Annotated in this window: 46 protein-coding genes and 1 tRNA gene (2 of these 47 cut by a window edge); 11 read left to right on the top strand and 36 right to left on the bottom strand. The window is 34.3% G+C overall.

The window, feature by feature from the left end; all coding sequences use genetic code 11:
• From A9G36_RS03990 to rpsU, 14 genes are all read right to left on the bottom strand, one after another.
• On the bottom strand, positions 1 to 31 hold the 5' end (the start) of the coding sequence (locus A9G36_RS03990; RefSeq protein ID WP_034944292.1) for a DeoR/GlpR family DNA-binding transcription regulator. The gene continues 785 nt to the left of window position 1, outside the view; only the first 31 of its 816 coding nucleotides appear in the window; its start codon is at positions 29 to 31; its stop codon lies beyond the left edge, outside the window.
• Positions 32 to 817: 786 nt separating this feature from the next.
• The gene (gene ribD, locus A9G36_RS03985; RefSeq protein WP_034944828.1) at positions 818 to 1927 is read right to left on the bottom strand and encodes a bifunctional diaminohydroxyphosphoribosylaminopyrimidine deaminase/5-amino-6-(5-phosphoribosylamino)uracil reductase RibD; all 1110 of its coding nucleotides are present in this window, start codon (positions 1925 to 1927) and stop codon (positions 818 to 820) included.
• Positions 1928 to 1938: 11 nt separating this feature from the next.
• Positions 1939 to 2391 (bottom strand): transcriptional regulator NrdR, encoded by a 453-nt coding sequence (gene nrdR, locus A9G36_RS03980; RefSeq protein WP_065585422.1) that lies wholly within the window; start codon positions 2389 to 2391, stop codon positions 1939 to 1941.
• A gap of 230 nt (positions 2392 to 2621) precedes the next feature.
• The gene (gene thrC / locus A9G36_RS03975; RefSeq protein WP_065585421.1) at positions 2622 to 3911 is read right to left on the bottom strand and encodes a threonine synthase; all 1290 of its coding nucleotides are present in this window, start codon (positions 3909 to 3911) and stop codon (positions 2622 to 2624) included.
• A gap of 110 nt (positions 3912 to 4021) precedes the next feature.
• Complete coding sequence (thrB, locus tag A9G36_RS03970; RefSeq protein WP_065585420.1) at positions 4022 to 4960, bottom strand: homoserine kinase; 939 nt, start codon at positions 4958 to 4960, stop codon at positions 4022 to 4024.
• Positions 4961 to 7417 carry a bifunctional aspartate kinase/homoserine dehydrogenase I gene (gene thrA, locus A9G36_RS03965; RefSeq protein WP_065568606.1) on the bottom strand — a complete coding sequence of 819 codons (2457 nt, stop codon included), beginning with the start codon at positions 7415 to 7417 and terminating at the stop codon, positions 4961 to 4963.
• A 340-nt stretch (positions 7418 to 7757) separates the two neighbouring features.
• On the bottom strand, positions 7758 to 8087 hold the full coding sequence (locus A9G36_RS03960; protein ID WP_034944307.1) for a hypothetical protein: 330 nt from the start codon (positions 8085 to 8087) through the stop codon (positions 7758 to 7760).
• Positions 8088 to 8229: 142 nt separating this feature from the next.
• Positions 8230 to 8985 carry an SDR family NAD(P)-dependent oxidoreductase gene (locus tag A9G36_RS03955; protein WP_034944310.1) on the bottom strand — a complete coding sequence of 252 codons (756 nt, stop codon included), beginning with the start codon at positions 8983 to 8985 and terminating at the stop codon, positions 8230 to 8232.
• A 177-nt stretch (positions 8986 to 9162) separates the two neighbouring features.
• Entirely contained in the window at positions 9163 to 9615 is a 453-nt protein-coding gene (gene uspA / locus A9G36_RS03950) for a universal stress protein UspA (protein WP_065568605.1), read from the bottom strand.
• 65 nt (positions 9616 to 9680) lie between these two features.
• Positions 9681 to 11195 carry an inorganic phosphate transporter PitA gene (gene pitA, locus A9G36_RS03945; protein WP_034944316.1) on the bottom strand — a complete coding sequence of 505 codons (1515 nt, stop codon included), beginning with the start codon at positions 11193 to 11195 and terminating at the stop codon, positions 9681 to 9683.
• A 68-nt stretch (positions 11196 to 11263) separates the two neighbouring features.
• Positions 11264 to 12235, bottom strand: coding sequence for a bile acid:sodium symporter family protein (locus A9G36_RS03940; protein WP_065568646.1), 972 nt, complete (start codon positions 12233 to 12235; stop codon positions 11264 to 11266).
• A 73-nt stretch (positions 12236 to 12308) separates the two neighbouring features.
• On the bottom strand, positions 12309 to 14150 hold the full coding sequence (rpoD, locus tag A9G36_RS03935) for an RNA polymerase sigma factor RpoD (RefSeq protein WP_034944320.1): 1842 nt from the start codon (positions 14148 to 14150) through the stop codon (positions 12309 to 12311).
• An 80-nt stretch (positions 14151 to 14230) separates the two neighbouring features.
• Positions 14231 to 16012 carry a DNA primase gene (gene dnaG, locus A9G36_RS03930; RefSeq protein WP_065568604.1) on the bottom strand — a complete coding sequence of 594 codons (1782 nt, stop codon included), beginning with the start codon at positions 16010 to 16012 and terminating at the stop codon, positions 14231 to 14233.
• Positions 16013 to 16155: 143 nt separating this feature from the next.
• Positions 16156 to 16371, bottom strand: coding sequence for a 30S ribosomal protein S21 (gene rpsU, locus A9G36_RS03925; protein ID WP_034882800.1), 216 nt, complete (start codon positions 16369 to 16371; stop codon positions 16156 to 16158).
• Between the two features lie 184 nt (positions 16372 to 16555).
• Here rpsU and hemB point away from each other — a divergent pair, with 184 nt between their 5' ends.
• Positions 16556 to 17563, top strand: a complete 1008-nt coding sequence (gene hemB / locus A9G36_RS03920; protein WP_034944324.1) for a porphobilinogen synthase — start codon at positions 16556 to 16558, stop codon at positions 17561 to 17563.
• Between the two features lie 397 nt (positions 17564 to 17960).
• Here hemB and nudC read toward each other — a convergent pair whose 3' ends face one another.
• The 6 genes from nudC to epmB all read right to left on the bottom strand — a co-directional run bounded on the left by nudC (position 17961) and on the right by epmB (position 22607).
• Positions 17961 to 18764 (bottom strand): NAD(+) diphosphatase, encoded by an 804-nt coding sequence (nudC, locus tag A9G36_RS03915; RefSeq protein ID WP_065568603.1) that lies wholly within the window; start codon positions 18762 to 18764, stop codon positions 17961 to 17963.
• A gap of 61 nt (positions 18765 to 18825) precedes the next feature.
• Positions 18826 to 20451 carry a membrane protein insertase YidC gene (gene yidC, locus A9G36_RS03910; protein WP_065585419.1) on the bottom strand — a complete coding sequence of 542 codons (1626 nt, stop codon included), beginning with the start codon at positions 20449 to 20451 and terminating at the stop codon, positions 18826 to 18828.
• Positions 20451 to 20693 carry a membrane protein insertion efficiency factor YidD gene (yidD, locus tag A9G36_RS03905; protein ID WP_065568645.1) on the bottom strand — a complete coding sequence of 81 codons (243 nt, stop codon included), beginning with the start codon at positions 20691 to 20693 and terminating at the stop codon, positions 20451 to 20453. Before yidD ends, yidC begins: the two co-directional genes overlap by 1 nt.
• A gap of 47 nt (positions 20694 to 20740) precedes the next feature.
• Positions 20741 to 21097 (bottom strand): ribonuclease P protein component, encoded by a 357-nt coding sequence (rnpA, locus tag A9G36_RS03900; RefSeq protein ID WP_065568602.1) that lies wholly within the window; start codon positions 21095 to 21097, stop codon positions 20741 to 20743.
• 11 nt (positions 21098 to 21108) lie between these two features.
• Positions 21109 to 21249, bottom strand: coding sequence for a 50S ribosomal protein L34 (gene rpmH / locus A9G36_RS03895; RefSeq protein ID WP_034944344.1), 141 nt, complete (start codon positions 21247 to 21249; stop codon positions 21109 to 21111).
• A 332-nt stretch (positions 21250 to 21581) separates the two neighbouring features.
• Positions 21582 to 22607, bottom strand: a complete 1026-nt coding sequence (epmB, locus tag A9G36_RS03890; protein ID WP_034944345.1) for an EF-P beta-lysylation protein EpmB — start codon at positions 22605 to 22607, stop codon at positions 21582 to 21584.
• 33 nt (positions 22608 to 22640) lie between these two features.
• Between epmB and efp the strand changes: the two genes are divergently transcribed.
• Complete coding sequence (gene efp, locus A9G36_RS03885; protein ID WP_034944346.1) at positions 22641 to 23207, top strand: elongation factor P; 567 nt, start codon at positions 22641 to 22643, stop codon at positions 23205 to 23207.
• Between the two features lie 193 nt (positions 23208 to 23400).
• Here efp and trmL read toward each other — a convergent pair whose 3' ends face one another.
• The 4 genes from trmL to thiI form a co-directional block, all read right to left on the bottom strand.
• Complete coding sequence (gene trmL / locus A9G36_RS03880) at positions 23401 to 23886, bottom strand: tRNA (uridine(34)/cytosine(34)/5-carboxymethylaminomethyluridine(34)-2'-O)-methyltransferase TrmL (RefSeq protein ID WP_065585418.1); 486 nt, start codon at positions 23884 to 23886, stop codon at positions 23401 to 23403.
• 19 nt (positions 23887 to 23905) lie between these two features.
• Positions 23906 to 25279, bottom strand: coding sequence for an envelope stress sensor histidine kinase CpxA (gene cpxA / locus A9G36_RS03875; protein WP_065585442.1), 1374 nt, complete (start codon positions 25277 to 25279; stop codon positions 23906 to 23908).
• A gap of 34 nt (positions 25280 to 25313) precedes the next feature.
• Positions 25314 to 26033, bottom strand: coding sequence for a response regulator (locus A9G36_RS03870; RefSeq protein WP_034944350.1), 720 nt, complete (start codon positions 26031 to 26033; stop codon positions 25314 to 25316).
• A gap of 127 nt (positions 26034 to 26160) precedes the next feature.
• A complete protein-coding gene (gene thiI, locus A9G36_RS03865; protein WP_065574193.1) occupies positions 26161 to 27621 on the bottom strand; it encodes a tRNA uracil 4-sulfurtransferase ThiI in 1461 nt (486 codons plus the stop codon).
• 183 nt (positions 27622 to 27804) lie between these two features.
• On the opposite strand from thiI, the gene secG reads away from it, so the two are divergent.
• Complete coding sequence (secG, locus tag A9G36_RS03860) at positions 27805 to 28170, top strand: preprotein translocase subunit SecG (RefSeq protein ID WP_034944360.1); 366 nt, start codon at positions 27805 to 27807, stop codon at positions 28168 to 28170.
• Between the two features lie 7 nt (positions 28171 to 28177).
• Positions 28178 to 28263 (top strand) — tRNA-Leu (locus tag A9G36_RS03855).
• 432 nt (positions 28264 to 28695) lie between these two features.
• On the opposite strand, the gene A9G36_RS03850 is transcribed toward A9G36_RS03855, so the two are convergent.
• The 6 genes from A9G36_RS03850 to A9G36_RS03830 all read right to left on the bottom strand — a co-directional run bounded on the left by A9G36_RS03850 (position 28696) and on the right by A9G36_RS03830 (position 36396).
• Positions 28696 to 29937 (bottom strand): hypothetical protein, encoded by a 1242-nt coding sequence (locus A9G36_RS03850; RefSeq protein ID WP_065568583.1) that lies wholly within the window; start codon positions 29935 to 29937, stop codon positions 28696 to 28698.
• Positions 29937 to 30083, bottom strand: coding sequence for a hypothetical protein (locus A9G36_RS10125; protein WP_155268310.1), 147 nt, complete (start codon positions 30081 to 30083; stop codon positions 29937 to 29939). The genes A9G36_RS03850 and A9G36_RS10125 overlap by 1 nt, the downstream gene beginning before the upstream one ends.
• A gap of 91 nt (positions 30084 to 30174) precedes the next feature.
• Entirely contained in the window at positions 30175 to 30852 is a 678-nt protein-coding gene (locus A9G36_RS09990; RefSeq protein WP_335339966.1) for a DUF6708 domain-containing protein, read from the bottom strand.
• 146 nt (positions 30853 to 30998) lie between these two features.
• Complete coding sequence (locus A9G36_RS03840) at positions 30999 to 31835, bottom strand: DUF6708 domain-containing protein (RefSeq protein ID WP_065574172.1); 837 nt, start codon at positions 31833 to 31835, stop codon at positions 30999 to 31001.
• Positions 31836 to 31851: 16 nt separating this feature from the next.
• Complete coding sequence (locus tag A9G36_RS03835) at positions 31852 to 35499, bottom strand: toxin VasX (protein WP_065574171.1); 3648 nt, start codon at positions 35497 to 35499, stop codon at positions 31852 to 31854.
• Positions 35500 to 35514: 15 nt separating this feature from the next.
• Entirely contained in the window at positions 35515 to 36396 is an 882-nt protein-coding gene (locus A9G36_RS03830) for a hypothetical protein (RefSeq protein WP_034944374.1), read from the bottom strand.
• A gap of 398 nt (positions 36397 to 36794) precedes the next feature.
• Here A9G36_RS03830 and A9G36_RS03825 point away from each other — a divergent pair, with 398 nt between their 5' ends.
• Positions 36795 to 37283 (top strand): hypothetical protein, encoded by a 489-nt coding sequence (locus A9G36_RS03825; protein WP_034944375.1) that lies wholly within the window; start codon positions 36795 to 36797, stop codon positions 37281 to 37283.
• A gap of 225 nt (positions 37284 to 37508) precedes the next feature.
• Here the strand turns inward: A9G36_RS03825 and mukB are convergent, their stop codons facing one another.
• The 4 genes from mukB to uriT all read right to left on the bottom strand — a co-directional run bounded on the left by mukB (position 37509) and on the right by uriT (position 46083).
• On the bottom strand, positions 37509 to 41927 hold the full coding sequence (mukB, locus tag A9G36_RS03820; RefSeq protein ID WP_065568576.1) for a chromosome partition protein MukB: 4419 nt from the start codon (positions 41925 to 41927) through the stop codon (positions 37509 to 37511).
• A gap of 2 nt (positions 41928 to 41929) precedes the next feature.
• Positions 41930 to 42664 carry a chromosome partition protein MukE gene (gene mukE, locus A9G36_RS03815; RefSeq protein ID WP_034944844.1) on the bottom strand — a complete coding sequence of 245 codons (735 nt, stop codon included), beginning with the start codon at positions 42662 to 42664 and terminating at the stop codon, positions 41930 to 41932.
• A 43-nt stretch (positions 42665 to 42707) separates the two neighbouring features.
• Complete coding sequence (gene mukF, locus A9G36_RS03810) at positions 42708 to 44030, bottom strand: chromosome partition protein MukF (RefSeq protein ID WP_065585416.1); 1323 nt, start codon at positions 44028 to 44030, stop codon at positions 42708 to 42710.
• Positions 44031 to 44694: 664 nt separating this feature from the next.
• Positions 44695 to 46083, bottom strand: a complete 1389-nt coding sequence (gene uriT / locus A9G36_RS03805; RefSeq protein WP_065585415.1) for a uridine transporter UriT — start codon at positions 46081 to 46083, stop codon at positions 44695 to 44697.
• A 574-nt stretch (positions 46084 to 46657) separates the two neighbouring features.
• Here uriT and pntA point away from each other — a divergent pair.
• A complete protein-coding gene (gene pntA / locus A9G36_RS03800) occupies positions 46658 to 48193 on the top strand; it encodes a Re/Si-specific NAD(P)(+) transhydrogenase subunit alpha (protein ID WP_034944378.1) in 1536 nt (511 codons plus the stop codon).
• A gap of 15 nt (positions 48194 to 48208) precedes the next feature.
• The gene (gene pntB / locus A9G36_RS03795; protein WP_034944379.1) at positions 48209 to 49600 is read left to right on the top strand and encodes a Re/Si-specific NAD(P)(+) transhydrogenase subunit beta; all 1392 of its coding nucleotides are present in this window, start codon (positions 48209 to 48211) and stop codon (positions 49598 to 49600) included.
• A 101-nt stretch (positions 49601 to 49701) separates the two neighbouring features.
• Here pntB and fabR read toward each other — a convergent pair whose 3' ends face one another.
• Entirely contained in the window at positions 49702 to 50346 is a 645-nt protein-coding gene (gene fabR / locus A9G36_RS03790; RefSeq protein ID WP_034944381.1) for an HTH-type transcriptional repressor FabR, read from the bottom strand.
• Positions 50347 to 50390: 44 nt separating this feature from the next.
• Positions 50391 to 51317, bottom strand: coding sequence for a DNA-binding transcriptional regulator OxyR (gene oxyR, locus A9G36_RS03785; protein ID WP_065568574.1), 927 nt, complete (start codon positions 51315 to 51317; stop codon positions 50391 to 50393).
• 416 nt (positions 51318 to 51733) lie between these two features.
• On the opposite strand from oxyR, the gene pcnB reads away from it, so the two are divergent.
• The 4 genes from pcnB to rsmA all read left to right on the top strand — a co-directional run.
• Positions 51734 to 53113 (top strand): polynucleotide adenylyltransferase PcnB, encoded by a 1380-nt coding sequence (gene pcnB / locus A9G36_RS03780; RefSeq protein WP_051825080.1) that lies wholly within the window; start codon positions 51734 to 51736, stop codon positions 53111 to 53113.
• Positions 53114 to 53187: 74 nt separating this feature from the next.
• A complete protein-coding gene (gene lptD / locus A9G36_RS03775) occupies positions 53188 to 55563 on the top strand; it encodes an LPS assembly protein LptD (RefSeq protein ID WP_065574170.1) in 2376 nt (791 codons plus the stop codon).
• A gap of 78 nt (positions 55564 to 55641) precedes the next feature.
• Positions 55642 to 56958, top strand: a complete 1317-nt coding sequence (surA, locus tag A9G36_RS03770; protein ID WP_065568572.1) for a peptidylprolyl isomerase SurA — start codon at positions 55642 to 55644, stop codon at positions 56956 to 56958.
• A protein-coding gene (gene rsmA, locus A9G36_RS03765; protein WP_065585414.1) for a 16S rRNA (adenine(1518)-N(6)/adenine(1519)-N(6))-dimethyltransferase RsmA crosses the window boundary here: on the top strand, positions 56951 to 57671 show its 5' portion. It continues 77 nt past the right edge of the window; 721 of the gene's 798 nt are visible here — the first part of the coding sequence; the start codon lies at positions 56951 to 56953; the stop codon falls past the right edge of the window. Before surA ends, rsmA begins: the two co-directional genes overlap by 8 nt.

Raw genomic sequence — 57671 nt, 5'->3', positions numbered from 1 at the left:
CTAATCTACGTTTTAATAGGGCTGAAGACACTCTAGTCAATTGTTATTTCCTATATTACAAATAATATGTTAAGAATAATGATGATAAAATTTATCATACAAGTGGTCAACAAGAAATCACTTTCATAATTAAACGTAATTTAGGTATAACTCGTTGCACAAAAGATTTCTAGTTTACTAGCTAGCATCTAAAAGGCTATTTTTTAATTTTAAATTATTTTCTACTTTCAGAACTAAAGTATATTTTTGTGATCTTTCTCACAGTAATTTCACTTTCGAAACGTCAATTAAATTACAAGTCTATGTTATTCTAGCTAGGTATATTTAGTTCTTATAGTTATGCAGCAACAAAAAGTATAATAATACTGCTAACAAAATTAATGCAAAAGTAAGATTGATAATGATTAATGGTTCCAATTTTCCATATGAGTAAAATATTACCTTATCAAATAAGGTTTTAAATATAGTCACCATTACGATATTAGTGTTAAATGGCATGAAGATGATTTAATCAAAAAATTTATCGTGATCAAGGTAATAATATTGCTTGTTTTATTATTGATATAGCAGCAAAAACTAATGAGTATTTAAATATTTTACAACAATCACAGCATACCGTAATCACCAAAGATATCCTTGATCACATTAAAATAATCAAAAATATTAAAAAGTTATTAAAATATTGCAAAGTAATTGATATTAATTATCTCACGATGAGATAACATTCTAATTCATAAGATCTATTTTATATTTTATTCAATACTAATTGACATTTGCACTTTTATTTATAGCTTAATAAGAGAACTTGCTACAGTAATCATATTCTTTTTAAAATAACGCGCAAATCTTCACCAATCATTTTAATTGATTCAAACTTAAATTGGGGGGCTAATGAGAGCTTTTGTAGATTAGGAAGCATACACATATCCAATGCATTATGACCAAGTAATTTAGGTGCATAATAAATAATCAGTTCATCCACTAAATTTTGTTCTATCAATGCCCCCGCTAGGTGAGCACCTGCTTCAACCCAAACAGAATTCATCCCTTTTTGACCTAACATTGTCAGTAAATTCACTAAATCAATATTATTTTTTGGAGAAGATTCAGTTATTAATTGAATGTTAGGCTTATTGATTGGAATAGCTTGCTTCCGCACCAACCATATTTCACCTAATTGCTTAAAAAGTCTTTCATCACCTGTTAGTTGATTTTGACTATCAATAATAATGCGTATTGGTTGTCGAATATTTTCAGCAAGATAAACTTGTTTTATATCATTAGGTAATTCGGCATGCCTGACCGTTAAGCTAGCATTATCGGTTTGCACCGTCATGCGAGTACTTAAGATACAACTTGCCTGTGCTCTAAACTGTTGCACATCCTGTCTTGCCAAAGTTGATGTGATCCATTTGCTTTCCCCCGATGCCATTGCAACTTTGCCGTCTAGAGAAGTAGCAAGCTTAAGTTGTACATATGGTAACCCAGTTCGCATTCGTTTTAAAAAACCTTTATTGAGTGATTCAGCTTGATCAGCTAATACTCCAACCACAACCTCTATTCCCGCATCTCGTAATCGATTAATACCATTACCAGAAACATCTGGATTAGGATCTTGCATCGCAATAACAACACGTTTGATTTGTGATTTAATTAAGGCATCGGCACAAGGTGGAGTTCGACCAAAATGGCTACATGGTTCTAATGTTACATATGCTGTTGCGCCTTGAGCATTATCACCCGCCATTTGCAGTGCGTAAACCTCAGCATGAGATTCCCCTGCTTTTTGATGGTAACCCTTTCCAATAATTTCATTGTCTTTTACAATAACGCAACCAACATTAGGGTTAGGCGATGTTGTAAAACGACCAAGCTTAGCTAGCTCAATTGCTTGCTGCATATAAAAATTATCGTTATTGCTTGTCATCATCTGGAAAATTATTTCTGTTGTAACTTAGCAATTTCATTACTAAATTGTTCGATATCATCAAAACTAAAATAAACCGAAGCAAAGCGAATATAAGCTATTTTATCTAGGCTTTTAAGTTCTTTAATCACATAATCACCAATTAATTTTGCTGGAACTTCACGTTCACCTGTTGCTCTTAGTTTAGATTTTATACGTGTAATCGCATCTTCTATATCATCAAAACTCACTGGACGTTTTTCAAGAGCTCTTTTGATACCATTACGTAATTTAGCTTCATTAAATGGCTCTCGAACTTTATTACTTTTAATTACATTAGGCATAATTAATTCAGCAATTTCAAATGTAGTAAAACGCTCATTGCACTCGACACATTGGCGGCGACGACGAACTTGATATCCCTCACCAACAAGACGTGAATCGATCACCTTTGTATCATCTGCATTACAAAACGGACAGTACATAACAACATCCTTATAATGGCATAATTAGGATTACAATAGCTGAAATTTATAATTTAAACAAGTTTGGTTAATATCTTCTATTTTTAGATAGACATGTATAAGTAAATTTGAGCGTTGGAAATAAATATGGCGAGACTTTGAAAGTAAAATTAGCTAATTAATGAATATAAACAAATAGAGGTTATTATCATTAATGGAAAAGTTCCGCGCCAATTTGGCGACGGAAAAATTTACCAATTTAAGTTAATTAAAAAATCACGCAATTTAACAAAATCATTAGGCATATTATGGGAAAGTAATGTCATATCTGCTCTTTCCGCTAACTCTTTAGGCAATGGAACTGATTTACCTAAAATATCTTCAACCACTTCTTTAAATTTAGCAGGATGTGCCGTACCTAAAAATAGTCCATATTCCCCACCTTGTAACTGATCACGTAGTGCTCGATAAGCAATTGCACCATGAGGTTCAGATAAGTAACCTTTTTGATCAAGTTCACAAACAGTTTGCTTAGCAACTTCATCTGAAACAGTAGCATGACCAAGTGATTTAATATCCCATCCCTCACGCTTATAAATCTCTTCGATGCGTGGCCAGTTATTTGGTTGGCTTACATCCATTGCATTCGATAATGTTGCAATGGTTGCGTGAGGTTCCCACTTACCGTTTTCTAAATAACGAGGTACTGTATCATTGGCATTCGTTGCGGCAATAAAGCGTTTAATAGGTAATCCCATTGTTTTCGCAAGTAGACCAGCTGTTAAGTCACCAAAATTTCCACTCGGCACAGAAATAACCAACTGTTTACGTTGGGTTGATGTGAGTTGTGCAAAAGCTTCAAAATAGTAACAGATTTGTGCTAATAATCGGCTAATATTAATTGAGTTAGCGGAGTTTAAACCTATTGTTTTTTTCAAATCATCATCATCAAATGCCTTTTTAACTAAGGCTTGACACGCATCAAAGTCACTTTGAATAGCAATTGTATGTATATTATCACCCAAAGTACAAAATAGCTTTTCTTGTAATGGACTAATTTTACCTTCTGGATATAAAATCACGACGCGAATATTTGGTAAATGATAAAACGCATGAGCAACAGCCGCACCAGTATCACCAGAAGTAGCAGTCAAAATAGTAATTTTTTTGTCAGCGGCAACTTGCACTAACGCTTGAGCCATAAAGCGTCCACCAAAATCTTTAAATGCCAATGTTGGTCCATGATATAGCTCTAATGAACCAATATCTGCTTCCACTGAAGTTACTGGAGCAGGAAGTTGAAATGCATTTTTAACAAGTCTATGCATATCATCATGATTAATCTCATCACCAATAAAAGCAGATAAGATCTTGGCACTTCGAGTAATAAAATCAAGTTTTAATAACGACTCAATTTCAGCTAATGAAAATTTAGGTAATTCTTGAGGAAAGAATAAACCTTGTCCTCTTCCTAATCCTTGTTGAACTGCTTGTGCAAAGCTAACTTGCTGGGAATGATCTTTTAAGTTATATAATTTCATAATATTTTCCGGTTATCTTTATGCTGTAATATTTCACTCTTCGTAATATCAACTTGTTCAATAATAGTTGGCATTTTTGTTATATTTAACTCTACTTTTTATAGTAAACATTAAATAACTCTTGTTCCTTGAGTATCAATTTTACAAATATGAGTAAAACCTTCATCATTTTGCAAATAATATTTTTTAAGTAATAATTCAATTTGCTGAGCTGTTTCAAGTTTATCTGCAATCACAAACATTGTTGGCCCTGAACCTGAAATACCCGATGACAAAGCACCAAGTTGCTTAACCCGTTTTTGAGTTTCATCAAAATTAGGTAATAATTGTTTACGATAAGGCTCAGCAATATTATCAAAAAGCATTGTGGCAGCCAGCTTAGGTTGTTTGGTATAACAAGCATGCAAAAATCCCCCCACATAGCGACCATGTGCTACACAATCAGACCTTTGATATTGAGCAGGTAAAATTGCACGTGCTTCAGCCGTTGATACCTTTATACCTGGATAAGCCATCACCCAATACCAATCATCAAAATGCGGAATTGACTCACTAATAATACCCATCTCATTAAGAATAAGTTGCATCCCACCTAAATAGCATGGCGCAACATTATCATAATGCACACTGCCCGAAATACGACCTTCAAGTTCTCCCATCATGGATAACATTTCAAATTCATTAAAAGGTTTATCAAAAAACTCATTTAATGCAACCAATGCACCAACTACTGAGCACGCACTTGAACCTAAACCAGAGCCAATTGGCATATTTTTTTCAAGAGTCATACTAACAGGTAAAGTTTTACCCATTGCTTGACAAAATCGCTGCCAACATTGAAATACAATATTACATTTTGGATCACGTGGTAGCTTTTTGACAAATTGACCTTTGCTAGTAAGGGAAAATTCGTTAGCAGATTTAACTGTAATACAGTCACCAAGCATAGTACCATTAATCGGGCTAATTGCAGCGCCTAATATATCAAAACCAACACTAATATTGGCCATTGATGCAGGCGCATAAACAGTTAAAGATTTATGAGTCATTTAACCTCCTATTTTACCTGATGTTGTACGTAAAATATCAGCAAAAACACCTGCTGCAGTAACATCATTACCAGCACCATAACCACGTAATACAAGAGGAATAGGTTGATAATAACGAGTATAAAAAGCTAAGGCATTTTCGCCATTTTTGACTTTATAAAGAGGATCTTCGCTATCGACAGCTTCAATTCTAACACTGCATTGATGGTTTTCTATGCTACCCACATAACGTAGAACTTTACCTTCTTTTGCTGCTTGTTCAGATTTTGCTTTAAACTGTGCATCTAACTGCGGTAATTTAGCCATGAAATCATCAATGCTACCTTGTGCATATTCAGGAGGTAATACGGATTCGACATTGATTTGATTAAGTTCTAATTGTAAACCTGATTCTCTAGCTAAAATAAGTAACTTTCTAGCCACATCGGTTCCAGATAGATCATCTCGAGGATCTGGTTCAGTAAAACCTTTCTCTTTAGCCAGTTTAGTTGCTTCAGACAGTGACATGCCTTCGTCAAGTTTACCAAATATAAAAGAAAGCGATCCAGATAGAATTCCCGAAAACTTGATTAACTCATCACCTGCATTAAGTAGATTTTGAAGATTTTCAATTACCGGTAACCCAGCCCCTACATTAGTATCATATTGGAATTTACGCTTACTTTTTGCTGCTTCTTGGCGTAAGCGTAAATAGTAGGCCATTGAGCTAGTATTTGCTTTTTTATTTGGTGTAACGACATGAAAGCCATTAGCTAAAAAATCTGCGTATTTGTCAGATACTTCGCAACTAGAAGTACAATCAACGAGAATCGGATTAAGTAATCGATTAGATTTGGCAAACTCAATAATACTATCTAATGAATATTTAGTATCACTCTGTTTGATTTGATCACGCCAATTACTAAGATCAATACCGTCTCTATTGGTTATGCTGTGTTTAGAGTTAAACAAACCACATACTCGCAAATCAATCTGTTTGTTTTTAAGCCATTTCTGTTGACGTCCGATTTGGTCGACAAGCGCACCACCAACCCCACCAACACCAATAACAAAGACATCAAGCATTTTATCAGTACCAAATAACATCTGATGCGCAACACGAACGCCCATTACAGCAACATCATTATCAACTACAACTGAAATTGAGCGCTCAGATGAACCTTGTGCTATAGCAACAATATTAATATTAGCTCTGGCTAATGCTGTAAAGAAATTAGCTGATAAACCACGTAAGGTACGCATGCCATCACCTACTACAGAGATAATAGCAAGCCTTTCAATCACCTCGATCGGTTCAAGTAATCCATCTTTTAATTCTAAGAAAAATTCATCACTTAAAGCTTCTTCTGCACGATAAAGTTCTGTTTGTGGCACACAAAAACTAATGCTGTATTCAGATGATGATTGAGTAATAAGTACAACTGAGATACCAGCATAAGACATCGCAGAAAAAACACGAGCCGACATACCAACCATACCTTTTAATCCAGGACCTGAAACATTGATCATTGCCATGTTATTTAAATTGGTAATACCTTTCACAGGTGTGGTTGAGTCAACAATATTAGCACCAATTAATGTGCCTGGCGCATCAGGATTATTTGTATTTTTGATTAAACAGGGAATCTGAAATTGGGCAATAGGTAAAATAGTTCTTGGATGAAGCACTTTTGCTCCAAAATATGAAAGTTCCATCGCCTCTTGATAAGACATTGTTTTTAGTAATTTGGCATCTGGTACAATACGGGGATCACAAGTATAAACTCCATCAACATCGGTCCATATTTCACAGCTATTTGCTCTTAAACAAGCTGCTAATACGGCAGCAGAATAATCAGAACCATTTCGTCCAAGCACAACTAATTCACCTTTTTCATTACCGGCAGTAAAACCAGGCATTAGAATAAAATTGTCTTGTGGAATGTGCATTTCAGCAATTCGATGAGTCGATTCAGGTATATCAACAGTCGATTCTAAATAATCACCTTCTGCAATAAGCATAGCAACAGGATCTATTACCGTGATTGTATGGCCTCTTGCTTTGAGAAGTTCTTGCATAATAGCAATTGATAGCTTTTCTCCACGACAAATAATTGATGCATTGATACTATCAGGACATTGACCGAGTAAACGAATACCTTCAAGTAATTGGTTAACATGATTTAATTCATTAAGAGCAAAATGCTTCATCTGTTCATAAGCAAAATTAGGTTGAGCTTTTGCAAGACCTGCTAATAAATCTGCAAATATCTTTTCAGCATCATAAATGTTACTTTTGATATCTTGCCCAGCAACCGTTTTTTCAACCATGGCTACTAAATGGTTGGTAATTTTAGCAGGTGCCGATAAAACAGTAGCGGTTTGCTCTTGTTTAGCATTATTTTCAATAATTTCTGCAACTCGCAAAAAGCGTTCTGCGTTAGCAACAGATGTTCCTCCAAATTTTAAAACTTTCATATCACACCTTACTTATTATCTTAGTTTATGCCCATTACTATCTATAATTATAGTTTTTAGAACTTATTTATAGGTATCGAAAATCTTGTAGTTTGATAATTCTATTTTTAATTTTTTGCACAGGTTAACTACTTTATTTCCATGCAAAATAAAAACCCGCCTTTAGGGGGCGGGTTTTTTAATATTTATTGAAAAAATCAACCCGCCCTAGATCGCATAATAGTACCTAAGGTGCTAATAATTCCTGTCATACTAACTAAAATTATCATGATTTTCCCTAAAAAATATTTAATTAAACTAAAAACAAAACAGCCCAACATTTTCATGTCAGGCTGTAATTTTAAAAAACCTTTTTGCTATTTTCGTATTCATTAACAACTTTATTCAATGCCTGATATATGCATTTTTCATCTTGTTTTTTTAATGCTTCATCTAAAATATTAAGATACGATGACATTAATTTTTGATTATCTTCGGCAAATTGTGGTGATACTTCTTGATCCTCATATAACATAACATATGTACGAGCAAATCCAAAAATCAAAAAATAAACCGACGCATTTTTTGGATCTTCTTGAATTAATGCTCTCATTGCCTTTCTTAGCTTTACATAACTATCAGTACCTGGCAAACTTGTCGCAAATGTTTTCGTTACTTCTGAAAATGTCATTGCAGTGAACCTCAATCAAAAATTATAAGATAAAAGGATATCAATCCATTAACAGAAGTGCAAGTGTATTTTATTTGCCAAATGTAATTTTAATTTTGAATAAAATCGGCGCTCATAACTCAATACCGATTATGTCCTATGATTACTTTATTTCTTTATAAATGGATAACCCAGCTGAAGCTTGTGCTACTGGCATTATTTCAATTGAATTAACATTGAAATGTGCTGGCGTATTGACTAACCATGAAACAGTATTGGCTATATCTTCTGGAGTAATATAATCAACATCTTTATATATAGCAGCAGCTTGCTTATCATCACCATGGAATCGTACATTTGAAAATTCTGTACCTCCACATAAGCCTGGTTCAATATTAGTTACTCTTATTTTTGTACCTAATAAATCAGCACGTAAATTAGCACTAAATTGTTTAACAAAAGCTTTAGATGCACCATAAACATTTCCGCCTTTATAAGCATAAGTACCAGCTACAGAACCAAGATTAATAATATAACCAAAATTGCGCTCAACCATCTCGGGTAAAATTTGTCGAGTTAAATTTACTAGCCCAATAATATTAGTTTCAATCATTGTTTCCCAGTCGTTATAATCTGCTTCATAAGCAGGCTCTAAACCTAATGCTAAACCTGCATTATTTATTAAAATATCTATTGTCTTAAATTCATTTGGTAGTTGCAATAAGATAGTGTTTACTGCATCTTTTTTAGTTATATCTAATGGTAATGAAAAGAAATTAGCGCCTAATTCACCTGCAAGTTTTTGTAGTTTATCTGCACGTCTAGCTATACCTACAACTTTATAACCATCTACTATAAGCTTACGGCAAATCGCCTTCCCAAATCCAGAGGATGCTCCTGTAACTAAAGCGATATTCATATAAAATCTCCTTATCGGCTAAATAACAATTTGGATGTATTATCATAAACTACAATATACATAAAAAAGAAAGCATCAAATAAAATATATTAAAGTACATAATTTACTGAATTTTTCTACAACCTTATAAAATAGTTACAAAAAACCCGCTAATTAAGCGGGCTGGTATTTAATACTTCATTTAGCAGGTCCTTCCACTGGCTCTTCATCTTTTAATGGAATAATCAAAGTATCGATATGAGTATTATTGATAAGTTGACGGGCAGAAGACATTAATTTACTCCAGAAATCTTGGTGATGACCACACACAACTAGATCAATGTTATACTCATGAATAGCTTCAATCAATACTTGACCAAATTCACCGTTACCTGAAAGCGTATGGGAGATAGGATAGCCAGCGCCATCCACTAATTTATTTAATGCAAGATGTGTATCTTCAGTAATTCGGTCTTTCATATCATTCATATTGATATCAACCAAACCTGTGTAAAGATCTGAATAATTAATACCAACATGAATCAATGATATTTGAGCATTATATGGTCTGGCCATAGAAACTGCTTTTTCGACAAGTAGTTCACTTTCTGGTGATAAATCCACTGCAACTAAGATGTGTTTATAAGCCATAATACATTACTCCTTCCAATTTAACGGTCAGACAAAACTTCAAAAGTGATATTATCTTTTTACTACTAAATCAATTTTTGAGCAAGCCAAAAAAGTGACCCAGATAACAAAATTGAAATTGGAAGTGTTAAAATCCAAGTTAATGCAATATTTTTAATAGTTTTACTTTGAACGCCACCACCATCAACAATCATTGTTCCGGCAACTGATGAAGAAAGTACTTGAGTTGTTGATACAGGCATACCAGTATAACTTGCAATCCCAATTGATAAAGCGGTAGTAATTTGTGCCGATACTCCCTGTGCATAAGTCATCCCTTTTTTACCAATTTTTTCACCAATAGTAATAGCTACACGACGCCATCCTATCATTGTTCCAATTGCTAGCGCTGAAGCTACCGAAATAATGATCCAAATCGGCGCATATTCAACAGTTTTAAGTAAATCGTTATTCAAAGATTTCAAATATTGTTTTTCCTCTGTTGTCACGTTAGCTTGTTTAGCTACATGCGAAACAGTATCCGATAAACATAATAATATGCGTCTAGCTTGTGAACGTTGTTCAACGGTGAGTGATTCATAATTATTCATTTTATTAAATAAATTATGAGCAATACTCAGTGTTATAAATGAATGTGAATAATCACAATGATACTTATTCAAATCGCCTTCTAGAATACTTGTATCTAATGCTGGTTGCTTACCTATTATTGTAGTTAGATCATCATTGTGAGTAATAAAATACTCTTGAATATTATCAATAGCATTACGAGTATTAGTAATATCATAGGTAGACGCATTCATATTAACAATAAAACCCGCAGGAGCGATGCCCATTAATACTAACATTAATAAACCAATACCTTTTTGACCATCATTAGCACCATGAGAAAAGCTCACACCTGCAGCTGAGATAATAAGCATTATCCTGATCCAAAAAGGTGGTTTTTTCTTACCATAAAGTTTCTCTCGCTGCTCTGGAGTCATGAAAATACGTTCTCTTTTTTTGCTACTTTTTTTACTTTGGCTTTTACGAGTCCAATACTTCCGCAATAGAAAGATCATCAAGCCTGCAATCACAAGACCTACAACAGGAGAAACAATCAAGGATAAAAAGATATGAATCATCTTAGGAATATTAAGTGCATCAATAATTGATGTATCCATAACCAATGCATTTGCAAGTGCTACTCCAATAATAGAACCAATTAATGTATGTGAGCTTGATGCAGGAATACCAACAAACCAAGTACCTAAATTCCAAATGATTGCTGCAAATAAAATAGAAAATACCATAGCAAGCCCATGAGCAGAGCTTACATTAAGTAATAAATCAGTTGGTAACAAATGCACAATGGCATAAGCCACACTAAGTCCACCAAGTAGTACGCCAAAAAAATTAAATACTCCGGCCATAAAAACTGCAAGTTGTTCTTTCAATGCCCTTGTATAAATAACAGTGGCAACAGCATTAGCAGTATCATGAAATCCATTAATAGCCTCATAAAAGAGTACAAAAAGTAAAGCTAAGACTAATAATATAATGGTTGAGAATTCTAAATCTGCAAATAGATGAAACATAATATATCTTTCTGTTGTTAATAGCGTTTCTATTATCCTTGAGAATAGTCTAATGAGCAAAACAATTTTTACATTTTTCGTTTAGCATAACGAGCAGCCAAAAAAGCACAAATCATTAATTGAATTTGATGAAAGATCATTAAAGGTAAGATCAAAATACCCATCATCGACATGGGGAAGATAACACTCGCCATTGGAATACCACTTGCTAAGCTCTTTTTTGAACCACAAAATACAATTGTAATCTCATCTTCTTTATTAAAATCAAAAAATCTTGCGCTATAAGTGGTAATAATTAAAACTATTACTAAAAGAATAATTGAGAAAAATATAATATTTAACAAAGATAAAAAACCAACTTGCGACCATATACCATTAACAACCGCATCACTAAAAGCGACATAAACCACTAATAAAATCGACAAACGATCTGTTTTAGAAATAATATTTTTATATTTATCTATCCATTTACCAATAAAACGTCTAGATAAATGCCCAGCAACAAAAGGCAACATTAATTTCAGCATAATAGAGATAATTGCATCAATTATGTTCATTGACGCCGAAGTTTGAGTGTGTATTAACAATCCTACTAAAATCGGGGTAATAAACACGCCCAATAATGTTGATGCTGAGGCACTGCAAATAGCAGCTGCCACATTACCTTTAGCTATTGAAGTAAATGCTATTGCTGATTGCACAGTTGCTGGTAAAACACAAAGATAAACAAACCCTAAATAAATATCATGTGATAAAAAAGTGGGCACTAGTAACTGCATCATCACGCCTAAAATAGGGAATATTACAAATGTAGTTGTAAATATTAACAGATGTAATCGCCAATTTTTTATACCAGAGACAATTGCTTGAAAAGAAAGTTTTGCACCATGCATAAAAAATAACAAGCCAATAGCAAAAGTGGTAAGGTATTCAAAAACTGTTTTAGCCTGTCCTTCACAAGGAAAAAAGCTAGCTGTAATCACAACACAAATTAGAATCAATAAGAATGAATCAATCTTAAAACGTTGAAATATATTCATCATTTTTAGTATCTTTGATTAACAAGAATAAAAAAATCGCCACAAAAGTGGCGATATACAAGGAAGATAAAATTTATTCTAAAAAGCTACGCAACACATCGGAACGGCTTGGATGACGCAATTTACGCAAAGCTTTAGCTTCAATTTGACGAATACGTTCACGTGTTACATCAAACTGTTTACCAACTTCCTCTAATGTATGATCGGTATTCATATCAATGCCGAATCGCATACGTAGTACTTTCGCTTCTCGAGGTGTTAAACCGGATAAAATATCACGAGTTGCATTACGTAAACTTTCTGATGTTGCTGCATCTAATGGTTGCTCAAGTGCTGTATCTTCAATAAAATCACCTAAATGTGAATCCTCATCATCCCCAACAGGTGTTTCCATTGAAATTGGTTCTTTAGCAATCTTAAGTACTTTTCGAATTTTGTCTTCTGGCATTTGCATACGTTCAGACAACTCTTCAGGCGTCGGTTCTCGACCAATTTCCTGTAGCATTTGACGCGAAATACGATTTAATTTATTAATCGTTTCAATCATATGTACTGGGATACGAATAGTTCTAGCTTGATCTGCGATTGAACGCGTAATAGCCTGTCTTATCCACCATGTTGCATAAGTTGAAAATTTATAGCCACGGCGATACTCAAACTTATCCACAGCTTTCATCAAACCAATATTACCTTCTTGGATAAGATCTAAGAATTGTAAGCCGCGATTAGTATATTTTTTCGCAATAGAGATAACTAAACGTAAATTTGCTTCAACCATCTCTTTTTTAGCTCGCCGAGCTTTCGCTTCACCGATTGACATACGCCTATTGATATCTTTAATCTGCTCAATAGAGAGATTCGTTTCTATTTCGATTTTCTGTAATAATGCAACTTGCTCTGCAACTTGATCTTCAAACTCTTTTAAGTTAGAAGCAAATGCACCTTTTGAGTTTGATGCTTTAGTATACCAGTTCATATTATTCTCATTACCCGTAAAATAAGTCATAAACTGTTTTTTTGGCATTTTGCATTGTTCAACACAGATCTTCATAATTACACGCTCATGTGCTCTTACTCGATCCATCATACTTCTCATATTATTAACTAGAATATCAAATTGTTTACCAACTAAACGAAATTGCTTGAAAATTTCTGATAGGTTTTCGATCTCTTTTTGTGCCTTTTTGTGGGCTCGTCCATACTTTTTAATAGCCTCAGACGTTTTATCATGTTGCTCTTTTAACTCAATAAACTTAGCCCTTGCTACTTCAGGATCAATGGACACATCATCATCTGCAGATGAATCACCGTCTTCATCTTCATTTTCATCATTACTATCATCAATATCAATCTCTGTTTCGCTTTCTTCTAAATTTTCGGGAAGCGTATCTGTAGAACTTTCTGCATTAGGATCAACAAAACCAGTAATGATATCAGATAAACGAATGTCTCCACTTTCAATTAAATTATACTGTTCTAAAAGATAAGTAATTGCTTCTGGATATTCTGATACCGAAATCTGAACTTGATTAATACCTTCTTCTATACGTTTTGCTATATCAATTTCGCCCTCTCGTGTTAATAGTTCAACAGCCCCCATCTCACGCATATACATACGTACAGGATCTGTTGTTCTACCTATTTCTGATTCAACATTAGACAGTACTAATGCTGTTGCTGCTTCAACAGCTTCCTCATCAGGGACATTATCTGAAAGTAATAGGTCATCAGAATCAGGGGCTTCTTCAAGAACTTGAATCCCCATATCATTAATCATTTGGATAATATCTTCAATCTGATCTGAATCAATAATCTCTTCAGGCAAGTGATCGTTAACATCAGCATAGGTTAAGTATCCTAGCTCCTTACCTCGAATGATCAGGAGTTTTAGCTGTGATTGAGAATTTTGCTCCATAAAAGGTGTCCACATTTAGTTATTCAGTCATGTATATTATATACACAAAACAAAAATGCTGTTCTGTATATAGCCTATATTTAGTCTTTTTTTGATAAAACAAGTATTAGTGTCGCTAGTTCTTTTTTCTCTGCGGTACTTAAGCCAGAGACTCTCTCTTTTGCGATCAGTTCATCTTGCCTTTGGGCGAGTATATTATCATATAACTCTTTTAATGTATGAGAAAAAAATGACTCTATTTGGTTGTCTTGATAATGATACTCCCATGTTGCTAAACGCTTTAATTGTTTATAAAATGGTTTATCTACACACTCAGTTAATATCTGTGCTGTTGTTATATTTGGGTAATGTTGGCATAATTCAAGTAATTCAATCAAAATTTCAATACCTGCCATCTTCACTTTACGTAAAACATTAATATCAGATACTTGCTTTGCAAGATTAGGGTATTGAAGCAACAAGCCAATTAAAATGCGCATAGTAGTTAATTTCATTTGTGAAACATGCACTTTTTCAACTGTTTTTTCATTACTACTAAAACGGCTTTCACGTAATAAAAGTTGAAGTTGAGATACGTCTAACAACCCTAAATAACTACCTAACTGCTGTAATAAATTTAATCGAAATGCTTTTGCTTTAACTTGATCAAGAAGTGGTAAAGCTAATGAACTCAATTTGGCTTTACCTTCTGCCGTTTTTAAATCAACTTTTTTTAAAAGTTCATCAAATAAAAACTTTGATAAATTTGGGGCCGCTTTTAAATAAGCTTCAAATCCCTCTTTACCAATTTTTCGAACCAAACTATCTGGATCTTCGTCTTGTGGTAAAAAAGCAAAGGTGATTTCTTTTCCGTCAATTAAAGAAGGTAATAATACATTTAGAGCCCTCCAAGCAGCACTTCGTCCTGCATTATCACCATCATAACAAAATATAACTGAATCGGTAGCCCTAAATAAAAGCTTAATATGCTCTTCAGACGTCGAGGTACCCAAAGCAGCAACTGCATAATCAATGCCATATTGCGCAAGAGAAACAACATCCATATAGCCTTCAACAACAACTAATTGCTCAGGATTACGATTAACTTCTTGAGCCTCATAAAGTCCATATAATTGAAAACCTTTGTGAAAGATGGGTGTTTCTGGTGAATTAATATATTTCGCAGAATCGTTTATAATTGTTCGCCCACCAAATGCAATAACATTACCCTGCCTATCACGAATAGGAAACATAATTCGCCCACGAAAACGATCATATTGATTCCCTTTATCATTGGTTACCAGCATACCTGCTTGATCATAAAGCGCCGCTTCTGTTTTAGTTTTGACAACATTTTGTGATGTCAATCTCCACTCGTTAGGTGCAAAACCAATTTTATATCGTGCAATGATTTCTTTATTAAGGCCTCTTTGTTCAAGATATTGATTAGCCTCTTTTGATGTTGGTAATGATAACTGACTTTGATAAAAATTAGTTATTTTTGCCATTAACGTATACAAATCGCGACGAACATTACGAGATTCAATATGTTTGGATTGATCTATTTGATTTTGTTCGTTATCGACATAAGGGACTCTAATCCCTTGCATACTGGCTAATTCTTCAATGGCTTCTGGAAAAGATAACCGTTCATATTGCATTAAAAAAGTTACAACGGAACCGGATGCACCACATCCAAAACAATGATAGATCTGTTTTTTCTCACTAAGTGAGAAAGAAGCTGTTTTTTCATCATGAAACGGACAACAACCAAAATAGTTATTCCCCTTTTTTTTCATTTTTACGCGTTTGCTGATAACATCAAGAATGCTAGTTCGAGCTATCAATTCCAAAATAAAATCGCGAGGAATTTGGCCTTTCATGATAAAATTTCAACCAATATTGGCATTTTAGAAAGACAACAAGCCGTATCTAATATACAGCTTGTTAGAATTCTTTATATTAAAAAATAACAAATTGATTTAAATATCAATTTAAATTTGATATATAAATAATCGCAAAAATATTAGTATAAACGAGTGCGACGAGCGTTTTCTCTTTCTAACTTTTTAGCATGGCGTTTAACTGCCGCTGCTTTAGCACGTTTACGAATTGTTGTTGGCTTTTCGTAAAACTCACGGTTACGAACTTCAGCTAGAACTCCTGCTTTTTCGCAAGAACGTTTAAAACGACGTAACGCTACATCAAAAGGTTCATTTTCACGTACTTTAATTACTGGCATGTGCCTCTCACCTCAAATTGGTTAATATCACAAAGGACTAAAAATTAGTTCGCAATTCTACCTCTAATTAATATACGTTGTAAAGTAAAAAATCGAATTATTGTAATACAGCAAATTAATTTGCTAAACATCATTTAGCAATAGATAATTACCCATAATTTAATAAAAATAAGCAGGAGCTTTTATGTCACTTTTTATTGCTGGTCAATATCCCAAACGTCGTTTACGCCGTAGTCGCGCACAAGATTTTACTCGCCGCTTAGTTACTGAAAATATTTTGACCGTTAATGACCTTATTTATCCAGTTTTTATCATTGAAGGCACCAACATCCTTCAATCAATCCCTTCCATGCCGCAAGTCAATAGAATGAGTATTGATGTATTATTGAAGGAAGCTGAACAAGTTGCTAAATTGGGGATTCCGGTTCTTTCAATATTTCCAGCTATAGAATCAGACAAAAAAACACTCCTCGGTAAAGAGGCTTACAATGAAAACGGCCTCGTTCCTAGAGCTATACGTGCATTAAAAAAAGAAATTCCTGAAATTGGCATATTATCTGATGTCGCACTTGATCCTTATACCACTCATGGTCAAGATGGTATCATTGATAACAATGGTTATGTTGAAAATGATATATCTGTTAACGCATTGGTCAAACAAGCTTTGATGCAAGCTCATGCCGGTGTTGATATTATAGCTCCGAGTGATATGATGGATGGACGTATTGGTGCGATTCGCGATGAACTTGAAGCACAAGGATTTTATAATACCCAAATTATGTCTTATTCTGCTAAGTATGCCTCAAGTTTTTATGGTCCATTCCGTGATGCAGTTGGTTCAGCAAAAAATATTGGAAATGGCAATAAAAAAACTTACCAACTTGATCCTGCAAACAGTAACGAAGCTTTACAAGAAATTTATCAAGATATTACTGAAGGCGCTGATATGGTAATGGTTAAACCAGGAATGCCTTATCTAGACATAGTACGTAGGGTAAAAGAGACATTTGCTGTACCAACCTTTGCTTATCAGGTCTCTGGAGAATATGCAATGTTAACATCTGCAATACAAAATGGTTGGTTAGACGAAGAATCGGCAATTATGGAATCACTACTTTGTTTCAAGCGAGCAGGTGCCGACGGAATCTTAACCTATTTTGCAAAACAAGTAGCTCAATGGCTAAATAACTAATAATCAAGATGAGAATATAAATAAAATCGACATACTCACATAAATGTCGTTTTTATTTATTAGCTTTTGATTGATAAACAAATGAGTTAATAAAAATGTTAAGTTAACATTGCCCCTAATTCGCAAAATTAATTCCCTCCAAATACGTATTATTTCCCCTTCATAATAATTTATAAAAAAAATAATCTTCAAATTAAAAAAGGTTAATGCTTATGATAATACAATTGGACGCTAGTAATCTGCTTGATGTGAGATGATTAAAAAAAACAAAATTTCCAAACGCGGGTTGTTTGATGTAAACGTTATTAATAATATGCATAAATTAAATATAAAACGTTTCACTATCATAAATAAGCATAAAATATCTAACAGCTGACAATAACGCTAACAAATATAATTAATCACCGCCAAACTCGTCATATTCTCGGCAAAGTATAATCGTATCCTCAATCAGACGCCGAGCTATAGTACCATAATGAGGAATTTTAGGTAACGCTGTGTAATGATACCAATTGGCTTCAATTAATTCGACTGGATCTACTTCAATTTCACCACTATCATAATCTGCCAAATAAGCCATCATTAGAGAATTAGGAAATGGCCAAGGTTGTGAGCCAATATAACGAATATTTTTAATTTTAATTTTTGATTCTTCAAAGACTTCTCGTTCAACAGCGGCTTCCACTGTTTCACCGACCTCGATAAAACCAGCTAAAACGGTGTATAAGTTTTCTTTATTGTGTTTGACATGCTTTGCCAATAAAATTTTATTTTTATGCCGAATCGACACAATAATTGACGGCGATATCTGTGGATAATAACGTTGATGACAGTTATCACACAAACAACACCATTCCGTCTTGCTAAGATGCATTTTTTTACCACAGTAACCGCAAAATTTATGCGATCGATAAAACTCTGATAATTGTATAGCCCTCCCTGCCATATTAAACAATGATTGATCTGCACCATCAAGCAATGGACGTATGGAACACATTTCGTTTTCCATTTCTCGGCAAATCAACCAAGCAGTTTGCCCATTCCATTCGCCTATTGGTTGAGCAAGTTGATCAGCAAAACCAAATTCACTAGCAAATCCAACTGGAACCTCACCATTAGGTAACCATAATCGTCCGTTTTGGCTAACAAACCAATAGCCTTTTTCATTGCCACTTAAATTAAATTGTTGTTGTAAATTCATATTTATTAAAACCCAATAGAAAAAACAAAAGGAGGTTTTTTACTCCTCCTTTTTAATAAAATTATTTCTTTTTCTTCTCATGAAGCCCTTTTTTTTCAAGCTCCCAGTAAATAATACGTTGCTGGGCAATTGTGAATAAGTTACTTACAATATAGTATAAAACTAATCCTGAAGGGAACCATAAAAAGAATACAGTGAAAATTAATGGCATATAAGTCATTAATTTCTGTTGCAACGGATCAGTAACAGGGGTCGGTGACATCTTCTGAATTAAGAACATGGTACCACCCATTAATAAAGGTAAAATATAATAAGGATCTTGTGCTGATAAGTCATGAATCCAAAGAGCAAATGGCGCATGACGTAATTCAACTGTATTCCCTAGCATATAGAATAATGATAAGAAAATTGGCATTTGAATAAGTAGTGGTAAACAACCGCCTAATGGATTCACTTTTTCTTGCTTATAAAGCGCCATGGTTTCCATACTCATTTTTTGTCTATCATCACCATAACGCTCTTTTAAGGCTTGCAAACGAGGTTGCAATATCTTCATTTTAGCCATTGAACGATATTGAGCACGTGTTAAAGGAAATAAAATACCACGAACAATAAATGTGATAACAATAATTGCAAAGCCCCAGTTACCTATAAAACTATGGATAAATTTCAATAAATAAAATAGTGGTTGAGATAAGAACCATAGCCATCCATAATCAACTATCAAATCAAGATGATTAGCCGTTTCTTTTAATTGGCTTTGAATTTCTGGTCCTAACCATAATTTTGCGCCAATAGTTTGTGTACTACCAGCAGGAATAACAGTTGACTCACCTTTAAAACCGATTGTTGCTTGCGAATCTTTAGCGGTCGCTCGAGAATAAAATAAATTATCTTGATTCTGTGCAGGAACCCATGCTGAAGCAAAATAGTGTTGCAACATTGCAATCCAACCAGTTTGGGTATTAACTGATAAAGCTTTATCCTTAATATCATCAAAACTATATTTACTATAATTTGTACTAGAACTTGAATAAGCTGTACCACGGAAGGCGCTCAATCCTAATCCGCCTCCTCCTTCTGTCACTGCATCATGAGGTAATTCAATTGTCTGTTTTAATTGCCCATACATAGACACTTCAACGGGAACTTGTCTTTGATTATTAATTGTATACTGAACATCAATTGCATAACTACCACGATGTAGCACGTAATATTTAGTATAATCTACGCCATTAACTTGATAGGTTAATGGTACCCGTAATTCATCTTGTCCATCAGCTAACACATACTCTGTCTGCTGAGCTTGATATACTGGACGTTTTGCACCTTGAATGGCATTATCTGGACCATCTTTTCCAGTTAATCCACTTTCCGCAATATATACAAAATCAGGTCGAGAAGTCAAAAGTTGGAAAGGCGTACCAGAGTGAAGTATTTGCTCATATTTCAACAATTGAGCAGCCTGTACATCACCCCCATAGGTATTAATGATCAGTGATAATACATCCGATTTTACAGTAATTGTTTTACCAAGAGCCTCACCATTAGGTGTATCATCTTCATTCACTTGTGATAATTGGTTCGCCATTGGCACTTTAGGGGCATGGTCTTCTTCCCACGCTTTCCAAATAAAAAATGATAAAAAAAGTAAAGCAATAACTAAAATATTACGTTGAGATGCCATTAGTGTTTTTCTCTTTTGTTTTTAGTATTAGGAGGAACAGGATCTTCTCCTCCTTCATGTAAAGGGTGACATTTTAATACACGTTTGACCGTTAGCCAACCTCCTTTTATTAACCCAAAGCGTCTTAGTGCAATTATTGAATATTGGGAACAACTCGGAGTAAAACGACATTTTGGACCAAATAAGGGGCTAATAACACGTTGGTAAGCTCGAACAAAAAAAATAAAAATATTAACTATCAATGCATTAAACGCAAAAACATGCTGTTTGATAATCAATATAATTTTATTTAAACTCCGTGTTTGGCGATGATTCGTTGGCATAATTTATCTAATGTTACAACTAGTTGTTGATTTTCTAAGTTTATAACCGGTGCTTTAGCCATCAAAATAAAATCAATACTGGGTAATTGATGTTGTCGATGTCGAAAATATTCTTTTGCCAGGCGTTTGATACGATTACGTTCATGTGCTCGCTTAACCTGTTTTTTAGCTATAGCAAAACCCAAACGGGGATACGTCAAATTATTTTTACGAGCAACCAAGGTAAGAAAAGGAGACCCAGCGCGAATGGGATCTTCAAAGACACGATTAAAATCAAAGGGAGTCAACAATCGCAACTCCCGAGGAAAAGTGAGTTTAATCACTCAACTTTAAATCAGCTAGCAACAGTCAAACGAGCACGGCCTTTAGCACGGCGGCGAGCAAGAACCTGACGACCGTTTTTAGTAGCCATACGAGCGCGAAAACCGTGAGTTCTATTACGTTTTAATACTGATGGTTGAAATGTGCGTTTCATGACGATTTATATCCAAATCTAATTTATCAACAAGTTGCAGAGTATAGACTCCACAGCATTAATTAAAGAGGTCAGAATTATAGAAGCTATTTTATTTTTCGTCAATCAGATTTTATGCATGAAATGATGAGAAAATATTTTAAAACTCAACTATGGCACAATAAAATAAAAAACATAATACATCGCCTATCAAAAGCAAATAAAAGTATCATGTTAGGGCATTAAAATTACAAATCATCAATGACAGATAATGACAATTTTACAAATATTGAAATTATATTCTGAACAAAACGTAGCAACACAATTAATAACCATAAAAAGCTATCATCAAATTAATCACAGAATCCTAACACACGCTTACTCTTTTCCCCACCAATTTCACGTGCTAATTTGGGTACTAAATAACCAGAAACTTGCTCGGATAGTTGTTTCATTATCTGTCTAGCCTTTCGATCATCTATCATAAAATGAGCAGCTCCTTGTACTTTATCCAATAAATGTATGTAATAAGGCAAAATACCAACATTAAACAATTTATTACTCAAATTAGCTAATGTATCAGCACTATCATTAATATTTTTTAATAAAACGCTTTGATTGAGCACGGTAACATTATGTTGTTTTAATAATGAAACAGCCTTAGCAATAGTATCATCAATTTCATTTGGGTGATTAATATGCGTAACAACTAAAATTTGTAATCGACTTTTTGCAAACAATTGGCATAGTTTACATGTAATACGTGATGGTATAACAACAGCTAAACGAGTATGAATACGTAACCGTTTAATGTGGGGAATCTTTTCTAATGCTGTTATTAAAAAAGCGATTTCATCATCTTTTGCCATTAAGGGATCCCCTCCTGAAAGGATAATTTCATTAAGTTCCGAGTGATTGGCAATGTATTCAAGCGCAGCATTAAGATTTTTCTTATTCCCTTGATTTTCATGATAAGGGAAATGCCTTCTAAAACAATAACGACAATTAATCGCACAAGCTGTTTTTGTTATTAGTAAGGCTCGATTATGATATTTGTGTAGTAATCCAGGAATAGCATTATCCTGCTCATGCAAAGGATCATTACTATAGCCGTTAACATAAATCATTTCATGATCATGACAAAGGACTTGCAATAAAAGGGGATCATTATAATCCTTCTTCTTCATTCGCTGTATAAAGGTCATGGGAACACGCAGTGGAAATTGTTTTTTCGCCTGTAACATCGAAATAGTTATTGAACTAGGATCTAGCTCTAAATAAGAGTACAGTTTATTAATATCGGTTACAACATTTGCAAGATCAAAAATCCAGTCATCTTTATTTGGTAGTTCTACTTTTTGCTGTATAATGTGGCTCATTTTTTGTAATCCAGAATGATAATTGGAGCTTTTATGGCATCTTATAGTACTAATGAGTTTAAAGCCGGCCTTAAAATAATGCAAGATGGCGAGCCATGTGTAATTGTTGAAAATGAATTTTATAAACCTGGTAAAGGGCAAGCTATTAACCGTGTGAAAATTAAAAAATTACTTTCAGGTAAAACAGTTGATAAAACTTTTAAATCAGGGGAATCAGTTGAAGCCGCTGATGTTGTCGATATGAATTTAACTTATCTATATACAGACGGCGAATTTTGGCACTTCATGAATAATGAGACGTTTGAACAACTTTCTGCTGATACTAAAGCTGTTGGCGACAATGCTAAATGGTTAGTCGATCAAGCTGAATGTATTTTAACACTTTGGAATGGTCAACCGATTGCAGTTACGCCACCAAACTTTGTTGAGCTCGAAGTGATTGAAACTGATCCAGGTTTAAAAGGTGATACTGCCGGAACAGGTGGTAAACCAGCAACTTTATCAACTGGGGCGGTAGTTCGTGTACCATTATTTATACAAATTGGTGAAATACTTAAAGTTGATACGCGTTCAGGTGAATATGTTTCGCGAGTTAAATAAACATTAGTTAATATAATTATTTCTATACCTGAATGATATAGAAATAAAAAGAGAGGATAATATAACCTCTCTTTTTATTTAAAGATTGAAGATAATCTTTAATTTAAACTCATAAATTAATCAGCTGAGCTTATTATCATCAGAAACAAATAAACAATTAGTTACAAAAATTTTATAACTTCATAATTCTAAATCACTTTGCACCAAAATAATCTAATTGTCGCCATGATTCATAAACCACAACTGCAACTGAATTAGATAAATTCATACTGCGACTGCTCGCTAACATCGGGATACGAATTTTTTTATCTTGCGGTAAAATATCAAGAATTGATGCAGGTAAGCCTCGGGTTTCGGGTCCAAACATCAAAAAATCATTTTCTTTATATTTTACATCGCTATGTGACTTTTTCCCTTTAGTTGTTAAAGCATAAACTTGCGTAACTAAATTAATTTGATTCGAGTTTAAAAAATGATTGAGATTTTTATAACGTTTAACATTGACGAACTCTTGATAATCAAGTCCTGCTCGCCTTAGTTTTTTATCATCCCAAAAAAAACCCATTGGCTCAATAATATGTAGATTAAAACCAGTATTAGCACAAAGGCGAATAATATTACCGGTATTTGCTGGGATCTCAGGTTCAAATAAAACGATATTTAACGCAGCATTTGACACAATTATATCTCTTTAAAAGTTAATATTTATGAATTGGCAATACTATCACAATTCTAAGTCCACCAAGATGACTTTTCTCAGCTTTAACCGTACCATTATCACGAGTGATCGCATTAGATACAATGGCTAGCCCTAAGCCTGTTCCTCCTGTTTCGCGATCTCGAGCCTCACTTGTACGGTAAAAAGGTCGAAAAATTTGCTCTAACTCATTATCAGCAACCCCTACACCATCATCATCAATAGTGATAGTAATGTGTTGTTGCTGAGCAACAAAATTCAACACAATTTCATGATTTGAATAGCGAAAGGCATTACGTATAACATTTTCAAGAGCACTGCATAAAGCGACAGGATAACATAAAATAGTATGATTTGTTGGTGGATTAATAACCAAGAATTTTTTACCAATTTGTTCCGCTTCGAAAGAGGCATTTTCAAGTACTTGTCTAAATAACACATTCATTGTGTTAAATTCACGAATTTCATTATTGTCATATTGTTGTCTTGCTAAAGACAACAAATCGCCAATCATCGCATCAAGTTTTAATGCTTCATTATTAATACGGGAAACTTCATTGCTTTCTCCTTGCTTACGACGCAATAAAGATGCAGCTAATTGTAAGCGAGTTAAGGGTGTACGTAATTCATGAGAAATATCAGAAAATAAATGTTGCTGTAACTCCTGCATCCTTTTAAGCTCTCTTAACATATGATTAAAACTTGCGCCTGTAGCTTTATACTCAGTAGATCCTATTTTTTCAAGTTCTGGCCACTCTCGTAAATTTCCTTTTGCAACTTGATCAGCAGCCTGCTTTAAGCCACGAGCAGGTTTTGCAATACTCCAAGACAGCCAAAGTAAAAAAGGCGAGCTTGCTAACATAGTTAAAATTAATAGCAAGAAAGGATGATCAAAAATTAAATTAACAAATTGAGATTGGATATCTGAAGCAGGCTGCAATACGTATAATTGGTAATTAGCACCCGCATAATTAATTAGGAATGGACCTATAACCTCTTGTGAATCATAGATTTTCTTAGCTGGATCATCAACATTATGTGACTTTTCACTAAAGTTCCTAATACGATCTATATTTTTAGTATCAGCGGTAATAATTTGTCCATTTGGTGTAGCAATAAATAAAAACTGACCTGGTTTTTGGTGGTTATCCATCAAAACAATAAAACGCATCCACCAACGAAAACTATTTTTCGGTATATTAGTTAGCTCTTTTTCGAGCTGATTAGCAAGCATATTGCCAATCTCTTTCTCTTTATTTGCCAAATAAGTTAAATTTCGAGAATCGAGATTTGGCAATAGCGTAATCAGCATCAAAAAAAAAGCTATAGTAAGCAAGAAAATAGTGAAAATTCTGATAGTTAACCGATCAAAAATCCACATAATTTCCTTCCTTATTTAAAATAATATCCTAATTATGTAAGAGCTCATCACTTTGGTCTACAACAAAAAGGTAGCCTTTAGAGCGTAAAGTTTTAATCCACGGCAAACCATCACTACGTGGAGGAAGCTTTTTACGCAAATTAGATACATGAACATCAATTGAACGAGCTAATGGAATAAACTCTTTACCTAAAACTGTTTCGCTCAAGGTATCTCGAGAAATTATCTTCCCTGCATTTTCAAGTAATTTTAACAATATTTGAAATTCAGTTCCGGTTAATTCAATATACTTATCATCGAAAGAAACAGATTGTTGTTTACGATTAACAGTAAGTTTATCAATAGTATATTGAATAGATTTTTCCCCAAAGCCTCCGACTAAATTATCCCAGCGCTTTCGACGTAAAAGAGCGTTGATTCTGGCAACAAGTTCCCTGTCATTAAATGGTTTTAAAATATAATCATCTGCACCAAGCTCTAGCCCAATAATCTTATCAAATTCATTATCTTTAGCGGTTAAAAAAATAACAGGTACAGTGTATTTATTTCTAAGCTGAGATAACACACTGAGCCCATTCATTTCAGGCATCATAATATCAAGTAAAATAAGATCAATAGTACTGTCAAACTTTTCTAAAGCTTGCACTCCATTGTTTGCTGTTACAACTTCAAATCCTTCTATTTCTAATAATTCACATAATAACGAGGCTATTTCTGGATCATCATCAACTACAAGTAATTTGTTCATTACAACCCTCTTAATCCTATTAATTCATTACATTATTTTATTATTTTATATTTATCCTATTTTGATGAAACTTAATATTCTCCATTAACTTTATTATATATGTAAACGGTAACAACAATATACAAAATTATTGTCTATTTTGGATTTTAAATACGTTAACATTAGAAAAACCTTGATCAATTAAGTAAAGTGCTTGTAATTTGCTCATCACACCACGATCACAATAAAGTAAATACTGCTTAGATTGATCTAAATCAGCAAACTTCGTTGCTAATTTGTAAAATGGAATTAATTTAATTTCGACATCATTTAATACAAGTGGTTGTTCTTCTTGTTCTTCATAGGAACGAATATCAATAATAATATGTTCAGGATTAATTGATGTAACCGTTTTCAATTGAGTAATAACTGTATTAGCTTGTTTAGCAATTTCACGAATATCAATATTTTCGGCTTCTTCAACGGCCTTATCTAAAATCGAGAAATCAAAATTCTGCTCTTCCGCTTCAATTTTCTCTTTAACGGCCTTAACAGTAGGGCTTTTTGATATTACCCCACAAAACTCAGGCATTGTTTTAGCAATGTCTTCTGTGCCAATTTGGCGAGCAAGCTTAATAATGGTTTCTTTATCGTGAGTAATAAGTGGACGTAAAACCAATGTATCACTAACATTATCAATTAAACGCAAATTTGTTAGCGTTTGGCTTGATACTTGCCCCAATGCCTCACCAGTTACAAGCGCTTCAACTTTATAGCGCTGAGCCACTTTAGATGCTGCACGAATCATCATACGTTTTAAAATAACGCCCATTTGGCCATCATCAACTTTTTCTAATATCTCTCCGACAACATTAGAAAAATCAATAGAGATAAAACGAACTTTATGTGAACTTCCAAACTGCTCCCATAAATAGTGAGCCATTTGTTTAACACCGATTTCGTGTGTTTTTCCGCCAAGATTAAAAAAGCAATAATGTACCCTTGAGCCACGCCTAATAAACATATAACTTGATACACCAGAATCGAAGCCTCCAGAAATAAGCGAAATAACATCTTCTTGAGTACCTGTAGGAAAACCACCAATACCGGCGTATCGACCTTTCACAAGCAACAATTTATCTTTATCAACTTCTAAATTAACAGTTATATCAGGTTGCGTTAATTTAACTTTGGCTGAAGCAACAAATTGATTAAGTCCGCCACCCACATAGCGCTCAACATCAATGGAAGAGAATGGATGTTGCCCACGGCGTTTAACTCGCACGCAAAATGTTTTATTTTCAATCAAAGGTGCATAATAATCTAATGTTTTTTCATAAATGTCATGGAGATCAACAAACGTTAACTCATCAACAACGAGGATATGGTGAATACCTGGAATACGCATTAATAGATTTAATATTTGATTTTCACTATTGCCAACTTTCGGACGGACTTCTATAAAATCCCAATGACGGACGACTGCAACGTTCTCAATATGGTGCTTTAAAATATTACGAATATTGCTTGTTAATATCTTAATAAATCGCAAACGAACTGAGTCACTTTTAATGGTAATTTCGGGAAAAAGCTTAACTATAAATTTCATAAAACTAAGGCGTACTAACTATATAAAAATGGCAATATTATACTTATTTTTCCTCAAAAACACACAATTGATTACGATAAATACAGAAAATAGCAAAATATACTTGCTTGTTGGCCACTCTTTCGCTAATATTTCGCATCTATAAAATTTTGTTGTATAACACATAAAAATTGACAGGTTGAAATGTACGGACTTTTAATTGCAGGTTATTTGATTATTGCCCTTGTGATAATTATTTTAGTATTGATCCAGCGCGGAAAAGGTGCTGATATGGGTTCATCGTTTGGTGCTGGTGCATCAGCAACATTATTTGGCTCATCTGGAAGTGGTAACTTTTTAACTCATGCAACAGCTATTTTAGGGGTACTATTTTTTGTTATAAGCATCGTATTATCAAATATGGGGAATTCAAGTAAAAATAGCGAATTCCATAATATCGAAGCGAATGAAAGTGCACCGGTAGCAACACAACAAAATACAGATGAACAAAAAGCTCCGATCACACAACAACCAACAAGTAAAAATCCAACATCAGATATTCCTGAATAAAAACAGTGCCGTGGTGGTGAAATTGGTAGACACGCTATCTTGAGGGGGTAGTGCTCTAAGGGCGTGCGGGTTCAAGTCCCGCCCACGGCACCAAATCAATAAACAGCAACATTCTTTTAAACCCTACAAAGTATATCAAATCCAACAGTAACAAGTCTTGAAGGCTATGCTATCATCCTGAAAGTATCAATGAAGTACACTTATAACAAAAGTTTTAAAATTGCAATTAGATATACTGGTAGCATATAACTAAAGGTCGAAGGAAGCCTCAACACAATTGATGCAACGGCTAGTTTTATAATGGAGAATAGAGATTAATTCTTTTTTGGTCAGAGAAGAACACTAGGTTCATTTTTGTTTACTAAAAGTCTAAAAAACGTGAAATCTAACCTAACTTAAAAACTGCTTTAATTTCGGATATTTTTAACATTAAAAGTAAATTTCATGCACACACACGAAATTCACTTTATTTAAAACCATAACTTTCGCTTTTAGCAAACTTTATCTTACTCAATAAAAACCATGTTAAATAATTCCATTATCACTACTGCTTTTATTATTGTTTTGCGAACATGAAACAGCAGAAACAGTAGCTTTTTGAGGTTTCCCAATTACTATCAACTGGTTACTTTTAGAATTATAGGCATTTTCAATAGCTAAAGACAAGCATAGCCAATATGAACAAAGCCCTGCATAACCAATAGAGCCTTCAACATTCAACATATTCTTTGGTTTAAACTCAATTTGATTAAAGTAATTGGCAATATTAATTTTTAACTCTGAAGATACACCGTTATACCATACGCTATCATAACTTGCATTATTGACATTACCCCATAACAAAGCATTATCAATAGTTTGGCTTAACGACGAAGTTTGTTCACTTCGGTGTACTTTTACTAATATAGAGTCATCCTCTAACAAGGCGCCAATATCGGTATTTTCACCGGCTAAAAAAAGCCATGATGCAAATTCGCCTTCATTTTTAGTCGGGATATCGAACAGGTGTAGATTGAAGATTAGAAGTAAATCATTATAATATTCTTCATTATCTAGCCATGACTCTATAAATGTGTTTGAATCGCTTGGCTTTTCAAATACAAAACTAGCTGGGTGAGGAATAATTGTTCCTATTGTTTCATTCCATAATGTTTGTAATTTATCTATTTCGACACTTTTACCAATTTCCATAAATAAACGCACATGAATATTTTCATGAGCTAAAAGGGTGGAAAATTTATTTTTGAGTTCTTTTTTCCACTGATTAAATAAAAATGTTAAGTAACCATTAACGTTATTGATATCTATTTCGCTATTTAAAAATAAAGAAGTATGGGGAACAACAGTCGAGCATGTAGGATGGTGTTTTGAAGTCATTAAAAAACGATTATCTATCAAAGCAGCGGCATTTCCGATTGTTCCTTTTTCTGTGATAAGCGAATACCCTAAAACCGATAAACCTCTTTGCCCATCATTTATCATCTCCTCTTTGCGCTGTTCTCGATATAAATTCCATTCATTATTATAAATTTTGCGATAACTATAAGCATAAAAACGGTACAAAAAAAGCCCACCCCAAATAAGCACAGGGAAAACAAAAGCTCCCGATAAAAATAGAGCATTTGGGATACGATAAAAAAAACTGGCAACTACTGTAATGATAGTGCCAATAAATATAAACACAATCAACAAAAGCGCCCATAATCTTAAATTTAACTTTTTAGCTTCGGGCATTGGCTTTGGCAGTGATGTTAAATCTATAGACATTAGCTTTTTCCTACTTCTAATAGTGATAAGATTAAAGAGCTCCTACAAACGCTTTTATGACCATTTAAAGCTATTGATACGGTAATAACTTTCCCACCATGAACTGTTGAATTAGCAAAACAAATCACCGCTTTTAAATTACTCATTTTTATTTCCTTTATTATTTTCTTGCTTATGAACGTATTTTAGTCTATTTTACAAAAAATTTAACTTTTATCACATCAACATATTGATTTACTATACTTTTTCATACTCAGCATCTATTTGTTGATACTCTTCAAGCGAGCTGGCTTTGGATTTTTTGTCAATTTCTTCTGGCCAGTTGACTTTGATGGGCCATGTAAACGCATCTTCTGGCATCAACTCCCCATCCAAATTATTATCCGAAAACGCCATATAGCTATTTATCCACATCCATTCGTAATAGTTTAAACTGCTATAGGCTGCTAGTAGAAAGTGGTCAATCACTTTAGTGGTATTAGGCTCGCATACCACACATTCTAGACGATAGCTTCTAACCATTCCGCCACTAGCAAGAGGAACTGATACTGAGGTCATACATCCTTGGATATCTGCCCAATTAAACTCTTTAACGGTTATCTCTTTGGCTCTAAAGGGAGAACGAGTAAAGGTAGACCATGCTCCAAAATACAATAAAAAATGGTCATAAATATAAACCTTACCTGTTTTACGATTAAAACGGATTGGGCAATCTTCAGGAGCAAAACAAATATTCAAAAACATCTGAAGAAAGAGCTGAAATGACAATATTATTAAAAAAGTACAAAGTATAAATATAGACCTTCCGTCATTTAGTTTAGTAATAATATAAATAATAAATAATATTCCTAATATTATAGATATAACAAATATTAAAGAGAAGATTGCTGTTATACAACGAAGAGAATATTTCATCCCTGTGAATCTTCTTGAAAATTCACAATAATCATCATTAGCATAACGTAGTTTTTTATTATTACTTAAATGTGATTTTGTTGTATATATTCCTTTATGCAAATCCTCGCGCCATGCGGAAACTTGCGGTTGGTACTTTGATGGCATTATTTATTTCCTAGCTTTTTATACTCAGCATCTATTTGTTGATATTCTTCAAGCGAGCTGGCTTTGGATTTTTTGTCGATTTCTTCTGGCCAGTTGACTTTGATTGGCCATGTGAATTCTTCTTCTGGCATAAATTCGGCATCCAAATTATTATCAGAAAACGCCATATAGCTATTTATCCACATCCATTCATCATAGGTTAGACAATTATGAGTAGACAGAATAAAGTGATCGGTTACTTTGGTGGTATTAGGTTTGCATACCACACATTCAATACGGTAAGTTCTGACTATACCACCACTGGCAATCGGTGCCGAAACTGAACTCATTACCCCTTGAATATCTGCCCAATCAAATTCTTTAACGGTTATCTCTTTGGCTCTAAAGGGTGAACGAGTAAAGGTAGACCATGCTCCAAAATACAATAAAAAATGGTCATAAATATAAACCTTACCTGTTTTTCGGTTTAAACGTATGGGGCAATCCTCGGGGGCATATAGCAGATAGAAAAAAAGCTGAATTAAAATATAAGCAACATAAATAAATACAATACAACTTGGTATAAGTATAAGTTTATTTCTTATTTCATCCTCAACTATACCTGGCGTTACCATATACAATACAAATAAAATCATAACCATAGTTAAAAAAAGACAAATCATTGTAATTAAACGACCAATTTTCCCCCATCCTGTAGTTCGTCTTGAAAATTCACAATAATCATCATTAGCATAACGTAATTTTTTATTATTACTTAAAGGCAATTGCGTTGTATAAACCCCTTTGTATAAATCTTCGCGCCAACATGATACTTGCGGTTGGTACTTTGATGGCATTATTATATTCTCCTTTTTAATTGATAATATGTTCAACGCGTAGTGGTGATTTGGCGTCTTTACCTTGCCAGTAATGTAATATGCCAATCACTTTTTTGGCTTTTACCCTTAATTCGGCAACTTTTTGGTCTATCGCCACAGTAGCATTTATATTTGATTCGATAGGGTAATCTTTCGATTCAACCCAGCGCACTAAGTCATGATTACATTGATTGGGTGATACCGTAACATGTAAATGTTTATCGTCTTTACCTTTTACAATTTGGACCTTAGCCGATTGCCCTTCAGAATCAGTTAGATAGACCATACAGACATAGCGGCTTTGTGCATCAAAATTGGGCAGTTTAATATGTACATGCAGTCCACCGGCATAAATTAATGCGGCGTTTTCATCAGAATCATTACGAATATCGTCAAAAAAGAACTCCATATCATAAGATTGATAATTTAAAGCCAAATAAACACCTGAAAGATAGGCAAAATAGTCATTTAACGCCGCACTGGTGCCAACAGCGGTGAGTGGGTAAGGCTGCCCTTGTTCTGGATGTTTATGATTACCAAAATAGCAACGGTTAAACCACACTTCGATGGGTGACCAACGATCGGCTTCTGAGCCTATATACACTAAAATTACACCAATAACGGCAAAAGCTATTGCTGCCAATAAAACAGACAATGAAATACCGATTATGGCTCCATATGAACTTATTAAACCAGATATTATTGTAAAACTACCGCCAGTTATAACTAGATTAGCATCACCTCTATCACCATTTTTAGCGTAATTATATCCTTTATAAATATCCGTGATCCCATCCAATATTGTAATAAGCGCTAGCGTTGCTCCAGTGACTTTCAGAAATTTCTCACAACCTGGTATCATGGTGGTAAAGATATTGGTTTTGGGTAATGCACTACCGACTAGCTTAATGGTGTAAGCCATTACTTCGGCCGACATTAACGACATAATTACACCAGTCTTTACCATGTCATTAAGAATTGCCTCTTTCACTTCTTGCCGCATTTCACGCCCTTCAGCCTCGAGTACTTGCCTATTTTGACTGAATAGGTGACCTTGTAAAAATATCATTATCCCATTCATCAAAACCCCTCTTGTGGCATCAAACTTGATTCGTCGTTTGGCAACTTGCTCTATTGCTTTTTCAAGTTCATCTAGGGTTAGCTCGCCACTAAATTGGTGAGCATGTTTAATTTTAGCGCCTAATACATTTTTAGCTTTGGCAAGGGTGGGTTCTTTTAAATTACCGCCTTTTTTCAACTCATCAATCATGTTATTCATTGAGGCAATATCATCAGCTACTACCATAAACTCCATTTGAACCGTTTTTTCGAGCTGTTTTTTAGTCAGTTGGCTTTCAAATTGCCAACGCTTATCGGCATCTGATACTTTTGATAGCTTATACAGCTTGGAATTTTTATCAATGCTCACCGTTGATACATCTGAATGCTCCATCAAAATTTCATAAACTTTGGGTAAGTTTTTAATTTTCACCGGTAAACTTATACGCCTATGCTCAATACCCGAAAAAATTTTAAGCAGTTCTGTGCCATGATCTTTCATTAAAACGTCGTTAATTAACTTCGCATTCTTTGGTGGATTTGCAATACCTGCTGCCATCCAATTCATTATTACTTCCATTTTATCCACAAATAAGGTGGTATCTTTCACATCAATTGGCAAATTCAAAATATCGTTAATTTTGCCCACTAATTCATTGAGAATTGTTACTTTTGTTTTGTGGTTTGCTGCATCTTGATTTTGCTCCATTTCATCGGTACGTTGTTTTAGTAACCATTCATACAGGTTATTATCCTGACCTTTTAATAGATGAAAATAGATGGAGTTTTCGTCTCGTAATAGGCTGTCCCATAAGCCAAACTGTTCGGGTAGCTTCGCCATTTGGATATTACCTTGTAACATGGCGGTAACATCTTCAAAATAGCCTAAGTGGTCTTTAGAGTAGTCGTTTTCTTGTTCACGCTTCCAAAATTCCACTTGGTTATAATCGGTCAGTTCAACTGGTGCATAAAGCGATGGTTTGTCTTTGGAGCCAAAAAGCCATGTGACATAAATTAAATAATCGATTGATATTTTGCGGATATCTTTAACAATTTCGTCAAATAGGCTTTTATCTTCTTGGCGAAATGCATCGAGTTTACCCTTATCTAGCCGTGCATCGAGTTTTGCCCATTCTTTATCAAATTTGCTTTCAGCTGCATTATCCAATGTCCAATGAAATCGTCTTACATCAACAGCTGGTATGGCGGATTTATGCTTTGCGAGTAGTTCTTTTTTTTCTGCTTCTGATAAGGCAACTTCTTTATATCCATTTTCTTGTAACGTTTTGATAGTATTATAATAAGAATTCTTCGCACCTTTATAATTAGAGCCTGGTTCATAGGCATCATAATATTTTGGTTGAGTGTCAACGCCTTCATAATCTTTGTCTATAACGTTATTACAATAGTTCTTCAATCCTTTTTTATAAGCATCAATACAAGACACTATCCTACGTTTATAGCCACGCTCAGTAGAAAAATATTCATGATAATATTTGGGGGTATTTGTATTGGGTTTTAAAGGAATTGTCAGCGCTTGTGATGCATCATTTTGGTTGTCATCAATATTTAGATTTAAAATGTTTTTAAAATAATCTTTCGCATAAGGGAATAGATTTTCTGCTTTATCGGGCGAGGTTAACCAGTTGCTTGTCGGGGTAAAATCCGCTATTTTTTCGTTATATGCATCGGTTAATTTTTTCTCTATTTCCCGTTCGTGCTCTAAAAAGGCATTATTGATGGGGTCAAAGTTCCGCAATCGTTGAGCATTAAGCTCTTCGGCTATACCGAAGGTGTCTTCTAACACTATGCAGCCGATTTTACATTGATATGTTTGTTCCAGTTTTTCTGATACGTCTTTTATGGCGGCTAAATCTCTTTTATGCGAGTAGTCATAAAATTCATGGGCACTTGGAAAACGTACATTAAAATCTTTTTTCTCAAATAAAAACTCAGGTAAATAAGGTGCTTTATTTTCGTCGAGTAAATCGTTGAAAGCAAAGCTACGCCCGTCGGTTAATGAGCTCGGATCTTTACGGGTGCTGTCGTTAATGGTTACTTTAGTGAAACGCTTTAAATCTGCTTCAGGCGAGCGGTAATAATCTTCTACTTTTTTTGACCAAGCCCGACGGCTGTAAGCTATCCATACTGTGGCATTTAATACATCGATATTGGCAAAAATGGCTGGTATATTGTGATTCATTTTGGTGCATTGTTTGGCTAAGTCTTCAATTTCGTATTTTTTCATATAGTAAATGGAACGATGCCTTAATGCGCCTTCTGATGTTACTTCATAACCCAGTAATTTCCTTTCACCGTCTTTTTCCATTAATACATAAACATAACCTTTACGTAACATCCTTAATGCGTATTTATGTTGCGTTAACTCGCCTGCTGGTCGCCTATCGGTTAATTTAGGAACACCTTGCGACCAATCTTTGCTGCTGTCAACCCGTGGATTTATTACCGATTGGCGAACTAAAAAAAACGGCATACCATTACGTTGACACGTGCCACACCCACTGTTTGACATGGCTGAGGTGTTTTTTGCTTCTTCATAAATACGGCTATCAAATTTTTTCATTCGGTATTCCTTACATTATTCTGCAATTTCGAGCTTACTTAGATGATTTGCTAATGTGCCTGGCTCTTCTTTTGCTTTTTCAATTGGGGCTTTTAGTTGGTTTTGAATGGATAAATTGGGATAATTCATTAACGTTAGCGCTAAAGAGAATTTATCATAAGTATCTTCTAACCCTGCTGTTTTTGCTTCATAGTAATATTCAGCTAATTGTAATATGTCATTATCTTGAATGTTTTTATTTTGCTTTTGACATATGTTTTTCCAAGCAGTTGTCAACTGATACAGTTTGGCAGATTCTTTCAGGTAAAATTTAACTTCTTCTGTAACCCAAATTTCGTATGGCTCCGGGGTATGATCCAACGACTGAATAACCTGTAAGCGATTGGTAAATGAGGTGAAACAGTAGGTGCTACAACAATTTAATAAACTAGGTAACCAATCTGAACAAATTTTGTTACCTTCTAACATTAAATACATTTTAAATGGTTCGTAAAAAGGAACAAAATGGGTATGAGTGAATTTTGTTAATTTTAATCCTATATCAATCAGTTGTTCACTTAACGTTTTAGGATTGTTTTTGCTAACGATACATGCCGAAATATAGCGCCTTTGTAGTGAGCCATCATCTTGCAGTTCATTACTAATATGATGTAATAATTTTTCGTTTATAGGTTCGTTAGGTTTTGCAATAACAATTAATTTAGGGCAATGTTCTAAATCGTGCGCAAGATTCGTTCTTGGTACCACTTGGATTGCTTCTTTTCCTAAATTTTCTTGCAAGCTTTGAATAGATAATACATGAAAATAACTTAGCGAAACTAGATTATCAATTAATAAATATCGGTACTGTTTACGTGCACTTTCATTATCTAATAAGTTGAACAACTTTTTTTCCATTGTTTTTATCCTTAAAAATTTTTATATTTATCTTATTAGAATTATTGGTTATAGGTTATGTATTTTCCCATTTTTATAAAAATAATCAAGTGGTTCTGTAGTAAACTTGGGGATTTTAGGTGTTAATGCATTGAATTCCATATAACATCTTTCCGTTTTTAAAATTATTATCATACCTTTAATTCATTACTATCTTGTGGCATATACAAGAAAATAGGGGCGCTTCCTTCTATATTTCTTTTTTCTCCTTTATTATTTTTTACTTTCTATTTGTCTATTTTTTAAGTTATTCTATTAAACATGCTATAAATCTTTTTAGATTTATAGCTTTTCTACTAGCCTTTAGTCACTGGCTATATTACTTATCTAAATTACTAAGCTAACTTATGGAATATGTTATGAAAAAATTAATATCAGTATTATTCTTATGTAGTTTGTATTGTAGTAATAGTTACGCCGATGAAAGTCGACATAGTTTCCTAAAACAAGCTGAAGCAAAAAGTGATAGCAAATTTACCGAGTATAAAGCTAAATTAGGTGATGATACTTTTTTATCATTCTTTGTTGATAGTCAAGAGCAAAAAGCCGTTCCCGTTTTATTTATAGGTGGCCAAAAATACCAACCTTTAAGTATCAAATACTGTATGAAAGATTCAGATGAATGTTGGCGTCAAATCATCTATCACAATTCACTTTCTCATATTACTTATAACTTTGATAAACCTGAAAATAGAAAAGATTTGCTAAAATTAAAAATTGAATATATCGATAATAATCAGCTAGCTGAAACGGATTTTTTCCAAGCCCCCCTAACTGGTTCACTACCTGATGGTGATGACGACTATGACCCTTATATTCTTTGGCAATCTGATTTAAGCAGTTATTAATTACGACCAATAATAAGTGGATAGCAAAATGGAGTTAATATAATTTTGAGCTAAAAGGTTTTTACTTAGGCTTTTATCTTGTTAATTATTTTAGCTTACTTTTCTTGTTGGTAATCTGATAGTGTTGTTTCTTAAATCTTAATAAGACTAATTATCAGAGTCAGATAAAACATTTTCGCCGATTAATGCCGGCGAAAATGTTTAGTAAGTTGAAACAATAATAAGTTAAGCAAAGCCTTTTAAGCCAACCACATGTACGTGCTCTTGGTTATTGATGACTTTACGTACTAGTTTATATGTTGTGCCTTTTTCTGGGCTGATGTTTTCTGGAGCAGCAATGATTAGTTGCATTTCTAATCGTTCACAAAGCTCAAACAGTGTTGCAATAGACTTGGCATCCAATCGAGCCGCTTCGTCTAAGAATAGTAGACGACACGGAGAGATATCTTTATTACGCAAACGCTTGGATTCTTCTTCCCAACTTTGAATCACCATAAGTAAGATAGACATCCCCGTACCAATTGCCTCACCCGTCGATAATGCACCGCTTTCAGCACGTAACCAACCATCTGCACCTCGATTCACTTCAACATCCATTTCTAGGTAGTTGCGATAATCGAGTAATTCTTCACCAATATTTTGAGCCGTTCGTTGCCCCATATCAATATGTGGATTTAAACGTTGATAGAGTTTAGCCAAGGCTTCTGAGAAGGTAATACGATTATTACTAAATAAATCTTGATGTTCATTTTGCTCATCGGCAAGTGCTGCCAAAAGTGTTGAATGAGCTTCGCGAACATTAACATTTAAGCGCACGCCATTAACTTGACCAAATGCTACTGCTTGTAATCCTTGGTTAAGCATACGAATACGATTTTGTTCACGCTGTATGGTTTTACGAATAATATTAGATACACTCTTCGAGCTAATTGCCAGTTGCTGTTCACGTGAAGTCAATTCTTCTGTTAATCGTGATAATTCAATTTCCATCTGTTCAATGGCTTCAATTGGATCGTCAGTTTTAACAATATCTTGGCGAATTCGTTCACGCAAATGGGCATAAACAGCAATATAGAATTGGATTTTACGTTCTGGGCGTTTTGGATCTTCTGATAGTCTTAATACATCCCGTAAATGTTCATTGTCATTAACAGCCAAGCGTAACGAACCTAACGCTTTATCTGACATAGAACGTAGTTCATCAGCACTTAAGTAGGCAAGTTCTCGGCGATGTAGCCGACGTTCAACACTATTTTCTTTTACTAAACGTAATACTAAACACCAACCTGATTTAGCTTGTACTACCTGTTCGCGTAGTTGTTTATAATCTCGCAGTGTTTGAGTTAGCCGTTTTTGTAGTTGTGTCATTTCGCTTTCGCACATAATGAGTTGCTTTTCAAGCGATGTGCAATGCTGACGATTGTTATTTAATTTTTGATGGATTTCATCACGCCTTAATCGTGCACGTTCTTCAGTGTTCGCATCGGCTTTAACACCAATTTGTTCAATTTCTTTATGGAGTTCATTTAACATGTCACGTTTGGTTTCAAAAGCACTTTTTAATGAAGCCAGCGTTTGATTGTATTGATTATACTTATCTTGATACTGCTGCATTTGTCTACGTGCTTCTGTTCTTTGTGCTTCAACCACTTCCAATCGGTCACGCAATTTTTCGTTCAAATCAGTATTTTCATTTAGCATTCCAGCCGAGTCTTCATAACTAAAGTGGGCTCGACGTTGCATTACTTCCGTTAAGGCAAAAACTTGTTGGCGGATGGTTTGTTGCTGTGCTTTAACCGTATTGTATTGTTCACGTAATGCTTCGTTCTGCTCTGGATCACTTTGTAAAACAGCCAAAATTGGTTCAAGTTCTGAAACGGTATTGCAATTACGGTTAACATATTGCGCAGATTCTTGTGCTTGTGCAACTTGTTCACGTAAATCGTCAACTCTATCAGCCAGATCATCATCAGCTAATAAATGCATTTGTGCAACCAAGCGATTTACGGTTGCTAATTGTTCTTTGCAGTTAGTCACTTGTTGCTGATTTTGTTTATCAATACTTTCTTGAGATGATAATTGGCGTTCAAGTTCGGTGCGTCTTGCCGTTAATTTTTGCGCTTCAGCTTCAGGGTCGATATCAAAAGCCACCGCTAAATGTTGACCGATAAATTGCCCAACATTTTGTTCAATACGTTGTAATTTTTGTAAATCAAATGAGATAGTTGCATAACGCTCATGTAATTCATCACGTTCGTGAGATAATTTTTCAAGGTGAATCTCACGAGCAGCACGACCAAATAGTGGTACTTTAGGAAAACTTGAAAATCGCCATTGACGATCGCCCGTTTTGACAAGTACCGCTTTATTCATCTCTTCACAATCAAAAACACTATCATCAAATGATGCAGGATCACCTTCAATAAAATAGATATCTTCTGGGTAATCTTCATCACTTGTAGTAAGACTTTCTAATTGCTGTTTAACTAATGATAAATCTGGCACCACAATGGCTTGTCTTGAAGGACCATATAATGCAGAAAAGTAAGGTGCATCATCAATTGTTACATCTTCATAAATTTCCGAGAGTAATACCCCATTAAATCGCTCTGCTAACAAAGACAAGCGACCATCATCAACACCGCTAGGTTGATTTAGTTGCTCAATTTGAACATCTAATTGATTTCGTCTAAAGCTAATTTGATCCCGTTCAGTAACAAGTTGGCGTTCTTGTTCAAGCAGTTGTTGCATGTGTTGCGTAACTGCTTGACTATGACTAAACACTTGACCAGTTTGTTCTTGCAATGAAATTAATGTATCTTGAGCTTTTAACCATAACGGTGCTTTTTGTCGATATTCAGTAAGCTTCGATTGAATTTGTTCAAGCTCTTGTCTAAATTCAATACGCTTTTCACTTGATTCGTTAGCCCGTTCGGCACTTTCGTCTAATTGCAATTCTAGCTCTTGTTTTAATTCATCTAATTGATCGTAATTAACTTGGCGATCAATATGCTTACAAAATTGTGTTAATAATGATTCAGCTTCTTTTTGTTCAAAGAGTCGTTGTTCTAGTTCATCAAGTTGTAGTTGTAAATGTTCGGCCTGCTGAGCTTGATAACATTGTGAAGGCCACTGTCTTAGTGCTTCTTTGGCTGCAGCAAACGCTTCACTGCGAACCACATCACCCACTAATTTCACCACTAGTTGATAAGCTCTATCAAATTGATTAATCGCTGCATCAGATACACTTAATTTTTGTTCAAGCTCAAGAACTTGTTCGGTGATTTCTTTTTGTTTTTCATCAAAAAACGTAAAGTGTTCTTCGATATTGCTAATATCTAGTTTTGGTAATTGACATAGCAACTGAGCATTTTTTAGTGCCTGTAAAGCCTGTTGGTATTGAATTGCTCGTGTTTGTTGAACATCCAGTGCTTGTTGGTAATCAGCTAATTGAGTCTTGATTTCGTCAACTTCTTGCTCGGTTTGTTCTACTTGATCACGATAGGTTTGATACTGTTCATTCGCTTCAAGCACCACTTCGTTTTGTTCTTCAAGCTTTAAGTTTAAATCATCTAAATCAGATTGGTAGCGGTCGATCTTTTCTTGTTGGCGTAGCGCTGTTTGCGTAAGATTTAGGTGATCGTTGGCTGCTTGTAAATCGGTTTCTAAATCGCTTTGCGCATCTTGATGTTCTTTAAGTTCTTTCGCCATTTCAATTTGGCGGTATTGATTGCTAATAAGTAGATCTTGCGTTTTAAACATATCGCGACGTAAGCCAAGCACAGATTCTATATGAATTCGGCGCTCGTTAGCATGGCGCATATAATCAGACGCTACATAATTAGTTGATTCAGTAATTAAGTGTTTAAATAAGTCACGATCCGATTGAGTTACTCGAATCGCTTCTAATGTCATGCGGTTTTCACGAAGTGCAGCTTCCATATCTTGGAAAGCTTTGCGCACTCCACTGTTTTCTGGTAATAAATAATCACGTAGTGATCGGGTAATTGCGCTTGAAATCCCGCCATAAAGTGAAGCTTCAATCAAGCGATAGTATTTACTACGATCAGATGATGAGCGCAGGCGCTTAGGCAATACACCAAAATCAAACATAACCGAATGGTAGTCAGTTATGGAGTTAAATTGTTTGAAGATAACACCTTCTATAGATTCAATTTTTTCTTTTAACTCTGGTAGCGATAAAATCCTAGCCTGTTTATCATTTAATCTTTCTGTTACCAATTCTGTTGGGCTGATACCAACAGCTAAACCTTGCAGTAGAAATGGTTTGATATCGACTTTTTTGTCCCGCCCTGCCACTTGTTGTAAACGTACACCACAAATTATGCGCTGATTACGAGAATTGATTACATCGAGCATAGAGTAACAAACACCCGGTTTTAATTTACCATGTAAACCTTTATCACGTGAACCTGATGTTGCCCCTGCTTCGGTTGTGTTTCTAAAGTGTAATAAAGTTAAATCTGGAATTAATGCTGTAACAAATGCCGCCATAGTGGTTGATTTACCCGCTCCATTACCGCCCGATAGCGTTGTCACTAATTGGTCAAGCTCAAAAGTTCGCGCAAAAAAACCATTCCAGTTTATCAAAGTTAATGAGTGAAATTTACCGTGTCCAATCATGATTATTCAGTCTCCTCATTAACATCTTCATCTTGTTTTTGTTCTTCATTATTATCATCTAAAATAAGTGATGATTCGATTTTGATTGCTTCGCCATCTCGGATTAAGCGTAGTTGCGCTTCTTGTGCATCATCACTACTGCGCACATCGGCACCAAAACGGAAAATAGTCTCGTTGATGCGAAAGCGGCTACTGTCATTGCCTACAATAAAAAATATCATTCCTAATCGACGCAAGCGGTTTAATGCCGTTTTTACTTTATCAAACAGTTTTTGACGATCTAAATCTGAACCTGTTGAACGCTGGTTCACTAATTTAAGTAATTTTCCTTCGTCCGCGAGTGAAACCAACTCATCAAACAGTTCTTGTAAGGTAAAGACACCTTCATGTGCAAGCCGTTCAGGGCTTAAATATAAGTAACAAAGCACTTTGCCAACAAGCATATCAAGTTCCGATAAGACCGAACGTGGAATCAATGTTGTTGAACGAGGACGAAGATAGAAAAATCCTTCTGGCGCACGAATTAGCTCCACATTGTAACGTTGGTAGAATTGTTCAAGCTCAAGCTGAAAATCCATTAAAAAAGCATGATGATCAAGTTCATCAATGCCAATATGACGCCCTGAGCGTAATAAACTATCAAGCTCAGGGAAAATAGGATTAGCAATCGCTTGTGCCAATTTAACTGGCATATATTTATCGATAGAGGTCTGTGAACTTGTCGCAACGCGTTCCATAACGTCACCTAGATGATGAGTGGTTTGTTCAGTTTTTAAATCTTTAGTATCTGTTGATGACATGTGCTTGTACCTTAGCTCCATAATCGTTAATAGGTTTCCATTCGGCAGGGATACCGAGCAAATCATTTTCAGCAATACCTAGACGAATAGCTTGATCGATAAATAGTCTTGCAATATCAAAATGTTGTTGTCTAGGGAACTGCTTTAGATAGCTATGAATAGCAGTACTCATATCAAGCGGTTTATTTTCTTGTTTAAAGACCAATAAGTTTTGTTCTATATGTGTAATAATATGCTCTTGAATCTCGTCAACCATTTCAAATTCAAGTTCAGGTGGTAATTCACCAGTTACTTCTGCTTCGTGTAATGCTAGTTCTTCATCACGCATATCAAGCAGACGGTTCGCATTTGCATAAGTGAGTGACCATGGTAAATCAAAATAACCTTGAATGGATTTGCGCAATCGCTGTGAAAAGACTCGATTTTTATCTAAATCAATAGCAGTACGAATAAATTTGTGAACGTGCCTGTCATATCCTATCCATAAATCTATTGCTTTTTGTCCCCAGCCAATAATGCGATCAAGTTTACCTTGCAGGTCAATAACTACGTTGTTGATTTTATCTAGATTAGGGTTATCTAATGTTGCATCTTGTATTAGAAGTAAGCTTGCTTGTAACTTATCACCAGCGGCAGCTAAAGTATCTTGCAGTTCACGAAGTGTTTGTGATGTTTCTGTCAGTAATCCTTCACAACTGCTAATTGCCGCTTGCCAATCTTGACTTAATAATGCAGAGATGTTTTGTTTAACATCGGCTTGTTGTCCATCCATCACTCGTTGAGTGATATCAATACTGTCAAAAATTTCAGCAACTGAATATTTTAACGGAGCAAAGACATTTCGGTGCCAATACAAATCATCACCACCTTCAAGGGCTGCATCTGCAGCACGTTTTAACTCTTGTGCAACAATAGAAAGTTGGAGAGATAAACGTAAGGTAGAAAATTCTCGTTGGCGGATATAATAATCACTAATGCCAATTCCTAACGGGGTTAAACGATAAATTGAGAAACCGTCAGTCATTTCACTTGCAAAACGTGTGATTAGGCGTTGGCGTACTAAATCATTAATAGCATTATTGCCGCGAACCGCTATCGTGTCTTCACTCTGTTCAAAAATCTGCGAAACATGCCTAAATGCATCGATTAATTCAGATTCAGTCATTTCGCCATCAAAACGCTCGCTATTTAATACAGCAATAGCCAATAAAAAAGCTAACCTTTCCACAGGTAAAGCAATCGAAAAGTCATTCTTTTTTGCCCAAGAGACCAGTTCTGGCACTGATTGGGAAAAATCAATCATAGCGGTTCCTTAATTAAAGATACTTAATTACAAAAAGCACTTTAAAAATAATATGATAAATACAATATAGAGTTATATGACAAAATTTTACTTATTATATAACAATTTGTAGTACTTAAAAATAGCCAAACTTAAGATTTATTATGAAATGACTTAATATAAAAAGTAATTTTAATCGCATTTATTTATTATTTTTATTAGTCTAAATAGATGATGGCTAATAAATTCATAACCAATTAATATTTAAAATTATTTTTAATGTATTTTAATTGCTGTATCAGTAATTGTTAACATTATTTATCACTTGAACAATAATGATCATCGTTTTTATTTAAAGAAAAATAGCTATGCGTAAATTATTAATTTTGGTGTTATCATTCTCCATTATTTGCTTAATACCATAATCTGTTTCTGCTCACGGGATTTAAATTGTAAATTGCCTTGTTCAAAAACAAATTATTTTGGAAGAAAACTTTTAAGTCGTGGTTACGAACCTATGCTGTAAAAACAACTGAGCATCTTTACCTAGCGCTAAAGTAGCGCATGGAAATTATGTAACAGTTGAACCGCCACCAAAACATCTATAATAACAATTAGTATTAACCGCTAAATTTAAAAAATTTTAGATTAAATGGGTTAGGTTTTGCCCGATACGTAGTATTTTTTATAATTCAGCATGAGCCGGCCGCGGTATAAAGAAACTTGAGATTAATGCCAATACAGTAATAATCAATCCTACAAACATTCCATTAAAGTAACCTAGCATTGAATGAGCGTTGAGCATTTGAATGGCAGGCAATAATGCAAAGCTTAATCCGGCACCCAAATTAAATGCTCCAGCATTCATACCTGGTAAAAAACCTAAATTTTCTTTTGGTGACAAAATAACACCAAGACCATTAAGAATAATATTGACCATTCCTGCATAAAATATACCTAAAGCAATTACTCCAGATGCTAAAATAATTAAGGAGTTAATACCATAAAACATAATCACTAAGATACTAATGATACAACCCAATAACCCAAATTGAAGCACATTGTTATAACCTAAAGTTGGGGCTAACCGACCTGCAAAAGGGCCAACTAGCCATCCAATTAAAGCATAAGGTGTTAATAAGATTAGTGATGCTAAATCGGGATCCAATCCAAACCCTATTTCATTGTTTTGTGCAATTGACATGACTAAACCATTAACTATCGCAAAAATACCTGTCATAATAAGAATTGTTGTGAGCAATAAAGACCAAGTTTCACGCCTTTTTAGATGGATCGTTGTGACTAATGGATGTAAAACGCTTTTTTCAGTATACCAAAACAAGATAAAACAAATAGTAGCAAATACGCTTAATCCTATAATTTTAAAGTAATTAGCACTAGCAACGTTTCCTGCCTCATTAAGTGCAAATAAAAGAGCTGCAATAGCTGAGACTAACAATATCACACCAAGCCAATCCATTTTAGTATCAACCGAAGGTTTTGATTCAGGAGCAAAACGAAAAACTAAATAAGTGGAAATTGCTGCAACAATCGCTATTACCCAAAATACAGCTCTAAAACCCAAATGCGTTGCTATTATACCGCCAGCAATAGCATCGATACCTGCAATACCACCATTTACTGCAGTTATGATTCCCATCAACATGCCATATTGTTTTACATCTTTTACTGCATAATTTAGCATTAACAAACAAAGCGGAACTACTGGCCCTGAGATACCTTGAATAATTCGTGCGACACATAACACTTCAATATTAGGGGCAATTGCAGCCAATACTGTACCTAATGTCATAACTGAAAGCATTACCATTAATACTTTTTTTCGACCTTTTATGTCGCTTAGTCTTGGTAAAAATAATGAGAATAATGCCGCTGCCGTAAAAAATGCCGTTTGCGATAAGCCAACTTCAGCGTCATTGGTACCTAAATCTTTAGCTATAGTGACCAATACTGGGCTTAACATGCTTGCATTAAGTTGAAATGCGATACAAGCCGCAAGCAATGTAAACATCAAAGTTAAGATGCTATTTTTTTTCTGGCTTTGTTTTGCCATATTTTTACCTCGTTAGTGCTTTTGAAATATTAGCGATTAAACTCAAAAACCAGAATTACCAAGTATTGCTGTTAGTCACTTTTAATTTACTTTTAAATAAATAATATAAAAAAATGTTACAAATATACTTATTGTTAAGATTCCGCTGAATTTAATATCGATCAGAATATTTTTCATCAAGTTAACATTATTTATGTCTTGTTTTTTAACTTACTCATATCGATGAGTCTACTTTGATACAAAGCTTAGGCTCATGCATAACTTTAGTAGTTAAATGGGAATAAGCAGAGTCAATCCAATTAGTTTGAAGGCAAAAATAGAAGAAAAACTTAATTTTTGACCAATCTAAGTTAGTTTTGTGGTCACTTGAGTTTATTTTCCCCATAATGACGTAATCACAATGATTGCAAGGTAAATATTTTAATTTTTATTTAAAGATTTAAAATCCAATTATTATTAAAAATAATAATAAGTTTTCGATAATAAAAATTAAATTCTCTATTAGTACTGAAGCTATTTTATGCTAGAATCGAATGACATTAACAATTTATCTTTAACATAAGGACGTAACGAAATGCATATCGGTATACCTAAAGAACGGTTAACCAATGAAGCTAGAGTTGCAGCAACTCCCCAAACTGTTGGACAACTGTTAAAACTTGGCTTTACAGTCTCTGTAGAACAAGGGGCAGGACATGCTGCTCATTTTGAAGACCAAGCTTTTATTGATGCTGGAGCCATAATTCAAAATACACAAGATATTTGGCAAAATGATTTAATTCTGAAGTTTCATGCACCAACCGATGATGAAATTTCTTTAATGAAAGAGGGAGCAACCCTCATCAGTTATATTTATCCAGCTCAACATAAAGAGCTATTAGAAAAACTCGCCACTAAAAATATCAATGTAATGGCAATGGACTGTGTACCACGTATTTCACGCGCACAATCTTTAGATGCATTGAGTTCAATGTCTAATATTGCTGGTTATCGTTCAGTTATTGAAGCTGCAAATCAATTTGGTCGATTCTTTACAGGTCAAGTTACCGCTGCAGGTAAAGTGCCTCCCGCTAAAATATTAGTTATTGGGGCAGGTGTTGCAGGTCTTGCAGCCATTGGCGCAGCGGTGAGTTTAGGGGCAATTGTTCGTGCTTTTGATACTCGCCCTGAAGTTGCCGAACAAATTAATAGTATGGGTGCCGACTTTTTAGAATTAGATTTCGAAGAGGAAGCAGGTTCTGGTGATGGTTACGCTAAACAAATGTCTGCTGCCTTTATTGAGGCTGAAATGGCCCTTTTTGCTGAGCAAGCCAAAGATGTTGATATCATTATTACAACTGCGCTTATTCCAGGCAAACCTGCACCAAAACTTATTTCGAAAGAAATGGTTGAGTCAATGAAACCCGGCAGTGTTATTGTTGATTTAGCTGCATTAACTGGTGGTAACTGTGAGTTAACTAAACCGGGCGAAGTTTTCGAAACAAATAACAACGTAAAAATTGTTGGTTATACTGATTTAGCTAATCGTATGCCAGCTCAAGCATCACAACTTTATGGTACAAATATTGTTAACCTACTAAAACTGCTTGCTAAAGAAAAAGACGGTAATATTGATATCAATTTTGATGATGTTGTAATTCGTGGTGTAACTGTGGTTAAAGATAAGGAAATTACTTGGCCAGCTCCTCCAATCCAAGTATCAGCACAACCGCAGAAAAAAGAAGCAATACCTGCTGTTGCTAAACCAGAACCCAAAGTAATGGAACCCCATAAAAAATATGGGCTTTTAGCATTAGCGATCATTGTTTACTTTTGGCTTGCTAACTCTGTTCCTGAAAGCTTTCTAGGACACTTTACCGTATTTGCACTATCTTGTGTTGTTGGTTACTACGTAGTATGGAATGTAACGCATTCTTTACATACGCCACTAATGTCGGTAACAAATGCAATTTCTGGGATTATATTAGTCGGTGCAATATTACAAGTCGGCGATGATAATGGCTTAACTACGGCAATTGCCTTTGTTGCTATTTTGATTGCTAGTATCAATATTTTTGGTGGGTTCTTTGTTACTCAAAGAATGCTGAAAATGTTCCAACGCGGCAAGTAAAGGAGAGTATAAATTATGAGTAATGGAATCATTCAAGCAGCCTATGTTATTGCTGCATTACTTTTTATCTTTAGCTTACGAGGTCTTTCTAACCAAGAATCTGCAAAATCTGGTAATATTTACGGTATGATTGGTATGGCAATCGCACTTATTGCAGCAATTGCAAGTATTAAAGGTGGATTACACTGGATAGTGATAGCCATGATAATTGGTGCATCTATTGGCTTATATCTTGCGAAAAAAGTTGAGATGACTCAAATGCCAGAACTTGTTGCACTACTTCATAGTTTTGTCGGTATGGCAGCAGTTCTTGTTGGTTTAAACAGCTTTTTAGACCCTCACATTCAAAATTTTCAAGGTGGAGAGTTAACTGTACATTTAGTAGAGATTTTTGTCGGTGTTTTTATCGGTGCAGTAACCTTCTCTGGTTCTGTTGTTGCATTTGGTAAATTAAATGGACGCATTAGCTCTAAACCTCTTTCTATTCCTAATAAACATTATTGGAATTTAGCGGCTATCGTTGTTTCTATAATATTGATGTTTACCTTTATTGAAGTAAAAAGTGGAGCAGGGGCACTAATTAGTCTGTTAATTATGGCAATAGTGGCATTTGTATTTGGTTTCCATCTTGTTGCTTCAATTGGCGGTGCTGATATGCCAGTAGTAATTTCAATGCTAAACTCTTATTCTGGTTGGGCTGCTGCAGCTGCAGGCTTTATGCTTGGTAATGATCTTTTAATTGTCACTGGTGCGTTAGTGGGTTCATCTGGTGCAATTCTTTCCTATATTATGTGTAAAGCAATGAACCGTTCATTTATTAGTGTTATTGCTGGTGGGTTCGGCAGTGATGGGAGTTCAGCTAGTTCAACAGATGAAGAACAAGGTGAATACCGCGAAATGCAACCTGTTGAAGTAGCTCAAACATTAAAAGAAGCCCGTTCAGTGATTATTGTTCCTGGTTACGGTATGGCTGTAGCACAAGCTCAAGCAGCTGTAAGCAATATTACTGAAAAACTACGTGATATGGGTATAGAAGTTCGTTTTGGTATTCACCCAGTAGCAGGACGTTTACCGGGGCATATGAATGTATTATTAGCAGAAGCGAAAGTACCATATGATATCGTGCTTGAAATGGACGAAATTAATGACGACTTTGTAGATACTGATGTTGTTTGGGTTATTGGTGCAAATGATACCGTTAATCCTGCAGCAGAAGAAGATCCAAATAGCCCTATTGCTGGCATGCCCGTTCTTGAGGTTTGGAAAGCAAAAACAGTTATCATTTCTAAGCGCTCGATGAATACTGGTTATGCAGGCGTGCAAAATCCATTATTCTTTAAAGAAAATAGCTATATGCTATTTGGTGATGCTAAAGATAGCGTTGAGAAAGTATTACAAAATCTTTAAGCAAGTATATATCATTATAAAAACTGCAGCAAATACTGCAGTTTTTTACTTAATCATATTGAATTGATTAGAAAGTAATGTATTTTTAACATTATAGATAATTATAAGATTTCTTTTTTAAATAACTCTTTATGATAAAGATAGTAAGCCCCACGCGATACCATTCGAAGTTGGAAAATAAGATCTTCAATTAATTTCTGACGCTGTACTGCGTCAAAATCAATGGCATCAGCTCCTGCATTAAACGCAATAGTTACCATTGCTGCTGCTTGTGCTTTGTTATAATGATGTGGCATGTTATTAGCGTTATCAAGATAATCAACTAATTCAACAATAAAATGTTGTATTTCTCGAGCAATAGCTGAACGAAAAGCAGAGGAAGTCCCAGCTTTTTCACGCAATAATAATAAAAAAACTTTAGGGTTTTTATCAATAAACTCAATGAAAGTTGTTACTGAGGTACGTAAAACACTTCCCCCTTTTTCAATACGTTTTCGCGCTTGGCGTAATAATTGACGAAGCGTTAAGCCACTTTCGTCAACCATAGCCAAACCTAATTCATCCATATCTCGAAAATGACGATAAAATGAAGTAGCTGCTATACCTGCTTCACGAGCGACCTCACGTAAGCTTAAACTAGCAAAACCTTGTTCGGCATTAAGCTGGTTGAAAGCCGCGTCAATTAAACTACGACGAGTCTTCTCTTTCTGTTGTGCTCGAATACCACCAGCTTTGCTATTTTTCATTTTATATTTTTAAAACTCATTATATTTTAATACAACCTAAAAAATTAATTACTTGCTTTGAGTAACCTTTCCTTTTCTGCAAATACTTTTGGTATGTGATCACGAATCGTTTTGGCTATTGTTTCATAACGAGAACGCAATGGCGAACCAGGGCGATAAATAAGTTCAATATTACGTGATGGTACAGGTTCAGTACAAGAAATATAGCAAATATTATCACGAGTACGCTCATTGGGCACAGCAAGCTCAGGAAATAAAGTAATGCCACGACCAGCTGAAATCATACTACGTAAAGTTTCAAGACTAGTCGCTTTAAACTGTTTATCTTCTTCAATACCAACTTGAAAACAATATCCCATAGCATGATCACGTAAACAATGACCATCTTCCAACATTAAAAATTTTTGTCCTTTTAAATTTGAAAGATTAATTACTCTTTGTTTCGCTAGTTCGTTATTTGCAGGAACAGCTAAGAACATTGGCTCATCGAATAAAGGCAATTCAATAAATTGCGATGTCTCTTTAACCTGAGCTACAATTGCACAATCAAGCTTACCGCTTTCAAGTTGAGCAACAATCCCCGCTGTTTGTGCCTCATGTAAATATAGTTCCAATTGAGGAAAAGATTCATGTAGAACGGTGATAACATGCGGTAATAAGTAAGGCGCAATAGTAGGAATTAGACCTATATGCATTGGCCCTGACATTTCTTCACCTTGTCGGCTAGCCATTTCTTTTAAAATTTGAATATTACGTAAAATTTCTTTAGCTTGTTCAACAAGCATCATACCAGTTTGAGTAAATAATACTTTACGACTAGTACGCTCTAATAACATTACACCAAGCTCATCTTCTAATTTTCTGATCTGTCCACTTAAGGTTGGTTGACTTACATTACAAGCATCAGCTGCTTTGCGAAAATGACAGAATTCAGCTAACGAAACAAAATATTCTAAATCTCGAATATTCATAATGCCCCCAATAAATTATCAGTTAATGGTATATACTCAAGTAATTTTGGGAAATTAATTGCAGCATTAAAATTAACGATAAAAATGTTCTTTGATACATGGTTAACGCTTTATCTCTTGGTGGAAATTATTGTTTCCCTACAATTAACTCAAAAAAAATTAAGTATTAGTTTGTATGATTTATAATCAACTCCATGATATTACATAGATATGAACGAAATTTAACATGTCATTTTGGTTAAGTGATATTACTACATTGCTGTATATAAATAAATGCTAATGTTAATAATTGTGTTTAAAAAATCCATTTGAAAATTTATCTATTACCAGTGCTATTAAACATATTTAACTTTTAATAATCTATAATACTCATTAGAAGATCCATGGAAACTTAATGATAATTAAGTTATACTCCAATGTTATATTTTGTTTCTTATCAAACATTATTTTTGGGGTGTACTATTTTTAAACAAGTTTCTCAATTTTATCGTAAGATGTTTTGTCATAAAAAACGCCAAGAGCCAAATTATGTGTCCATTTCACGTAATGAGCATAACATTTCACGTAATAATATTAATGAAAATGCATTAAAAGTTCTTTACCGATTAAACAAACACGGTTACGAATCTTATTTAGTAGGTGGTTGTATTCGAGATCTTTTATTAGGAAAAACGCCTAAAGATTTCGATATTGCGACAAATGCTACCCCAGAACAAGTTCAAAAAATCTTTCGCAACTGTCGTTTAGTTGGAAGACGATTTAGACTTGCTCATATTATGTTTGGCAAAGAAATCATCGAAGTTGCGACTTTCCGTGGCACTCTTGGCGATCAAGAAGAACAAAATAATACATTAAAACGTTCACAATCAGGTATGCTATTACGTGATAATGTTTATGGAACAATAGAGCAAGATGCGGTACGACGCGATTTTACCATGAATGCTCTTTACTATAGTATTAAAGATTTTACTTTACGTGATTATTGTGGCGGATTAAACGATATACAAAATGGAGTTATTCGATTAATTGGTGATCCTCAAACACGTTACCGAGAAGATCCCGTTAGAATGCTAAGAACAGTAAGATTTGCAGCTAAGTTGAATATGACCATTGAGCCAGCTACTGCAGAACCAATTAAAAGCTTAGCACCGTTGCTAATGAATATACCTTCCGCTCGACTGTTTGATGAGTCACTTAAATTATTACAGGCGGGTCATGGATATGCTACTTATCTCCTATTAAGAGATTATCACCTTTTTGAGCAGCTTTTTCCTATTATTGATCGCCTATTTACTAATAATAAAAATAGCCACTTAGAAAAAATTATCGAGCAAGTTTTAAAAAATACTGATTATCGCATTGCCAATAATAAGCGTGTTAATCCAGCATTTTTATTTGCAGCATTTTTTTGGTATCCAGTCGTAGAACAAACGCAATTAACCTGTATTGAAAGCGGGTTACAATTTTATGATGCTTTTTCTATGGCTATTAACGATATTTTAAGTGAACAATGTCGTGTTATTGCTATCCCCAAACGCTTAACCTCAACAATAGGGGATATATGGAGACTGCAGTTACGAATGAAGAAACGCGATGGCAAACGTGCGTTTACTATATTAGAACATCCCAAATTCCGCGCAGCTTACGATCTTCTCGAAATAAGGGCTTCTATCGAAAAAGGAGAGCTTTTAGCTTTAGCCAAATGGTGGGATGAATTTCAATATAGCTCTGTCGAAAAAAGAATAACTATGGTTAAGCAATTAAGTAAAGCAAAAAGGCGAAGAGTGAAACATTAATTTTTCGTTCGCACTTTTATAAATAACCGTTATAATGTGTTAATTATAAAAATCATAACTACTTTTAATCATTGATGAAAAAATTAACGCCTTCACTTATTGCTATAACCGTTACCTTTTCTTTGTACAACAGTGCTTGTTATGCTATAGCTTTACCTAAAGCTGCTAGCAATAATCCACAGTGCATGATCAATGTTCCTCGATTTGATCGACCTTTAATTAGTGGAGATACTAACAACATTCCTGTAAACGCCGAATCCAATCAATTTGAAGCAATTTATCCAAATATCGCTATTTATCAAGGCGATGTATCGATAATTCAAGGGAATCGTTCCATTAAAGCAAACAAAGTTACTATTGATTCTGAAGGCACTAATAATCGTGTTGTGACCTTAGAAGGGAACATTATCTATCAAGATAATTTGATTCAGATGAAAGGTAATAATGCATCAATGAATCTCAATAACAATAATACCAAAATGAAACCTAGTGAATATCATCTTGTAAACCGACTTGGACGTGGTGATGCCGATGAAATGAAACTTGAGGAAAATCGTTATGTTATTTTAAAAAACGGTAGTTTTACATCTTGCCCAATCAATGATAGCACTTGGAGTATTAAAGGCTCCACTGTTATTCATGATAATAAAGAACAATTGCTTGAGGTTTGGAATGCGATATTTCGTGTTGGTAAAATTCCTGTATTATATTCACCATATTTACAATTACCAACAGGAGATAAACGCCGTTCCGGTTTATTAATGCCAGATATAAGTTATGACAGTGTTGATGGCGTTGACTTTTCTATTCCTTTTTATTGGAATATTGCGCCAAACTATGATGCCACTTTTAAACCAAGAGCTCTTGAAAAACGAGGTCTTCAAATACAATCTGAATTTCGTTATTTAAATGAATTAGGGTTAGGTACATTAGCATTTGACTGGCTGCAACATGATAGTAAATATAATAAAGATAGAAAAAATGGGTTGAACGGAAATGATTATGATAATAATCAACATCGTTGGTTATTTTATTGGAAAAATGAAGAATTAATTAATTATCATTGGCGGCTTAAAGTAAATGCTTCGCGCGTCAGTGATAATCAATATTTGTCAGATTTAAGCTCTGAATATATACCACAAACAGCTGGATACCTTTCTCAGCTTTACCAAATTGGTTATAACGATGAAAATTGGGATATTAAATTAAGTCATTTAAACTTTCAAACTTTCCATTCAGTTGCGAAAGATAACCTTTATCAAACTCAACCACAGTTAGATATGACTTATTATAATTATGAGTTAGGACCTTTTAAATTTAAGACTTTTTCTCAAATAACACATTTTGTAAGTCCAAGTAAAAACGATCCGAAAACATGGCGGGCCCACATTGAGCCAACACTTAACTACACATTAACCAATGCTTGGTCAACATTATCAACTGAAGTGGGCTTTATGGCAACGCACTACAATCAAGATTTAAAGCAAGAATATGATAAAAATCAAGATAATAGTGATAAAATTTTAGATCGAAATGTCAATCGTTTCATACCTAAAATAGCGGTAGATGGTAAAATCATTTTTGAACGTGATACCACTCTTATTGAAGGTTATACACAAACCTTAGAACCGCGAGTAAAGTACATTTATATACCATATCGCAAACAGTCTAATATTTTAAATTATGATTCATCTTTACTACAGTCAGATTATATTGGACTATTTAGAGATAAACCTTATAGTGGATTAGATCGAATTCCTTCAACCAATAAAATATCTATAGGAGTAACTACTCGTTTTTATGACAATAATAAAGTTGAACGATTTAATTTATCTATTGGGCAAACTACTTATTTTACAAAATCAAGAACAAGTGAGAATAACACAGAATTAGATAGAAATTCCGATACTGGAAGCATAACTTGGGCAACGAACAATTTTTGGCGCATAAATGATGACATGATATTTAGAAGTGCACTTCAATATGATACTCGACTTGATACGATATCTTTGGCAAACACCATTTTTGAATATCAACCATCTAATGATAAACTGGTACAGTTATCTTACCGTTATGCAAACCATAACTATATTGATACAGTTGATAAAAGTTCAACCTATAAAGGATATAAACAAGATATATCACAAGCTGGTATTATGGCATCTTGGCCATTAACTAATACAATTACAGCAGTAGGATCTTACTATCATGATATTAAACTAGGTCAAACAGCAGATAGTTTTATTGGACTACACTACCAAGATTGTTGCTGGGGTGTAACTGTACAATATGGTCGAAAATTAACAGACTGGGAACCTGATACACGTAGCAGCAAATATGAAAATAAATTTTCAATACATTTCGAGTTACAAGGATTAGGTCGTAATAGTGATGCCAGAGCCAAAATGCTAGATTTTGGTAAATTACCTTATGTCACCGCATTTGAGTAAATGTTGTAATAAAAAATATGATTAATAAAGTTATTACTATAATAGTTAATCTATAGCAAAAAAATGAGTTAAATAAATATGAAATTATCAAAACTAATTATTGCTTTAAACTTAAGTATCAGTATTGGTATTTTTGCACCAATATCTATTATATATGCAGCACCTCGGGTTGTTGAACAAGTGGCTGCAGTTGTCAATAATAATGTCATTTTAGAAAGTGATGTTAATGAGATGTTAAAAACTATTAAAGCAAGTTCCGATAAACGAAATTTACCAGATGATAAAATACTTAGACAACAAATCATTGATCGTTTAATTACCGAAAATTTGATACTTCAAACAGCAGCTAAAGCAAAAATAACTGTTAGCGATGATGAAGTAACAGAGGCTATATCTAGAATTGCCGCTGATAACGGTTTAAATATCAATCAGTTAAGAAGCAAACTATCAACTATGGGAATTAGCTATGGTGCTTACCGAGATCGGATACATAATGAGATGCTAATCGAGCAAACACAAATGAGTGAAGTAAAGCATCGAATTAATATTTCCGAAAAAGAAGTTGAAAATTTAGTCAAAGATATATCTCAGCAACTGACTAATAATATTGACGTAAAAATTAGTCATATACTAATTGCGATCCCAGAAAATGCATCAAAACAAAAAATAGATGAAGCAAATGATAAAGCTAGAGATATCATTAATCGAGCCCAGAAAGGAGAAAATTTTGCAAAACTAGCAACTTCATATTCTAATGACACTCTAGCTTTAAAAGGTGGAGATATGGGGTGGCGTAAACTCAATGAACTACCGACAATATTTGAGGAGCGCTTAATACGAGCCCCTAAAGGAAGCATTATTGGTCCAATTCGCTCAGGTGTCGGTTTACACATTCTAAAAGTTAATGATACACGAACTGAAAAACCTAAAGCTATCACAGTTAGAGAAATTAATGCTCGTCACATTTTAATTAAAACTAATGTACTAATAACCGATGAAGTAGCTAAACAAAAATTAAATGATATTAAAAAAGCAATAGTAAATGGTACAACAACTTTTGAAGCAGCAGCTAAAACTTATTCTGAAGATCCAGGCTCTGCAGATAATGGTGGCAACCTTGGTTGGAGCGTTCCAGAACGTTATGATACTGGCTTTAAAAACGGTTTACTCAAACTAAAAAAAGGGCAAATAAGTGAACCCGTTAAATCAGCTTATGGTTGGCATTTGATTCAATTAATAGATACAAGAAAAGTAGATAGAACTGAATTAGCAAAACAAGAGCAAGCTTATCGATTAATATTTAATCGAAAATTCGCTGAAGAAGCACAAGTTTGGATTAAAGAATTAAAAGATGATGCTTATATTAAAATTAAAGGTGATGAAAAGCATGAATAGTCGTGTTCATCAAGGGCATTTTGCCCGGAAACGTTTCGGACAAAACTTTTTACATGATGACTACATTATTAAAAATATTGTTGCGGCTATACAACCTAAAGCTGATCAAGCGTTAGTTGAAATTGGTCCAGGTCTTGCTGCGTTGACCATGCCAGTAAGTAAATATGTGGATCATTTAACTGTAATTGAAATAGACCGAGATTTAGCTAGCAGATTGATTGAAAACCCATATTTAAATAATAAACTAACAGTCATTGAAAAAGATGCATTAGCTTTTGATTTTAATGAACTTTCCAAGCAACTAGGTAAACCATTAAGAGTTTTTGGTAACTTACCTTATAATATATCAACTCCTTTGATATTCCATTTATTTGAATATGCAAATATTATTATGGATATGCATTTTATGCTACAAAAAGAGGTAGTTACTCGTTTAGTTGCAGCACCAAATAGTAAAGATTATGGTAGATTGAGCGTTATGTCACAATATTATTGTCATATCATTCCTGTTTTAGAAGTGCCCCCAACATCATTTAAGCCTGCACCAAAAGTTGATTCAGCAGTGGTAAAATTAATCCCTTATAAAGAAAAACCTTATTTTGTTAAAGATATTAAAATACTTTCGCGAGTGACAACTGAAGCTTTTAATCAACGTCGTAAAACTATTCGTAACAGTTTAGGCAATATGTTTACTGTGAAACAAATAACAGAAT

Source organism: Gilliamella sp. Choc6-1 (genome assembly GCF_001690385.1).
Taxonomy (GTDB): Bacteria; Pseudomonadota; Gammaproteobacteria; order Enterobacterales; family Orbaceae; genus Gilliamella; species Gilliamella apicola_A.
The sequence above is the reverse complement of the archived record's forward strand: the minus strand, read 5'-3'. Positions and strand labels throughout refer to the sequence as shown.

Bases quoted from the DNA above. Each gene is read 5' to 3' on its own strand.
- ribD (WP_034944828.1), bottom strand. From the start codon at position 1,927: ATGACAAGCAATAACGATAATTTTTATATGCAGCAAGCAATTGAGCTA.
- nrdR (WP_065585422.1), bottom strand. From the start codon at position 2,391: ATGTACTGTCCGTTTTGTAATGCAGATGATACAAAGGTGATCGATTCA.
- thrC (WP_065585421.1), bottom strand. From the start codon at position 3,911: ATGAAATTATATAACTTAAAAGATCATTCCCAGCAAGTTAGCTTTGCA.
- thrB (WP_065585420.1), bottom strand. From the start codon at position 4,960: ATGACTCATAAATCTTTAACTGTTTATGCGCCTGCATCAATGGCCAAT.
- thrA (WP_065568606.1), bottom strand. From the start codon at position 7,417: ATGAAAGTTTTAAAATTTGGAGGAACATCTGTTGCTAACGCAGAACGC.
- A9G36_RS03960 (WP_034944307.1), bottom strand. From the start codon at position 8,087: ATGACATTTTCAGAAGTAACGAAAACATTTGCGACAAGTTTGCCAGGT.
- A9G36_RS03955 (WP_034944310.1), bottom strand. From the start codon at position 8,985: ATGAATATCGCTTTAGTTACAGGAGCATCCTCTGGATTTGGGAAGGCG.
- uspA (WP_065568605.1), bottom strand. From the start codon at position 9,615: ATGGCTTATAAACACATCTTAGTTGCAGTGGATTTATCACCAGAAAGT.
- pitA (WP_034944316.1), bottom strand. From the start codon at position 11,195: ATGTTTCATCTATTTGCAGATTTAGAATTCTCAACCATTATATTATTA.
- A9G36_RS03940 (WP_065568646.1), bottom strand. From the start codon at position 12,235: ATGAATATATTTCAACGTTTTAAGATTGATTCATTCTTATTGATTCTA.
- rpoD (WP_034944320.1), bottom strand. From the start codon at position 14,150: ATGGAGCAAAATTCTCAATCACAGCTAAAACTCCTGATCATTCGAGGT.
- dnaG (WP_065568604.1), bottom strand. From the start codon at position 16,012: ATGAAAGGCCAAATTCCTCGCGATTTTATTTTGGAATTGATAGCTCGA.
- rpsU (WP_034882800.1), bottom strand. From the start codon at position 16,371: ATGCCAGTAATTAAAGTACGTGAAAATGAACCTTTTGATGTAGCGTTA.
- hemB (WP_034944324.1), top strand. From the start codon at position 16,556: ATGTCACTTTTTATTGCTGGTCAATATCCCAAACGTCGTTTACGCCGT.
- nudC (WP_065568603.1), bottom strand. From the start codon at position 18,764: ATGAATTTACAACAACAATTTAATTTAAGTGGCAATGAAAAAGGCTAT.
- yidC (WP_065585419.1), bottom strand. From the start codon at position 20,451: ATGGCATCTCAACGTAATATTTTAGTTATTGCTTTACTTTTTTTATCA.
- rpmH (WP_034944344.1), bottom strand. From the start codon at position 21,249: ATGAAACGCACATTTCAACCATCAGTATTAAAACGTAATAGAACTCAC.
- epmB (WP_034944345.1), bottom strand. From the start codon at position 22,607: ATGAGCCACATTATACAGCAAAAAGTAGAACTACCAAATAAAGATGAC.
- efp (WP_034944346.1), top strand. From the start codon at position 22,641: ATGGCATCTTATAGTACTAATGAGTTTAAAGCCGGCCTTAAAATAATG.
- A9G36_RS03870 (WP_034944350.1), bottom strand. From the start codon at position 26,033: ATGAACAAATTACTTGTAGTTGATGATGATCCAGAAATAGCCTCGTTA.
- thiI (WP_065574193.1), bottom strand. From the start codon at position 27,621: ATGAAATTTATAGTTAAGCTTTTTCCCGAAATTACCATTAAAAGTGAC.
- secG (WP_034944360.1), top strand. From the start codon at position 27,805: ATGTACGGACTTTTAATTGCAGGTTATTTGATTATTGCCCTTGTGATA.
- A9G36_RS03850 (WP_065568583.1), bottom strand. From the start codon at position 29,937: ATGTCTATAGATTTAACATCACTGCCAAAGCCAATGCCCGAAGCTAAA.
- A9G36_RS10125 (WP_155268310.1), bottom strand. From the start codon at position 30,083: ATGAGTAATTTAAAAGCGGTGATTTGTTTTGCTAATTCAACAGTTCAT.
- A9G36_RS09990 (WP_335339966.1), bottom strand. From the start codon at position 30,852: ATGAAATATTCTCTTCGTTGTATAACAGCAATCTTCTCTTTAATATTT.
- A9G36_RS03840 (WP_065574172.1), bottom strand. From the start codon at position 31,835: ATGCCATCAAAGTACCAACCGCAAGTATCATGTTGGCGCGAAGATTTA.
- A9G36_RS03835 (WP_065574171.1), bottom strand. From the start codon at position 35,499: ATGAAAAAATTTGATAGCCGTATTTATGAAGAAGCAAAAAACACCTCA.
- A9G36_RS03830 (WP_034944374.1), bottom strand. From the start codon at position 36,396: ATGGAAAAAAAGTTGTTCAACTTATTAGATAATGAAAGTGCACGTAAA.
- A9G36_RS03825 (WP_034944375.1), top strand. From the start codon at position 36,795: ATGAAAAAATTAATATCAGTATTATTCTTATGTAGTTTGTATTGTAGT.
- mukB (WP_065568576.1), bottom strand. From the start codon at position 41,927: ATGATTGGACACGGTAAATTTCACTCATTAACTTTGATAAACTGGAAT.
- mukE (WP_034944844.1), bottom strand. From the start codon at position 42,664: ATGGAACGCGTTGCGACAAGTTCACAGACCTCTATCGATAAATATATG.
- mukF (WP_065585416.1), bottom strand. From the start codon at position 44,030: ATGATTGATTTTTCCCAATCAGTGCCAGAACTGGTCTCTTGGGCAAAA.
- uriT (WP_065585415.1), bottom strand. From the start codon at position 46,083: ATGGCAAAACAAAGCCAGAAAAAAAATAGCATCTTAACTTTGATGTTT.
- pntA (WP_034944378.1), top strand. From the start codon at position 46,658: ATGCATATCGGTATACCTAAAGAACGGTTAACCAATGAAGCTAGAGTT.
- pntB (WP_034944379.1), top strand. From the start codon at position 48,209: ATGAGTAATGGAATCATTCAAGCAGCCTATGTTATTGCTGCATTACTT.
- fabR (WP_034944381.1), bottom strand. From the start codon at position 50,346: ATGAAAAATAGCAAAGCTGGTGGTATTCGAGCACAACAGAAAGAGAAG.
- oxyR (WP_065568574.1), bottom strand. From the start codon at position 51,317: ATGAATATTCGAGATTTAGAATATTTTGTTTCGTTAGCTGAATTCTGT.
- pcnB (WP_051825080.1), top strand. From the start codon at position 51,734: ATGTTATATTTTGTTTCTTATCAAACATTATTTTTGGGGTGTACTATT.
- lptD (WP_065574170.1), top strand. From the start codon at position 53,188: ATGAAAAAATTAACGCCTTCACTTATTGCTATAACCGTTACCTTTTCT.
- surA (WP_065568572.1), top strand. From the start codon at position 55,642: ATGAAATTATCAAAACTAATTATTGCTTTAAACTTAAGTATCAGTATT.